This window comes from Limnoraphis robusta BA-68 BA1, from assembly GCF_034932365.1.
GTDB classification, from domain to species: domain Bacteria; phylum Cyanobacteriota; class Cyanobacteriia; order Cyanobacteriales; family Microcoleaceae; genus Capilliphycus; species Capilliphycus robustus.
On the sequence record NZ_JAYGHR010000073.1, the window covers coordinates 1 to 57,671 of the forward strand.

Sequence of the window (57,671 nt, forward strand, 5' to 3'; positions counted from 1 at the left end):
GAACAGCCGTTTCTGCTAATGGAGGGGGAGTAAGACCAAAGTTGGGACGCAAGTCCGTTCTAAGGCATTCCCCCGCGATATTAGAAGCCGACACTATAATCGCTTCGATTTAGTGTCGGTAGTTCACTCCACCCCTACAAAAAAAATAGCTCAGAGCCAAGGCAAGGCATCTAAGCTATTCTCAGGTCGTCATCATGTTTTGGATTTACTTTATAATGTACCGACTATCCGATAACAGTGACATCACCCAATAGAGTGATTCCCGTGATATTTATTTAAGCTGAGGTTTGCGTCTATGCCAAGCCGTCGCCTGTTCATAAGCATGAGCCACTTCAAACAGTCTCGCCTCACCCAACACCTTGCCAATTAACTGCATCCCAATGGGAAGTCCTTGTTCATCAAACCCACAAGGGATGCTAACAGCAGGTAAACCCGCCAAATTCACCGGAATGGTCATTAAATCTGATAAATACATACTCAGGGGATCAGCCGTTTTTTCTCCCGCTTTAAAAGCTGTTGTCGGAGCAGTCGGACAAACCAACACCTCAACCTGAGAAAACGCTCGTTCAAAGTCCTGTTTAATCAGCGTTCGGACTTTTTGGGCTTTGAGATAATAGGCATCATAATACCCCGCCGACAGCGTATAGGTTCCAACCATAATCCGCCGTTTGACTTCCGCCCCAAACCCTTCTGCACGGGTTTTACAGTACATATCAATCAAATTCTCGGCATCCGAACTGCGAAAACCGTATTTCACCCCATCGTAACGCGCCAAGTTTGCAGAGGCTTCTGACGGCGCAATAATATAATAAGTGGGTAAACCATAACGAAAACGAGGACAAGAAACCACCTGAATTTCTGCACCCAATTCCTGCAACGTTTCTACCGCCGTCGTCACCGCTTTTTCCACAACAGGGTCTAACCCTTCTCCAAAGGTTTCCTTGATCACACCAATTTTGATGCGACTTTTGGGTTTCAGCGTTGGTCTGAGGGCGGCTACATAATCTGGGATTTGAACATTGAGACTCGTAGCATCTTTTGCATCATAACCTGCGATCGCCTGTAATAAAATCGCCGCATCTTCAACAGTTCGGGCTAAAGGGCCAATTTGATCCAAAGAAGACGCATAAGCCACCAAACCATAACGAGATACCAACCCATAAGTGGGTTTCATCCCGACAATGCCACAAAACGAAGCAGGTTGACGAATAGAACCGCCTGTATCAGAACCCAACGCCACAACGCATTCATCCGCCGCCACCGCCGCCGCCGAACCGCCCGAAGAACCGCCCGGAACCCGTTGTAAATCCCAAGGATTTGCGGTAACTTGATAGGCAGAGTTTTCAGTGGAACTCCCCATCGCAAATTCATCTAAGTTCGTTTTCCCCACCATAATTGCACCCGCCTCCGCCAACTTTTGCGTCACGGTAGATTCGTAGGGGGGGACAAAATTCTCTAAAATCTTGGATGCACAGGTTGTAGTGATTCCCTGAGTGCAGAGGTTATCTTTGATGCCAATAGGAATTCCAGCCAGCAAGCCGATTTCTTCTCCTGCGGCTATTTTAGCATCGACTTGTTGAGCTTGCTGCAACGCTCGATCTGCTGTTACACATAAAAAGCTGTTTAATTTTGAATCAAGCTGATCAATACGGTCTAACGCTTCTTGAACAATCTCTACAGCCGAGCGTTCCTTGTTAACCAGTTGTTGGTGTAACTCGCAGATGGACGCCATTCCCTATCCTCTTTGTTTTAGTTTCTATCGATCAGAGTTTACCAAAATTACGAGATCATTTTCCTGTGAATCGATTTTTGAGGTTAATTGTATAGATGACTTGAGCTATTTTTTGCCTAATCCTCTCGTTTCCAAGCCTCTTGCTGGAAAACAATAACATTGTACAACATCGATTACCCAGTTTAACAGATTTCATTTAAAATTAATCCAGATTCTTACTGAGATTCCCAAGGTTATGCCCCTGACTCAACACCCTGCTGATCGCATTGTTTTATGATTTTTCTAACCAACTACAAATCAATTCACCCGCTCCATTTTTCTCAAACCGTTTCGTCTTTCCCTCCCCATCAATTTTAGTCTGTCTGCGACAATTATAAATTTCCATCGGCTTTTGCTTGCCATTAATACTCACAGACGCTCGATATTCCCAATGATATTTTGCACTGCGCTTAATACTCAAAATACAAATCCTGTTTTCATTCACAGTGCGACACATAGACGCTTGAGACGCTTGAGGAAACGTTAACAAAAACAACAGCAAGAGTAAGATAGTCGTCAGGAATTTCACGAGCAGTTTGATCAAACATTTAAGGGGATTCTATATTTTTATCATAAAATAGCCATCACCCCTGAAAAACAATCACTCATTACCCATTTTGTCGGGGCGGGTTCATCCAAAATATATGCTTCTCACAGACAACATTGATCACCCCCCCACTCCTGAACCCCTCTATTTTGACTTGTCAGAACGGAAAGAAAATGCTTTGCTAGAGTTGAACTGCATCTTTTTTTAACTCATGTCTCACCCTACCCCTACCCCTCGCCAAATTTTAGAAACATTACTTCCCTATCTGCGAGTCGCTGCGGGTTATGCGCGTCAACTTCAGCCCCTAATTCGCGCCCTTCCAGCCAAAGACGGAGATAACTTCTTCGCCGAAGCATTAACCGATGCAGACTTATCTATTCAAACTTTAGTTGAAGTCGCACTGTTAGGAACCTTTCCGAATATTCGGTTTTATGGTGAAGAACATGAACTGTCAGGAAATACCAAATATTTTCGCAGTATTGAACTCGGAGAAAAAGGAGATTATTTAGTCACACTCGATCCCATTGATGGAACCAAATTTTATCTAGACGGACATAACAACTATCAAATCATTCTCACAGTTTTAAACAGCGATGAATTTGAAGCCGTGTTAGCCATTTCTCCCACATTAAACACCTATTATTATGCACTGCGAGGCGAAGGAACATTTACAGGTTCCCTCGAAGACAACTTAGACGCTTGTGTTCCGGTAAAATTAGACTCACCCGAACCGATTATTTTGTTGGGATGGGGAATGAGTGAATTCAAACCTTTACTTCAGAAAAATTATGATGTCATTGATGTAGGAAATGATTACAGTTTAGAAACACAAATTCCCAACCACAATGGAATTTTAAGCGGTTGTATTTGCGGAACAGTGCTTCGGTCCGGTAAATTTATAGATGGGGCTGCATTGGCATTTTTAGCCCAAGAAGCAGGATGTATTGTTACTACCCATGATGGAAGTTCTCCCCCTCCTTTAAACACCTGTGAAAATTATACTCGTCCCGGTTTATTAGTGGCGGCTACGGAGTCGGTTCATCGACATTTATTAGAAGCAGCAAAAACCCTACAAAACGCTTAAACTAATACTCAATTAAACTTTTAGGGCGCAAGCGTTGCGCCCCTAAATTTGAATTAATATGCTATGATAAAATTTACACGGATAGACTGAAAAGATAGAACTGAATAATATTATGACAATAGCTCAAGACTTGGAACGTTCCCAACAAGAATTTGAAGAAATAGAATATCCCCCTAGTGACTTAGAAAGTCAGGAGCCACCTTTAGAAAGTTATCTACATCTACAACAACTGTTGTTACTGCTAAAATGTATAGATTGGCTGTGGAAAGATAGACAAGATTATTTTGCTGCGGGCAATCTTACCATTTATTATAGTCCGAATCAAAAGAAATCTGAAGACTTCCGAGGGCCTGATTTTTTTGTTGTCTTGAACACCGAACGCAAACCCCGAAAAAGTTGGGTTGTTTGGGAAGAAGACGGAAAATATCCTCATGTTATTATAGAACTATTATCCAATTCAACCGCCAAAGTTGATCGGACAGAAAAAAAACAAATCTATCAAGAAATATTCCGCACACCCGACTATTTTTGGTTTTCTCCAGATACCTTAGAATTCCAGGGTTTTCATTTAGTTGATGGCAAATATCAAGACATTCACGCCAACGAACAGGGATGGCTTTGGAGTCAACAGCTACAACTTTTGATCGGAATTTATGAACAGAAATTGAGGTTTTTTACTCCCGAAGGCTTATTAGTTCCCACACCGGAAGAAGCCGCCCAAACAGCACAGCAACAATTAGAACTTGAACGACAACAAAAAGAAAAACTAGCCGCAAAACTTCGAGAATTAAACATCGATCCCGATACCTTGTAAGAGGTGGGGAGATGGGGAGATGGGGAGAAAGAAAAGATATGTAGCATTATTTTCGGTATTTTATATAAGATGAAATATTATCATCCCAAAAACCCGGTTTCTTTGATAAACTGGGTTGATATTTCCCACCGAGTTTTTATTCTTACTCCCCTCGCCTTGTAGGAGAGGGGTTGGGGGAGAGGTAAACTAGAAATAATTCAACCAGCGCTTAAAATACTTTTTCCCCAACACTGCAACTATGTCTGTTCTCTCCCCCCAACTCCAACAATTTTTATCTACTCCCCTCAAAATTGGTACCGTTGAGGTGAATAGTCGGGTGCTTCAGTCGCCGTTATCGGGTGTTACTGACTTAGTATTTCGGCGGTTAGTGCGGCGATATGCGCCCCTGTCAATGATGTATACTGAGATGGTTCATGCGTCTCAAGTTCGTCATCTCGAAGAACTTCCCCAAATGATGGAAGTAGACCCCAACGAGCGCCCTATCAGTATACAACTGTTTGACTGTCGGCCGGATTTTTTAGCCGAAGCCGCCCAACGAGCGGTAGAAGAAGGCGCGAATACCGTCGATATTAACATGGGTTGTCCAGTGAATAAAATCACCAAAAAAGGCGGGGGTTCGTCGTTGTTGCGACAGCCAGAAGTTGCCGAAGCTATTGTACAATCTGTTGTCAAAGCGGTTAATGTTCCCGTAACCGTAAAAACCCGTATTGGTTGGGATGACAACGAAATTAATATTCTTGACTTCGCCAAACGCATGGAAGACTCAGGCGCCGCCATGATCACCATTCATGCTCGCACTCGCGCGGCAGGCTATAATGGTAAAGCAAAATGGGAATGGATTGCTAAAGTTAAGCAAATTCTCTCTATTCCCGTGATTGCCAATGGTGATATTGTTTCAGTGGAGAGTGCTGTCAATTGTTTGCAGTTAACCTGCGCTGATGGGGTGATGTGTTCTCGGGGAACCCTGGGATATCCCTTTTTAGTCGGTGAAATAGACTCGTTTTTCAAGACGGGAGAAGTCAAACCTGGGGCGAATACCGTTGAACGTCTCCAATGCGCCAAAGAACATCTCCAGGCTTTAGGAGAGTATAAAGGTGAACGGGGAATTTATCAATCTCGTAAACATATGACTTGGTATGCGAAGGGTTTTGCCGGGGCGAATGAACTCCGTAACCAATTGGCGAAAATTGAGTCTGTAGAACAGGGTTGTGATTTAATAGATGGGGCGATCGCTATTTTAGAACCAACAGGGCATAGGGAACAGGGGACATAGGGAAGACAATTATTCATTCTCCATTGCCTTCTCTTGCAAAGTTGCTCCTTGATGGAAACCACCAAGACCGCACTTTGCGCTCAAACTCGTTTTTCCCGGAAATTTCGCTATTTTTTTTCAGCAGACCCTCTTGACTTTTTCCGGCTGCTCCGGGTATTATTATTTAATAATGGGATGGTTGTGAAAAAAATATTTTTTGCAGCACTCGATTATAAAAAATACTATCCATAATTTATCAGAATGAGCCGCCCTTTGTCAACCCTCACACACCTGGGAATCTGAGATCATTTCTAGGCGAACCCAAATACCCCATTCCCTGAGAAATTCCTAGTTTTGTATAAAGTTCACGATCGCGATCAACTTTAATCTATTAAAATGACACGAGAATGAGTGAGCGAATATCAACGTTTCACTGAACACCGAAGATTGACAAGGCGACTATGGAATCACTGAAAGGACGAGATTTCCTCAGTTTGGCTGATGTGAGTGTGGATGAGTTGTACTCGCTGCTAGGGTTAGCATCGCAACTGAAGTCAGGAATGGTAAAGGTTCAACGAAATAAGGTGTTGGGCTTGATGTTTTCTAAGGCTTCAACCCGAACAAGGGTTAGTTTTACCGTAGCCATGTATCAGTTAGGCGGACAGGTGATTGATCTCAACCCCAGTGTCACTCAAGTAAGTCGAGGTGAACCTTTAGTGGATACGGCGCGAGTCTTGGATCGATATCTTGATATTATCGCGATTCGTACCTTTGAACAAAAAGATCTCGAAACCTTCGCTGATTATGCGAAAATCCCGGTTATTAATGCTTTAACCGATCGCGAACATCCCTGTCAAGTTCTCGCCGATTTAATGACGGTTCAGGAATGTTTTGGCAAGCTTTCGGGTTTAACGTTAACCTATTTTGGCGATGGTGCGAATAATATGGCGCATTCGTTGCTATTGGGTTGTGCAATGGTGGGAATGAATGTGAGAATAGCCGCTCCGGCTGATCATCAACCCAATCGTGATATTGTTGATCAAGCGATAGAAATTGCCAGCAGCAAAACCGAAGTGACTGTCACCGATGATCCCATAGAAGCGGCAAAAAATGCCCATGTTATCTATACAGATGTTTGGGCGAGTATGGGTCAAGAAGAAGAAGCCCGCACCCGCATTCCTCTATTTCAACCCTATCAAGTTAATGAACAATTAATGGCAAAAGCGGCTAATAATGCTATTGTTTTGCATTGTTTACCCGCCCACCGAGAAGAAGAAATTACTAACGGGGTTATAGAAGGAAAACAGTCACGAGTTTGGGATCAAGCTGAAAATCGAATGCACGCCCAAAAAGCTTTACTCGCGGTTTTATTGGGATAAAAAAGAACAACACTAAGACACGAAGACACAAACAGATCAAATCTTCGTGACTTTGTGTCCTGGGGTGAGGTGTGACTATTCCTGTTGGGATTTGAGATTCTCCACAAACCCAAAACTTAAGGTAGGCGGTTCGAGGTTGGGAACGAGAATATCCATCCCAGGCGGTAATGGGGGTAATTTAGGTGTTCCTGTATTCGCATCAACGGTTTCTTGGGGTAAAGCTGCAATAAAGCTTTCTGGCGGCACTTCTGCGGTTCGCATGGTGTTCAACAATTGAGCCAGAGCAAATTCTAGATCGGTTTGTGGGTTCACCGCTACCCAACCTTGATCGGTCAATTTCCGCAGTTCAAAGTGTAGGTGTGGCCCGGTAGACATTCCGGTACTTCCTACCCGTCCGATGACTTCTCCTTGTTTTACCCAATCTCCGGGTTGCACAAACAGCTCTGATAAGTGAGCATAAAGGGTTTCGTTAGATTTTGCCCGGTGATCAACAATCACCGCCAGTCCGTAACCGCCTAACCAGTCTGCGATCGTGACTTGGCCAGAATAGGAGGCTACCACAGGCGTTCCCGTATCAGCCCCAATATCAATTCCGGTGTGGAAGCGACCATACCCTAATACCGGATGGGTTCGCCAACCAAATAAAGAGGTAATTGGTGCCGGAATACTCAAGGGAAATAATAAATTAGTATCGCCATTTCCAGGAAGCGCAGGGGGTCGCATCGTGCGGTTATAGTAACTCATCCCAGAATTACTCATCGCACTCACACTCACTGGTCCAACTTGAATGGGACTCAAACCCGCTACAGGAACTTGACTGGGTGACTCTCCATACCATTCGGGAGCAGGTGCAGGTGCGGGTTCCCAAGCAGGACCGCCACTGTAGCTATTCCCCGCATAGGCGTTGTTATTGTTGAGTTCAACGGTATTGCTATTAACCGGAGGATTGCTGTTTCTCACCAGAGGATTACGACTACCGGGACTCGGCGGGAAACTCTCCACAGGATCGCCAACAGTCCCGCTATCGACAACAATCGGATAAACGGGAATACTATCAGCCGTGTAAGCCGGACTTTCGACAGGTAAACAAGCCCCATCTGGAATAGTACCCCCAACGCCTACCGCAAATTCACATCCGGTTGAACGTTCCGAGAAAATTACCGTATTCGGTGATTCATAACCATCTGTCGCCCCAATATTGTATTCTGTCGGATCAATATAGTTGTTTCCTGCTGCATCTTCGGATGTTTCGACGGGCGGTTGAGCAACAGGTTCTTTAATTGGGAGAGACAGAGAATCTTCCTGTGAGGGAATGGTTGCTTCTTCAGGCGGGAATTCGATCGGTTCGGATGGCGGAGGAATAAGATCGGGAATTTCCAGTTGAGGCGGTTCTGCGTAATAGCTATCTACAGGTGGAGGTTCAGTCGCCGCAGGTTCGAGATAATCGGGTTCAGGCGTTGACTCGCTGTATCCTCCGACTGGCGCTTGATAATCGGGCGCTGGTGTGGGTGCAGGTGCAGAGTAGTCACCCATTTGAGAATCATAACCCGAGGAATAACCATAGCCACCACTGGGAGCCGAATAGGATTCCGGGGCGCTGTTGCTGGGGGCCGAATAGGATTCCGGGGCGCTGTTGCTGGGAGCGGAATAGGATTCCGGGGCGCTGTTGCTGGGAGCGGAATAGGATTCCGGGGCGCTGTAGGCTTCCGGTGCAGTTGCCGGAGTCCCCTCGTAGGGTTGAGAGTCTACCGGGACAGAAAATTCTTGCGTGGCGATCGCACTACCGCCGAGCATCCCTAAACTGGTAACACAGCCTAAACCTAAAATGGCTGAACTGCCTGCAATCAGACAAGAACGAATTTTGCTAATGTCAGCTAGGTTAGATGATTGCTTTGGTTCGCTTACACAATCCGAGGATCGGAGGCGTTGGTTAGAGTACCGAGATTCCGTCATTTTCCTCACACAACCGATGTCAATAGGTCAAGATTTGATATGAAATGATTCGTCTGAACCATAGCCAAGTCTTATTTTACCTGGCTCGATGCAAATTTCTTGGGCTTTATTGGCATCATGGGATTCAAGCCGTATCCGTAGTTCCCCTGTTGCATTTACTCCAATGATCACACCAGAGCCTTCTGCTACTCTAACTTGATGCCCGATACAGGTTAAGAGCTGGGAGTAGGATGTCAGTAAATGTTCTATTCCTACTGTTGACAGTTGCCTCAAACCGATTCTCAATCCTTGCAAAACCAGTGCGGCTAACATTTCCAGGGAGTACAGCTTTGCTAAATCGGGATTTTGAGCAAAATAAGTTTGCAGATTAATTCCCGTTTCTGGGATAGAGTTTGCCCAATTGATGCCGACCCCGATGAGCGCTTGAACAATTTGCCCATTCTGAACTTTTGTCTCTGTTAGGATACCACCTAATTTGCGTTCTGTCAGGATTAGATCATTCGGCCATTTTAAACGAACCGGAATATGATAATCCCGCAGGATTGTCGCAATTCCCCATGCACTACTCAGCGTCAGTTGGGCTTGCTGACTGGCCTGAATTTGGGGATTGATTGCCACCGACAAGTATAACCCACCTTGGCTTGATTGCCACTTTCGCCCCCATTGTCCCCGTCCGGCTGTTTGTTCGGAAGCGATGACTACTGTTCCGGCTTCTGCACCTGAATTGATCAGTTGCCACAAGATTTGATGGGTTGAAGGAATACAATCAAATAAATGTACGTTAAAACTTGGAAGCGGATCGTGATCACAGCTATTGTTGGGTTCAGCTAACTCTTGTAAGGTTTCCAGGATGGCTTCTAGACGTTGGAAATTGAGAGTCACAGTCAAATTCCGATAATATAGCAGGCAAAAGGCAAAACTGATAACTGTTCACTGGTCACTCTCTTACAAACTAAGTCTCGCCGGAAACCGCCGGGCCGCAAGTTTGCGCTGGTCACTGATAACTGATTACTGTTCACTGGTCACTCTCTTACGAAGTTGCTCTACTTGGGGAAACCCCAAGATCGCACTTCGCGCTGGTCACTGATAACTGATAACTGTTCATTGGTCACTCTAAACTGAAATATGCACAATTGGTACTGGCAGCACTGGCAAGAATTACCCTATCTCAAATGTAGTTTACTCGATTCGGTGCCTCATGGCTTTCTCAGTCGTCATTTTAGTCCTTGGACTCCGGCTGAGTTAGTCAAGATTTTACCGAATTCGACTTCAGCTTACCGCGTTAAACAGGTGCATGGTAATTTAGTCTTGAAAACCGACCAAGTTCCGCCTTTACCGTCTCCTGACTCGACTGACTCCATTGAACTTCTCGAAGCTGATGCTTTATTGACTCAAAAACCTCAAGAAGCGGTTTGGGTTGCCAGTGCTGACTGTGTGCCTATTTTAATTGCAGATACGCAAACCGGAAACGTGGCGGCAATTCATGCGGGTTGGCGAGGAACAGCCAGTAAAATCTTACCTCAAGCGATCGCTCTGTTTCAAGCTCAAGGTAGTCAATTGGTTAATCTGAAAATTGCGATGGGGCCAGGGATTTCTGGGGAGGTTTATCAAGTGTCCTCTGATGTAGCGGTACAGTTGGGAACAACAATTTTACCGATAAAAACAACAACTGCGGTTGAGGAGGTGTTAGCGGCGTTATTTGACTTGGCGGAGTCTCCCGTTTTAGCAGACCCCGAACCGGATAAAGTACGGGTTGATGTCCGTCGGGTGAACGCTTTACAATTGGAACAACTTGGCGTTAGTCCCGAACAAGTCGCTATTTCTCCTCACTGTACCTACAAACAACCTGAGTCATTTTTTTCCTATCGCCGCGACAACCTGAAAAACGTTCAGTGGTCAGGAATTGTTAGCATTCAGTCTTAAAGTCACATCCACCCAAGGCAGCGTCTTGTATACTGGTCAGTATGGACTGTCTGTGTCTATTTTTAGAAGTAAACCCCTTAACTTGATCCTCTATCTTGATAGGGATCGCGTTAAGCTTACATTAGAGAAAAAGTTTAACAAACTGCGATGAGTGAGCAAAGTCCCTACGAACAGCTTGGGGTCACTGTCGATGCCTCCTTTGATGAAATTCAGGATGCACGCAATCGCCTGAGAGAGCAATGCAGTGGTGAGCGCCAGCTCATTGAGTCCATTGAAGCGGCTTACGATGCCATTTTGATGGATAGATTGAAATTGCGTCAGGAAGGGAAAATTAAGGTTCCCGAACGCATTCGTTTTCCAGAACGGGTGCTGCAAAAACAAAAAACCTCGACGGCTGAGGTGCAATCGTCTAACACCTCAAAACCTGCTTGGTTACAACGAATACTCGACACTCCCACTCGCTCAGATGTGTTATTGACATCGGCGATTTACGGGGGATTAAGTGTTCTGAGTCTCTATCCGGGAATGAATATCCAGTTGTTGCAGCTTCCTCTGGCTTTAGGTGTGGGAGCTGGTTTGTATTTTCTCAATCGTAAAGAAAACCAATTTGGTCGAGCCGTTTTGTTGACGGTGGCGGGTCTAATTCTTGGCTTGATTTTGGGGAGTTTACTCACTCCAATGGCGGGTCTGTTAGAACCGGAACGATTTATTACTTTGGTGACTTTGATTGTTTTATGGTTGGTCTGTTGTTTTCTGCGGTAGTCCCTTGTTTGAGGTGAACAGGAAAGTTTGAAGTTTAAAGCCTTTTTCTGTGGAGGACTTCAGACTTTCTTGTTTGTCAAAAAGTAGGGTGCGTCAAACGGGTATCTGTTGATTGTTGCGTTTGAGTTCTGGGCCTGAAACACTTTTAGCCTAGAAATATTCTATATTTTTAGAAAATGTAGAGTTAGAGATTTTTCTGGTGTAATGAAATCAATCAATCGTTTGAGATGGGTGGCTTTAGGTGCGGCTCTATTTCTCAGTATCAACCTGTTGTCTAGCGGGGTTCCGTTGAGTTGGCTGACGGGCAATAAAGCGATCGCCACGCCTCCGGCTCATCCCCTTTCCTCTATTGTTATTTTAGCAGAAGATGGCGTTCTCAAGTCGGATGTCGCCCCAGGATTTAGTCAAAATTCTTTTAATTCTCATAATTTTACCGCAAGAGCAGGTCAATCTGTCACCATTACGGCGGAAAGTTCTGATTTTGTTCCCGTTCTGATTTTACTCGATCCTCAAGGAAAAAACATCGCTGTCAGTCGTCAAGTTAACCGGAATCTATTTCAGTCAGAACTTAACATTACCCTTCCTCAAAATGGCGTTTATACCCTACAAGTTGCTGGTGCTAATTCGGCGGTTCAGTCGGGTAAATATTCTCTAAAAATTGCCAATTTAGAACGGTTATCAGTTTCCACAGAAAATCAAAAACAGACTCCAAAAGTTGAAAATGAAAACAAACTGCAAAATCTGGAGGAGGAATTTAAACGTTCTGAACGATTTACGTTATTAGCGCAAGCCGATCAGTTTTTTCAAGGTGGAAATAAAGCAAAAGCCGAGCAACTTTATCGACAAGTTAAACGACCTTTTGAGCTTGAACAAATTTCTCAAATTTTACAACCCATTACCAATCCTAAACAGTTAATTCCCGAAGGACAATCGCTGTGGATGCAATCACAAGCGGTTTGGAAAGAAACCTCTGATCCGAGTTCATTACAAAAATTTGTTCAACAATATCCTGAATTTATTCCCGGTCATTTACTACTGGCTGAAGCTTATAAACAACAACAGAAAACAGAACAATCGCTCAATGTTTTAGAACAAGCTACCAGTTTATTTCCCGATTCTTATGAACTCATTTTAGCACAAGTTCAAGCTTTAGAAGCCGATAAAAAATATTTAGAAGCTTCTATTGCAGCGCGTCAATTCACCCTCATTCAACCCGAACATCCCCAAACGCCAGCTTTAACAGAAAGTGCAGATAAAAACCTGAAAAAATTTCAAGGAAGACTGGAAGGACAAATGGTGAGACGGGGAATTTTAGGGACTGCTGTGCGTGTGGGAGGATGTGTTCTTTTAGGGGGATGTAACCCAGTGGGGGCTATTGTTGGAGAAGGGGTAAAAATGGGGACGCTTTTAATTCAAGGAGAGTCAGGAATTGGGAATGAAATTGCTGGAATGTATAAACGAGAACTACCCATTGTTCAAGAAGGTGAAATCGTTGACTATGTGAACGAATTGGGGAATAAAGTTGCAAAATACATGGGAAGAAATGATTTCAAGTATGAATTTTATGTGGTTGAAGACGAAGCTTTGAATGCGTTTGCGTTACCGGGAGGGAAAGTTTTTGTGAATACGGGCGCGATTTTAAAAACGAATTCTGAAGCGGAACTTGCGGGTTTATTAGCCCATGAAGTCAGTCATGCGGTGCTGTCTCATGGCTTTAAACAAGTGATTACCAATAATGTGTACAATAACTTGGGAGAAATTGTGAATGCGGCTTTAAACAATACCGTTCCCATCGGAAATATTATTGCAAATTTGATTAATTTAGACTACAATCGTGACCAAGAACGACAAGCAGATTTAGTCGGAACTCGCGTATTAGCAACCTCTGGATATGCGGCGGATGGCTTACATAACTTGATGATAACATTGGCAGAACAAAAGGGTTCAAAAGGCGGGACTTCGTTTTTCTCAAGTCATCCCGCAACCAATGAACGAGTGGCTTATATTGAGGAATTAATTCGACGCAATGGTTACAACCGTTATGCGTTTGAAGGAGTAGAAAAACACGCCAAAATTCAGGAAAAAATTACCGCGTTGTAAGGATTCTGTAGGGGCGGGTTAATTACAGTTTACAGTTTTCAGTTCTGTGAGGTACAGCACCGATTGGGTAGAAACCCGGTTTCTAGCAGAAACCGGGTTTCTGGTTTGTACCTCATACGAGCGCACACCGCTATATATTAACTAATTATCTTCGGAAACAGGAGGCTCAGGTTGGTTAGAAGTTAACTGTAATTGTGTCACCTGTTCAACGGATAAACCTGTAAAATTAGCCACTTGTTCGAGACTCATTCCACTCCTCAGTAAATTGAGTGCTACTTGTTGAAATCCTTGTTGAAGTCCTTGTTGAAGTCCTTGTTGAAGTCCTTCTATTCTACCTTCTTGAAGTCCTTCTATTCTACCTTCTTGAAGTCCTTGCTCACGAGCTTCCCTTCTAAGTTCTTGATAAGTTACAGACTCCTCCATAATATCCCTCCTCAGAATTGTCTGAATAATTTCCTTCTCTAATACTAACCCAGCCAGAATAAAAGCAGAAGCCCCTACATTCGACTGAACTTGTCTATCAGAAATCGCCTCAACTCGACGCGCCACTTCCCGCAACACTTCCACTTTTTCATCAGTTCGACTTAATACCGCAAAAGGTAATAATCCTGGTGAATTCAGAAATTGTTCGGTTGGCTGTTCCCACAAGCGAATAACCTCAAATTCATGGCGAGTTCGAGTTAGGGCGAACGTATTTTGATAAACTAACTCTGAAGCCGTTTGTTTGAGATAAATGACGACTTGGTGCATTTCTTTATCAGGATAACGCCGATACACTCGCAGGCGATAGTCTGTCATCCGAAAGGGAATTGTGGCTTCTGTTTTAGTCTGAAATTCGACATGAAGAACTAAATTATTAGACTGTTGTAAAATTAACGCATCGGTGCGAATGGGTTCTATCGAAAGTTCTTTGGGGCTGAGTTGAGTGAGTTGGATGGGTTCACCGAGTAACCAACTGGCTAAGTCGGTGGAAAATTCTTCAGCGATGAATTTACAAATATTGTCGTACATGAGATTAAACTCGCCCCTCAAACTTTCAATGAATGATTGTTAAACCGTTGCAGGAATAGCGACAGATTTTGACGGGGTTCTTCGCCCATTCATCATCATTTTTATCCCCCCAACAGGCGATAATGTTACTCCTCGACGGGCGGGTTTAACGGGATGATTTTCGAGTAAAGTTAGGTGATAATTTTGAAGAATATAGGCGAGTGCTAACTTCATTTCAAACTGTGCTAAAGCCATCCCAATACATTGACGCGCACCTGCCCCAAAGGGTGAAAATTCATAGGGGGAAAACTTCCGTTCTAAAAATCGTTCGGGTTTAAATTGTTTGGGTTCTGGATATAAATCTTCTCGATGATGCAGTAAATAAATACAACCGACTAAACTCATTCCGGGTTCTAATTGATATCCCATAAATTCCATCGGTTCATGTACCATTCGGGGAAATGTTAACATCCCAACGGGATAAATTCGCAGGGTTTCGTTACAAACTGCGGTTAAATAAGGTAGCCGAAAAATCGTCATTGGGTCAGGATTTTCGGGTAAGGTTTCTAACTCTTGAATCAGCTTTTGATAAACTTCCGGTTGTCGATGTATCCAATACAACGCCCAAGCCATTGCGGTGGCTGTTGTTTCGTGACCTGCAAATAATAATGTTAATAATTCATCCCGCAATTCTTCATCGCTCATCGGTTGTCCGTCTTCGTCTCGCGCCGCCATCATTAAGTTTAAAATATCCGTGCGATTTTCATCCCAATTTTGACGACGGTCTTCTATTTCTGCAAATAATAATTGATCAATTTTTTGGCGCATTCGTAAAAATCTACCCCAAGGACTCCAAGCACCCCAGTCTTTTTGTAGGAATTGAAAAAACAATAAACTTGAACTAATTGGAGAGTCTGTCACAGCAAGTAATGAGGCGATTAATTGCTTGAGTTCGTCATAACGTGACCCTTCATAAATCCCAAAAACGGCTTGTAAAATCACCGCTAATGTGATTTCTCGCATGGTATTTCGGGCGATCAACGGTTGACCCGGTTTCCATTTTTCGGTGGCTTGTTGAGTAATTTTGAGGATTAATTCACCATAATTTCGCATTCTGTCGCCATGAAAGGGAGGCATTAATAATTTTCGTTGTCGTTTATGGCGATCGCCATCTAATAGAATAACAGATTGATCACCGAGTAAAGGTCTTAAAATACCATTGACTGAACCGGGGGCGGAAAATTCTTTGGTATCGTGAGTAAGTAACTTTTGTATTCCTTCTGGGGAATTGACAAATATTAACCGACCAGCAACACTGGTTGTGAAAATATCCTGATGGTGTTGGGCGTTGGTTTCCATGTACTGAATGGGGTCGAATACCCATTGTAGACGTTGAATAAAGTTGTTTGTTTTGAGGCTGTTTAATGGTTTCATAGTTGTTTGAATGGTGTTTGTTTAATCAGCAGCAATAGTGGAAAATGTTAAAGGTTTGCTTATTCTTGTTTTAACAGATTATGACGATTATTTGTACTGCACAACGATAAAGGGTTGAAAATACAGACTAAACTCCCGCTTCACTTCTGTTCATTGTGCCATTTGGCTAACTGTCACAGTATTGTCAAAGCTTTCAAAAGATAAAAACCTTACCCTATTCTAAGGGAAACCCCTTTCTACTCCTCTATTTTCTCTCCTCATCCCTCCGCCTACGGCACCTCCCTTTTTAAGGGAGGCTTGGGAGGCTTCGGAGATACTATTTTCCTGTCTTTGTAGGAAAGGCTTAGGGAGAAGTCAACGAGAGGCTGCTACCTTCAGCATCATTTTCTACACTGAAACGACACTGGCTTTCAACTCAAAAATCTTTTCAATCACATCTTCAACGACTTTATCTGGTGTTGAAGCCCCCGAGGTAATTCCAACCACAATTTCTCCATTAGGTAGCCAATTTTCTGCGATTTCGATCTCTTTTTCTAAGGGTTTATGTTCAATGCGATCGCCAGAAATAATGCGTTCTGGGCTATCAATATGATAGGATGGAATTCCCCGAACAATTGCCATTTCTTGGAGATGGGTTGTATTAGAAGAATTAAAACCGCCAATGACAATGATTAAATCCAGTTTTTCTTCAACTAATCCTAACATGGCATCTTGACGTTCTTGCGTGGCGTCGCAAATGGTGTTAAAACTTTGGAAATGATCAGTTAATTTGTCAGGGCCGTATTTTTGCATTAAAGTATGCTCAAACAGCTTCCCAATGTGTTCTGTTTCACTTTTTAACATCGTGGTTTGGTTGGCAATTCCCACACATTCCAAGTCTTTATCGGGGTCAAACCCTTCTGAATAAGCCTGTTTGAATTTGGCTAGAAATTCTTCCCGATTTCCGCCATTTAGAATATAGTTGCAAACATATTCAGCTTGGGCGAGGTTCAACACCACTAGATATTTATCCGCAAAAGAACTGGTTGCGACGGTTTCTTCGTGTTTGTATTTGCCGTGAATAATTGAAGTGTAGCTTTTTTTCTTATGCTTTTCAACCGTATTCCAAACTTTAGAAACCCAAGGACAAGTTGTATCTACAATTTTGCAGCCTTTGTCATTGAGAATTTGCATCTCTTGAACACTGGCACCAAAAGCAGGTAAAATAACAACATCTTCTGTTTTCACCTGAGAAAAATCCTTTTGTCCATTAATAATCGGGAGAAACTCAACTTTTTTATCAAGCAAATGTTGATTGACAGAAGGGTTGTGAATCACTTCGTTAGTAATCCAGATGCGTTCTGTGGGAAAATGTTGACGGGTCTCATAAGCCATTGCTACCGCCCGTTCGACGCCCCAACAAAAGCCAAACGCCTCTGCTAGTCGGATGGTGACGTTTCCGCGTTGGAGGGTGTAGTTGTTCTGGCGAATTTGTTGAATTAAACTGCTTTGATAAGCTGACTGCATGACCTCTGTGACTTCTTCTTCATGTCCGAAGCCTTTCCGGTGATAGGATTCTGATTGTTGCAGTGATCTTCTAAACGCTTTTGTATCCATACAGCCTATACATGACGATTTCTCTTTTATGATATTGTAAAACGTTCTCTGACAGATCTCTACATTTTAAGAATGTTTTTTCTACAAATCAGAGATCAGTACATTCAGGGTATCGCCGTTTAAATGTTCTCCCCAAAAACTTGATAATTTAGATGAGATAGCTTCTTTGACTCTCTGAAGCGTTAATTCATAATCTAAGTAATCAGATTTTAGTTTTAAAGTTTGTTCAGATAACGGTTTATCAGTGGGCTGTCTTTCAAAGAGATCAATATTAATTAATGTAATTAATGAGGAGTTGATCGTTTCGCTTTCAACTTCGGGATATACATGATTAATATAATCGAGTAATCTGTCTAAACTCCCTTCGGGGTTATCGAGTTGAGATAGGGTGATGAGTATTTTCTTCAAATCTTGAGAGCTTGTGATTTTAATACAAGGACTTCCATGAGCTAATATTGATTGGTAATTTTCTAAAGAATGCAAGTAATCTTGCTCAATATTTGGCAGATCTTCAAAGCCTTTAATTTTGGCATTTCTCAGTGCAATGATGGTTTCATTTCGTTCTGATCTTAAAACTTTAATTTCTGTAGATGAACAAACAAACTGAAGAAAATTAACAAATTTTGGTAAGCCAATTAAAGACGGATTAAAATCTTCTATTCCATACTTAAATGCTTCTTTGACTACAGATAAATGAATTCCTGTTGTTCCTAAATCCCTGTAACTTTCACTATCTTTGATAAACCAATTGATAATCCCTTGAGATTGATTAATAATTTGTTTCTTATCTTTAACGGCTAATCTATTGATTTGCTCAGATAATCGAATCACTTTAGGATTAGTGATTTTTAAGACCTTTTCTAAATCCCCTCGTTCTCTTTCGTGATCTTCGGGTTCTTCAATCCCAATAAAAACATCACAAACAGACTCAAATATTTTATTTGTTGCGTTAAAGTAAGCACAACCAATGACATATTTTCCATATTCATGCAGTTTTTTCGCTAATGCAGAAAAGCCCCCATCACCTGATACTATCACAAAAATTTCAATATAGCTTCTTAAATAGGCTAAATCAATTGCATCAACGGCTAACTGAATATCTGCTGCATTTTTATGAGTATTTCTAGAAAAACCAAAAATTTGTATAGGATCAATACCAAGTTCGTTAATTTCTCCTTTCATTACAGATAATCTCGGGTCACTCCAATTCGCATAAGCTCTTTGTACTGCAATAAATTCAACCATATCCAGGCTTTTTATTTTGTTAAAAATATATTTTATAGAAACACTATTAATATAGTTTTGAGAAGATCCATATCCTTTTAAAAGATTTTCGATATCATAAAAAATGGCCACAGTTTTAGTCATAATTTACCTAAGTCAAGATTTACGTTTTCAAAAACTCTAGTCGCTCAATGCTAACTAGAGTAAAAATAACACCTGATTTTTGATTCTTATTCCTTCTAGTTTAACTGTTTCAGAGCAACTAAACTCAACTCAGCAGGAGGCGATAACGTTAGCCCTCGACGAACGGGTTTATAAGCTTTATTTTGGGGAAGTTGGAGTTGCCAATCTGATAATATTGTTGCAAGAACAAGCTTCATTTCTAATAAAGCCATTGCACTCCCAATACAGCGACGATGACCCCCACCAAAAGGGAAAAATTCATAGGGGGAAAATTGCCGTTGTAAAAATCGTTCCGGTTTAAATTGTTTGGGTTCAGGGTAAATATCTTCTCGTTGATGTACTAAATAGGTACAAGGAAAGAGTACCGTTCCCGGTTCAAAAGAATAACCGCTTAATTCTAAGGGTTGTTTTAAAACTCGCACACCAGAGGTTAAAGTAACCGGGTAAATTCGCAGCGTTTCGTTGCAAACTGCCGTTATATAGGGGAGTCTCGCTATCTCATTATAATCAGGATTTTTGCCTAAATTTTCTAATTCAAACCGTAATTTATCTTGAACTTCTGGTAAATAATGCGTCCAATATAACGCCCAAGTTAATGAGGAGGCGGTGGTTTCATGTCCAGCAATTAATAGTGTCATTAATTCATCTCGAAGTTCGGCTTCACTCATCGCTTCCCCGGCTTCATCTCTGGCTGACATTAACAGCGTTAAAATATCATCACCGGAAAAATCATTCTTTTGCTTTCTTTCTCTAATTTCAGCATAAATCATCTCATCGGCTTGTTGTTTGTAGCGTAAAAAACGCCCCCAAGGACTCCAGTTTCCCCAGTCTTGACGCAAAATCGGAAAGAAGATTAAACTCGCCGCTAAAGGAGAACCAATAGCCTCCATCATCGCACTTAAAAGATGTCGTAATTGTTCATAACGTTCTCCTTCTGTTAGCCCAAATACTGCTTTTAAAATGACTCTTAATGTGATATCCTGCATTAAGGCACGAACTCGGAAGGGTTGACCAATTTTAACTTGTGACATCACTTGTTTGGTAATCTCACAAATAAGCTGATTGTAGGTTTTTAAGCGCTCGCCATGAAAGGGAGGTATTAAGAGTTTACGTTGACGTTGGTGGCGTTCTCCATCGACAATAAAAACGGAATTATCCCCCAATAAAAATAGTAATACTCCTCCTCCATTTCCCGTTCTAAACTGTTCGGGACTAGCGGTAAAAATCTTTTCAATGGCTGCGGGATGGTTAACATAAATTAGGGGAGTTTCTGACTGCCCAATGCGAATAAAGTCACCGTAGCGTTGATAATAATCTTCTAAATAATCGAGGGGACGAGCAACGAATTTCATCATTCTGAGAACCCGAGGCGTTTTGGGGCCGTTTGGTAAGGTCATAAATGCTTTCCTTCTTCTGATTTTGCTCTTTATTTATTATGACAAATTATTGTGATTTTGCATCAATCTTGTTAAAATTTTTGTTAAAAGCTTTGTTGAATGCAGTCCGGTTCGTCGTGACTGGGTTTGTTCACAACGAGGTTAACGGGATAATGCTTTAAAGCAGGTTGAGACACCAATAAGGGTAAAATCTCTGGCGGTTCAGTTAACTGGGAGTCAAGCCACTGAGAAGATAGGTTTTCAGGAATAATAATCGGTTGACGATGATGTATTGAACGCATTTCCTCATGGGCTTCTGTGGTTAAAATTGTACAGGAAATTATTTCTTCCTTTTCGGGAGATTTCCAACGTTCCCAAAGTCCCGCAAAAGCAAAAGGTTGATGTTCTTCTAGATGAAAATAATAGGGTTGTTTTTGGTCTTTTTTTGTTTGCCATTCATAAAACCCATCAGCGATAATTAAACAGCGTCTCTGGCGAATGGCTTGGCGAAATGAGGGTTTTTCGGTGACGGTTTCTACTCTCGCGTTAATCAATTTTGCACCCATTTTTTTATCTTTCGCCCAAGACGGAATTAAACCCCAACGCATCCAGTTAAATTGTCGGTTTTCAGACTTGGAATTCTGACTAACCGTTGCAATGAACTGAGTCGGCGCGATATTATAACGAGGCGTTAGTTCAGGAATTTCGGATAGCAGAAAGATTTCTGCTATTTGTTCGGCTGAACAGCTTAAACTAAATCGTCCACACATAAACTTAAAATCTAGAAATTTTGAAAATTACACTCTTCCTATTCTGACAGATTTTTTCTAAATTGAGGTTGTGTAAACCGTTGAATATAAAAAATAAAATCATATAAAGAAGTCAATCGTAAACTAGAGATGTTGAAAAAAGTTCAAGAACAGCCAGGAGGAGATGAATGAAACTTCATTATACAATTGTGATTCAATGGTCAAACGAAGATCAATGTTATTTAGTGCATTTACCTGATTTTCCCACTCAAGAATTTCACACTCATGGTGATACCGATGAAGAAGCATTAAATAATGCTCAAGAGGTGTTAGAATTGCTGGTTCAAGACTATCAAGAGGATGGTAAACCTTTACCTCAACCTAAAACATCAGAAAACAATTTTAAGTCGGCATAAATTATACAAGACTTCAAAAATTTAATCTCATGGAATTAAAAAGGTCTGTTTTAGCCTAAAATAATATTGTCAAATCAAATTTTACTCTTCCTATGTCTTATTATATCTCTCCCAGGTTTCTTGACAAATTAGCCGTTCATATCACCAAAAACTTCTTAAAAATCTCTAACCTGCGAGTTCCCCTGATTTTAGGAATACATGGACGCAAGGGAGAAGGAAAAACCTTTCAATGTGAACTGGTGTTTGAGAAACTAGGATTTGAACCTGTTACCATTTCTGGGGGTGAATTAGAGAGTCCAGACGCCGGAGATCCTTCACGGTTAATTCGACTGCGATATCGTGAAGCCTCGGAACAAACGAGGGTAAGAGGTCAAATGTGTGCATTATTTATTAATGATATTGATGCGGGTGCAGGACGTTTTGACTCGGGAACCCAATACACGGTTAATACTCAGTTAGTTAACGCCACTTTGATGAATATTGCGGATAATCCGACGAATGTTCAACTACCCGGAAGTTATGATGCAACGCCATTACAACGAATTCCGATTATTGTCACTGGAAATGATTTTTCAACACTTTATGCACCTCTAATTCGAGATGGACGGATGGAAAAGTTCTATTGGGAACCCATCCCAGAAGAACGGGTTGAAATTGTGGAAGGAATTTTTCAACAAGAACTATTAAAACAGGATATAGTGAAGTTAGTTGAAGAGTTTCCCGAACAGTCGATAGATTTCTTTAGTGCATTGCGATCGCGAATTTACGACGAACAAATTCAACGCTTTATTCATCAAGTAGGAATTGAACAAATTTCTAAGCGCATTGTCAATAGTACAGAAAAACCTCCCGAATTTAAAAACCCTAATTTTAGCTTTTCTCATTTGTTAGAAATGGGTCATCAGATGGTAAAAGAACAGCAACGCATTAAAGAGTTAAGATTAGTCGAGGAATATAACCAATACCGCATCTTTCATCCCGAAGTAACACAACCCCAACCCCCATCAAATTCGGTTCAGCCACCAGCAAATTATACTCAAAAAACTCATCTTCCTTATAACCCAATTATGCCGCCTCATCGGTTTGATAGCAAAGTGAGTGCTGTGATGCAAGGAGATAGTAAAGGATCAACTTTTATTAGTGAAGGTCAAGCAGTGACAACGAAACTGAGTTTAGACGTTCTTGAACAAATTGAACAGATTTTAGAAGCAGGATATCGAGTCGGTTTGGAATATGCTGATCCGCGTCGGTTCAAAACAGGATCTTGGAAAAGTTGTTCAATTATTGATAGCAGTCATCACTCAGAAATTATGGCAGCAATTGAGGCTTGTCTATCAGAAAATCCCAATGATTATGTGCGTTTAATTGGGATTGATACTCAAGCTAAACGACGGGTAATTGAGACGATTATTCAACGACCTAACGGTTCAAATTGAAGCCAAAAACCCGGTTTCTTTTACAATGCACATCGTCAATTTCAGAAAGCCTTTGAAGAAACCGGGTTTTTTAGTCTCTAGTATGGGGTTTCTTTTACAATGCACATCGTCAATTTCAGAAAGCCTTTGAAGAAACCGGGTTTTTTAGTCTCTAGTATGGGGTTTCTTTTACAATGCACATCGGCAATTTCAGAAAGCCTTTGAAGAAACCGGGTTTTTTAGTCTCTAGTATGGGGTTTCTTTTACAATGCACATCGGCAATTTCAGAAAGCCTTTGAAGAAACCGGGTTTTTTAGTCTCATAGGGGCGGGTTTATAAAGGTTTTTTCTGAGAAATATATCTTTATTCAGAACCCGCCCCTACAAAACTGCCTTTTGCAAGAGCGCCTTTTGCCAACTTTTCTGTTCCCTGTTCCCTGCTAAATTGTTTGTGTTCCTACCCCTTCCCAAATGGCGACTAAACCAAACAAAATAAATAAACAACCGCCAATAGCAGTAATCATCCGTTCAGAAATTTTTCCAGCAATTAATCGTCCGCCAATAACCGCAATAGCTGCACAAATAGCATGACCCAAAGTCGCACCTAAAACGACTCCAACAGGGTGATAACTGGCTGCTAAAGCAATCGTCGCAATTTGAGTGCGATCGCCCCATTCAGCCGTAAACGTTAAGAGAAAAGCTTCTAAAACAACTCCGAATGAACTTTTGCGTTTAGGAAATTTTGATTTGCTTTTTTCAACAGCTTCTACGGCTTCTTTTTCTTCTTCTTGGCTGGATTTAGCCGACATTTTGCTAGCATCATACAAGAGTTTAATCCCAAAAGCACAAAAGAGGATTATTTCTGCATAATGTAAATAATTTTTAGGCAATACAGACACAATTTGTCCGACAAAAACAGATAAAACAGTCATTAAGGCTAAAGCGAGTGTTACCCCAAAAAACACCAATTTTCGAGAATAGCGACCCGAGAGAATCACCGCAATAAAAAAGGTTTTATCTCCCAGTTCAGAGAGGGTAATCAGTAATAGTCCGGCTGTGAATGCAGTTAACATAATATTTTTTCAACTCCTCAGTTGTCGATTAAAATTTTCAGCTCAAGATTTAATCCTAATATTTGATATAAGATCAAATATTAATCATTGGTTTGATTTCTCTAGTATACCTAAAATCTACAACTAGAGCAAAAATAAGATTTTATTGTCCTAATATTTCATAGATGAATCATCTTTAATTCATAGTTGTTTCATCTTTCTAGATTAGCGATCAATTGAAGGGATAGAATATTTTTTTGAGGATGAATTTATAGGATCAGCTTGTTTGTCGGTTGCAAGAGTAGAGTCCAAAATCTCAAGATGTTAAAGGTGAGACGCAATATCCGTCAATAAGCTGGGATAGTTCACCGACAGTCTCCAATAGCAGTAAGATGAATAAAGGATCTAAACTGACATGGATAACCGTGCCAAGCCAACAAACCAGTAAAATTCCTACCCAAGCTGGATGTTTCAAGGTAAAAGATCCTTCAAAGTATTTAGGTATTTAACACATTCGTGCTTTGCGTATATCATGCCATTTCCAAGATCTAGCGGTATTTTGCTTCACCCCACTTCACTACCTGGTCGATATGGGATCGGAGATGTTGGCCCAATTGCCTATCAATTTATTGATTTTTTGAGAGATAGTGGACAACAACTGTGGCAAATTTTGCCTTTTGGCCCCACAGGGTTTGGGAACTCTCCCTACCTCTCCTATTCTGCAATGGCGGGAAATCCACTGTTAATTAGTCCTGATAAACTCTTAGAGGAAGAATTACTCACCCCTACAGATTTAGAAAGTTTGCCTCAGTTTCCTGTAGAACAAGTTGATTTTGATGCAGTTAAAGCCTTCAAATGGGACTTGTTTAGTAAAGCCTGCCAGAATTTCAAAGAAACCCTCACCGAAGAAGAAAACGAATTTGAGGAGTTCTGCCGCAATAAGTCCTACTGGCTCGATGATTATGCTCTATTCATGGCAATTAAAGAAGCCCATGATGGGGAAAGTTGGCACAAATGGGACGAAGATATTGCTCGCCGCCAACCGGAAGCCCTGAAACAATGGCACGAAAAACTCGCCGATCAAATTTTCTTTCACAAATTCCTGCAATTTCAGTTTTTCCGCCAGTGGTCCCAACTGAAACAATACGCCAACGAACAAGGAATTAAAATTTTTGGAGACGTGGCGATTTATGTGGCTCACGATAGTGCCGATGTTTGGTCTCATCCCGAAATCTTTTGCTTAGATGGCGAAACAGGTGAAGCGTCTTTAATGGCAGGGGTTCCGCCCGACTATTTTAGTTCAACCGGGCAACTGTGGGGAAATCCCGTTTATAACTGGGAACGCCTCGAACAAAATGGCTTTAATTGGTGGGTGCAGCGAGTCCAGTCCATTCTCGACTGTATCGATATTATGCGGATTGACCATTTTCGGGGCTTGCAGGCGTTTTGGGCGGTTGCCCAAGGCGAAACAACCGCCATTAATGGTCGTTGGATAGAAGCGCCGGGAGAAGCCTTGTTTAATCTATTAAACGAAAAACTCGGTCAACTGCCGATTATCGCTGAAGACTTGGGCTTGATTACCCCAGAAGTTGAAGCGTTACGGGATAAATTTGAACTTCCCGGCATGAAGATTCTGCACTTTGCCTTTGATTCAGGGCCAGATAATCCCTATCTTCCCTACAATTACAGCACACCGAACTGGGTGGCTTACACCGGAACCCATGATAATGACACCACCGTAGGTTGGTTTAATCAACGTTCATTACAGGGACAAGCCCGAGTGATCAGCTATATTGGCGGAACAATGGGCTACGGCATTCATTGGGATTTAATCCAAGTTGCCCTAGCATCTGTGGCGAATCAGGCGATTTTTCCCTTGCAAGATGTTTTAGGCTTGGGAAGCGAAGCGAAGATGAATCAGCCGAGTACATCCGAAGGGAACTGGGCTTGGCGCTTCAAACCAGGAGCAATTACCGATGAACTTCGCGATCGCCTGAGATCCTTAACCGAAATCTACGGTCGCTTGCCCAGGTAAAGTGTGAGGAGGAGTGAGTTATGGGTTGTCAGTGCTAGGGCAACGACTTGCTCCGACTAACCCCTTTTAGGAGTTAGAATTGACAGTTTCAGAGGGGGAGTTGTTCGCCTTGAACACCGCCTCCTCCACCATGCCCGGTTCTCCCAAACGTCGGCTTTCTCCATTGTTCAGCGTCACTATCACGCCTCCGGCATTGCCTGCGACAACCACTAACTCTTCTTGGGCTTTCCAGGTGCGTTTCGTTCCCCCCTGCAAAATTCCTTGAAACTCGGTTTTCCCATCAACTTCAATCAAAACCCAAGATTCATCTTTAACTATAATTCCGACTTCTACGGTTTTGTTAACGGCAGCCGGGTTTGTTGGGGATGAGGTTTGGCTGGCTTGCAAAACAAGCTGTCCTGTTGAAGAATTTTCGCTGGTGTTAGAGACATTCATCGACTGAGGACTGTTTGCTGTAGGGGTTGTCTGTGCAATATTCTGTTCCGGCAAACCGACTATCTCTGGAGAGGATTTAATCAGGTAAACCAAGCCGTGCATGGTTCCCAGAATTAGAAGGATATAGGTGAGATAGAGATGAGTGGGTCGTAACTGTGGCAGGGGCAAAATCCAGGAGCTAGAGACAATCGAGGGAATCGGTTCAGGTAAAAAGAAATTGGCTAGTTCCTCCCCATTCAACCCCAGAGCATTACCATATCGCCGGATTAAGCCTTGAGTATAGACCGGTTCGGGCAGATTTTCAATTTGACCTTCTTCGATCGCTTGTAACAAATGAGAGCGAATCATGGTGTAGGCGGCAACCATATCCAATGACAAAGAATGGTGTTGACGAGTTTGACGCAATTGCAGGCCTATCTCGACTAATCTCTGAGTTTGTTCAATATTATTCACAGGACGACCCTTGTTACCCAAATTTTTTCTGACCATTGAGAACGGTAAACTGACTTTCATACACACAACTCCTTGATATTTATATATAGGATTGAGAGGACTTTTGGCAGATTGATGCTAGAAATTGACCAGCAGATCGCAAAAATTGCATTTCAGACGGGGTTAAAGGTCGGTAACAACCGGGCGGTAATTCAGGTTCTCCAGGAGGGTTAAGCTGAATCGAACCAATGGCACTGCGATGAAGTTTAACGACGGGATAGCCGAGTTGCTCTGCCACTTTGCGAATTTGTCGATTTCTCCCCTCAAATAAAATTACTTCTAAAAGGGTTTGAGAATCCGTTCTTGGCTGTAACCGTCGCACTTGAGCGGGTAGTGTTTTTCGACCCGACAAGATAATACCTTGACGCCATGCTTGCAACACCGATTCTGGTGGATGACCTTCTACCCAGACTTCATAGGTTTTAGGAATATGGTGTCGAGGATGAGTCAGGCGAAAGGTGAGTTCACCGTCGTTGGTCAGCAGTAATGCTCCGGTGGAGTCTGCATCCAAACGTCCAACCGGGTGAACTCCCTGCCCCATCCGCAATCGACGAGGTAACAAGTCTAAGACGCTTCGCCGTCCACTTGGCTCGGCGCAGGTTGAAACAACCCCAGTCGGTTTATTTAATAAAAGGTAGATTGGCACAGGTCGATGAGAGGGTTTGATTGGCTTCCCATCTACTTCTATACAATCGCATGAGGGATTTGCCTTCTGTCCTAAGTGAGCAATGTTACCATTGACGCGCACTCGTTTGGCAAGAATCATTTGTTCTGCTTGACGGCGAGAGGCGATGCCCCAAGTCGCCATGATTTTTTGTAGCCTTTCGTCCATATGAGTAAAAATTGCGTGGGCATCTTTGTACAGACTGAGAACCCCGCTAAATTTTGGCACAGTTTGATAAACTATGTACAAATATTACAGCAATCGGTAATTCTTCCTAAGCTCTGTCAACATGAACGCTTAGAAAACTTAGAACAGTTCAGCTAGAAAGGCAATTCAGTCTATGGGTTCAACTCAGGCTACATCTAAACAACTGGTGAGTAAGGTCTTATCTCGAGCTGTAAAGTTGTGGTTGCGATCGCAAGTTGAACAGGTAGACGCTCTAGAGATCAAAATCACCGCCAATAATCGGGATTGTCTAACAGGTCATATCTCTGAGGTGACAGTCGAGGCATCCCGTGCCATCTATCGAGGACTACACCTGAGCCAAATTGCTCTGTGCGGATCGAGTATTCATATCAACATCGGTCAAGTGATCAAAGGGAAGCCGCTGCAACTGCTCAAACGCTTTCCCATTGACTCTCAAATCTGTATGTTTTACGACGATCTTAGCACGTCCTGTCAATCTCCTTTACTGGTTCGGGCGATCAGTCAATTTCTTCTTCCTTTGATTCAATCGCAGCAAGCCAAAAACCCTAATATTTCTTTCCCCAATGAGATTCAGGGCTTACAAAATCTCCAGATCACCTTAGCAAAAGATCAAATCACCCTCACAGCAGAAATTCTCTCGACTGATGGGATGTTGACGGCTTGTGTGTTTCAAACTGAGTTGTACCTTGCTAGCCCTAAAGAGTTGCTACTCGTCTCTCCCCGTCTAGAACTTCCCTTACAACAACAAGACTTTGATTTAGATGATATGACCCTTGACTTAGGCACTGATGTTGAGATCGAACAACTTAATATTAGTCCTGAACAAGTGGAGATGATCGGACAAATCTGGGTTAACCCTTAACTCAAATCATTGAGTGCGGGAATTTCTAGAGTATAACCCTTTTGAGTGTAACTCAAAGAAGGGACTATTCATCACCTCCTTTCTAAAGTTAGGCTGTTGTTGTATTGAAGGAGGCTTGAAATCATGACATCTAAACCTTATTCTATTCTTTCTCTAGATGGTGGCGGAATTCGCGGTTTAGTCACGGCTATCATGTTAGAATCTCTAGAAAAACAAATCAAAAAACGCGCTCCGAGAAAACAGCTTAGAGATTGTTTTGATTTGATTGCGGGAACTTCTACCGGGAGTCTGATTGCTTGTGGGATTTCTCACGGTTTTCCGATTTCAGAAATTAGAAATTTTTATTCACTGAATTCTCAATATCCTCAGAAGATCTTTCCCGAATCAAAATTCAACTTAGTTTTTCAGGGAATTGTTAACCGCTTGTCTCGAGGTGCGAGTCAACCCCTTTATAATGGTAAAGGATTAGAAGATGTGCTTAAATATCTCTTTAAAAAGGACACTTTTTCTCAACTTCCCATTCAAACTTTAGTAACAAGCTATGACGTTTATAATGGTCAAGCTGTTGTCTTTAATAGTAGACAAGAAGAATGTCAAACCCTGCCCATTTGGGAAGTTTGTCGGGCATCTGCGGCGGCACCTGTAGCCTTTCCTGCCCATGTCCTTAAAAATATCAAATTTCTCAAATACTGGCAACAACAAGGCTATCAATTAACCGTTAATAATTCTAAAGATAATCAAGAGTGTATTCCCTTAGTTGATGGAGGATTAGTCGCTAATAATCCGACTTTATGTGCGATTGCGGAAGCGATAAAAAACGAACAAAATCTCTCTAATATAGTTGTTTCTTCTTTTGGTTGTGGTCAGAAAAAAGTGAAATCAATTGGGGTACAGCAAGCCCAAGAATCGGGAGCTTTTGAGTGGATTTATCCCTTGAAGAGTATTCCTCTATTAGAGACGTTTTTTGAGGGTTCTTCTGATGCGATTGATCATATCTCTCAGCATCTAATTAAACGGGATGAGCAGCACTATTTCCGTTTTCAACCGAGTTTTACAGAAAACTATCCAGCGTTTGAGGCAACAGCCAGAAATCTAGATGAACTGACAGACAACACTTTAGAGTTTATCAACTCTCGTCAAGTTCAAGAAAAGCTAAACCTTCTTGCCGATAAACTCACCGTTACTCCAGTTTCCCCTGTGCGGGAACGAGAAGAACAACTGGTGTCTGTGTCACATTACAATTAGCAAAATAATCTTCAACGCTAGCCTAAATTTCTCTGGATGTCCGACCCTTTCATCTTTGCGGTCAATGATCGGACATCTACTATTTTCTACTCGGGAGTCTCAACTTTTTTCAGCAATTTAGAACGGATACATCCGCCCATCCAAGTCCAGCCAACCCGTTCTTCTTTGGGAGCAAAATGAGCTACAATTTCATCGGGACTGCTTTGGTAGAACTTCTCAATTTCGGCAACCGCCCATTTACCCCAAGGGGATCTGACCCAAATTTGATCTCCCTGGTTAAAGATTACACCCTCTGCATTTGTTGCCTGGGCAACTTCTTCTAGAAGCCTTACCTTCGGGCGAGAGGGTCTAGACGGTCTGTCCGACGACGATTGAAAACCCGGTCGGGGACGAGGGCTTGGTTTTTCGGCGACTGAGGGTTTTGCTTCAGTCTTGGCTTCAGTCTTGGCTTCAGTCTTGGCTTCAGTCTGAGCTTCTGACGGCTTGGTGTCATCGGGCTTCGGTCTATTCGGTCTAATGACGGCGAGAATTTTGTTCGGGTTAGTCATTAATTTACTGGGCTTTTGGCTGTCAAACGACTAATACAGTTTTAACTATTTACATTATAAAACGATAGCTTGAGCCTATGCCAATATCTAAACTGGGGATACGCCGTCAAATCTTATACTGAGTTAGCTTTACAAGTGAGACTTAGCCAATTTTAGAGGCAACTGCTAGGTATATTTGATACAGATATTAGTCAGTTTTGGATGTTTTACATCTGCTTTTTTTCAGCTTTTCAGGTTAAACTGACAGGTGATCTTCTGGTATTGGAGAACTTTCTAAAACGGCAGTCACATAGGATAAAGCAACAATGGGAGCCGTTACCGCCCTGAGAATTCGTTTTCCCAAACTGACGGCTAGAAAACCTGCTGCGATCGCCATTTCGACTTCAGCCGTTGTCCATCCTCCCTCTGGCCCTGTTAGTAGAGTCACCGAGTCTAAGGGAGATGATTTCATACAATTGAGCAAATGGGGAAGCGAACCTCGTGCCACACAAATGTATTGATGAGTTGTACTCAAACTAAAAAGGTGTGAATCTTCCATTACTGTCGCCAAGGAGATCGGATCAACAATGCTTGGGATAATCTGACGTTCAGATTGTTCTGCGGCTTCTCGGGCGATGCGCCGCCAACGTTCCAGCTTTTGGGGACTGGGTTTAAGCACAGTCCGTTGACTAATGATCGGAACAATCTGGGAAACCCCCAACTCCGTAGAATAACGCACAATATCATCAAATCCTGTTTTCGGGAGACTCACCCCCAGCCTCACCTCTACAGGTAATTCTGTTTGGACGACCATCGCTTCGAGAATGATTGCTTGAGGAGAGGGCGCTGGGAGCGACACCTCTAACTCAGCTCGCCACCAATGGCCCCGACCATCAATGGCAATAAAGCGATCGCCCACTTGCAAGCGTAACACCCGACCCAGATAATGCTGTTGTTCAGCCGTTAAATTGATGTGTCGGTTAGAAATTTGCGTCGGAGCGATCGCAATTCTTTGAAGTTGAACCATTAAGCTGTAAAAAGTTTAGGTTACAGAAGTTCTACCTCAACCCTCAAAAAAAGGGTCTAAATTTATTGTTGAGCTTTCATGCGACTGAGATATTCTTCAATCGCTTGAGTCGCAATCTCAACGACGGGTTTTCCCTGACGCTTTGATTCTTCTCTCAAATCCAAATAAGTCTGATGACGAACACTCACCCGATGTCGAATTTTATTGGGATCACCCCCATCATCGATAGACGGTTGAGTTGAAATGGCTGAATCCTCATGGTCACTGGGCGCGACTGAGGGAGAGACTTCTTCAAGGGTCTCGCGATCTAAGGTAACAGCTATCTCCTGAGTCTGAATATTCATCGAGGGATTCAATGAGTAGTTGGTTATAAACTGACGAATCGAGTCAAATCCCACACGATGGCAAAAATCCCCAAAACTTTCTTCGAGTTTGCGATCTTGTTTGAAGTAAACAAAAATCGGCTCTAGGAAGGTTTCCAACTCATCAATCGCCAAGCGATTAACGAAGGGTTCAGCCAGTCGTATCTGATCTGGAGAGCCACCTAACCAAACTTGGTAGGAGTCAGGCGCACTCCCCACAAACCCTAACTCCGCCATGTAGGGTCTAGCACATCCATTAGGGCATCCAGTCATTCGCACGACAAAATGCTCTTGTTCTAGGCCTACCTTGTCCAACAATACCCGAATCCGTTCCAGGATACTAGGGATGATTCGTTCTGATTCTGTAATGGCCAAACCGCAGGTCGGAAAAGCCGGACAGGCCATCGCAAAACGGACTAACGGATCGATTTCGGTTTCTTTGAGAACTCCGTGTTGAGCGAGTATTGTGTCAATCTGGGATTTGTACTGAGGGGGTATTTCATAGAGAATGATATTGTGATTGGGAGTCAGCAGAATTGGCAGTTGAAACTGCTGGACAATTTCTTTTAAGGCGGCTTTCAGTTGGAAGTTTCCTGTATCGTGAACCCGACCATTTTCAACGGAAATCCCCAAAAAGTGTTTACCATCGCCTTGAGAGTGCCAGCCTAAGTAGTCTTGATATTTCCAATCGGGTAAGGGTTTATAGGGTTGTAGGGTTTTGCCAAAATATTCCTCGACTTTGACTTTGAATTTCTCAACGCCCCAATCATGGAGTAAATATTTCATGCGAGCATGACGACGGTTGTGGCGATCGCCATAATCGCGCTGAGTAGCGACAATTGCCTTGACTAAATCATAGATATCTGCTTTGTCTACATACCCCAAGTGATCCCCAATTCGAGCAAAGGTTTCTTCTTTGTTGTGGGTGCGTCCCAAACCGCCTCCGGCGATCACGTTAAATCCTTCGAGTTCCCCGGCTGAGTTGGTTATGACGACTAAGCTGACGTCTTGGGTATATAGATCAACGGAATTATCTCCGGGAACTGTTACCGCACATTTGAATTTGCGGGGCATATAATGCTGCCCATAGATCGGTTCTTCTAGATCGCTGAAAATGGTACCATTACCGTTGCGTTGACGAGCGGCTTTGACTTCGGGGTTTTCTTCGGCGCTGATGACTTTTTCACCATCGAGCCAAATTTCATAATAGCCCCCTGTTTGCGGGGTGAGTAAGTCGGCGATGTTGTTGGCGTAGAGACGGGCGTATTCGTACTCAGGACGATTTTTATAGGGGGCTGGGGGTGCCATAACGTTGCGGTTGAGATCGCCACAAGCCCCTAGCGTTGACCCCATATGATGAATAATCTCAGAAAGAACGGTTTTAATGTTCTTTTTCAAAATCCCGTGTAGTTGGAAGCCTTGGCGTGTGGTTGCCCGTAGGGTATGGTTGCCGTATTCATCGGCTAAACGGTCTAGGGTGAGGTAGAGTGAGGGGGGAATAAACCCACCGGGATTGCGGGTGCGGAGCATCATCTGGTAGTCTTTTTCTTGACCCTTAGCCCGATTATCCCGATTATCTTGCTGATAGGAACCGTGAAATTTTAAGATTTGAACGGCATTATCACTAAAGAAGTTTTCGTCGTTCAGCAGTTCGGTGGCTAAGGGTTCCCGCAGGTAGTTGCTGCGTTCTTTAATCCCTTCAACCTTAGAGAGTTTGTGATCTTGTGTGGGTGAACTTACAGAGGTAGTCATAGAAGTACGTTGTACCAGTTTTTAACCAAAATTTGTGAGGGGTTGAACCTTGAATGTGATTGAAGTTGAGACAATTCAACTCAGGGGAAGAAAATAAACTCCGGTAATCCGGTCGGGATTGTCAGGAATTAATTTCATTTTATCACGTTATACTTGGACATTTTCCCTTATTGTCAGGGGATCAAGCCTAAGTCACAATCAAATGTTAATAGTTGACAAAAGTACAAAGATGCCGGATTCGATCATGTATGAGGAAGACCACTATGTGGTTTTGGAATCTAACCAACCTGAGCAGTTGCTCACAGTTGCCGAACTGCAACAGAAACTCGAATCTATTTTGTCAGAGCGACAGGATGAGTTACCGCGAGATCTGCAAAAGTTTTCGACGATTTCCCAACAAGCCGAATATCTGGTTAAGACTTGTTGTGATTTCGATCTAGGCCCCGGAAAATACCTTCAGTGGTATGCGGTCAGACTGGAGAAATAAGGGAACAGGGAATAGGCGACTGGGGACAGGCAGGCAAGAGAACTGTTAACGGGTAGGAGTAATTGATCAATTGCCCCTACACTGGTGACTGTTCATTGAGGTATTGTAATCAGCGCCAAATCTATTTGTTCTTCCTGGGGTTGAGTAATTTCAGCCTTGATATTGGGGCCGAAGAATTTGGTCAGTTTTTCCTGTTTTTCTTGCCACACTTCTAAGGAAACAAAGGGCGAGTCAAACTCCAGAACCAAAGCATAGGCCTGGTCTACAGCGACTTCGCGAATTCCTTGGAGTTTGGGATGTTCGTCATCGGTTGCCCCGAGTTTTAAGCGTTCCAGAGTGTCTATCAGATGAGCGCTCTGGCCGTAGCGGTAGCGGGTGACATCCTTACGAACTTGGTTTTGGGTGTCGGTTGCAAGTTGTTCTCGCAAAGCCAAGACTTCGGGGGAGGTGGGTTGAGAATAGGGAACAGGTTCCAATTCTGCCGCTTTCAAGGCTAGTCCACCTAACAACAGGGGAATTCCATAAAAGAAGCCTGCTAAATTTAGGGTTGCATAGTCGTTAAAATAGGCAACAAACCCGACAACAGTGAGCAGTCCTCCCAATATTAAGCCCACTTGAGCTAAAGATGTTTGACGTAACATATATGTTAAGGTAGTCCGCGTAGATTCACTACTGATGATATACATATCATGTCGCTGGGTCGAGAAGATCCCTATTTGATCTGATCGGTTATCGATGGGAAATCTCACAGTAGTTTGACGAGTATAACTCTCCTTAGCGGTTCCATCCCTGTTTATGCCCTCATTACCTAACCCTCAACATGATGACTAGAGACAATGAGCTATTATCGACTGCCAACGTTGAGCGTAAGCTTCTAGAGCAGATTGACTCTCTCAGAAAGGAAGATGAACGGCTGTACAATATCCTTGCCATTGATATCTGGGCTTTAGCTAAGACAATGGATGAGTTGCAACCCGGTTTTTGGGGTGCGTTTATGAAAAATCGCGAGAAAGCTCTGAAACGGTATTTAGCAGAAACGACAAAAAATAAGCCTTCTGATAGCAAGCGCCCCCCTTTCCTGCGTTAGTTGCTCGTACAGTTGAGAGACGCGAGTGCAATCCTGAAATTAAAATCAAGGTCGTTGATTTGTCTGCTGACTCTAACGATTTAGATTGCAGCTTGCAGTGCTTACCGCTATATATTATAGAGGATAAGGTAGCAAAGGAAAGGTCAAATGGACTCTAATACAATTCGAGAGCGAATTGCTCTGATTGAGACTAAGCGAGAGTCTCTAGTCAAATTGCTAGAGAAACCCGATTTAGGAACGCTGAGAATTGATGTAAATCAAGCGATTGAAGAAATTGATGAGCTGATTGAAGAGTTTAAGCGCACTTTTCCTGATGCCAATCAGAATTAAATGGCTTGATTTTTCTCTCGACTCTAGAATTAGCTTTCTGTAAATCAGTAATGATACTCACTCTGTTTAAATCGAGTCTATTCTATTCGGGCTTGTCACCGATTTCACTGAGAAAAGAGACTTCTTTTCTACTCTAGCAAGTTATTTTCTAAGTGTTTTTATCCCGTAGAGAAATTGAGGATCATACTCTACGGGTTGCTTTACTATTGAGTAAGGCTTGCTCTATTTTTATTTCGGTTTAGTATGAACACTCAAGAACAAAAACATCCTCAATATAATAGCGATCGCGCCACTGTTAAGAGTTTAATTGCAGATAAACCGACGGACTTCAACTTGGTTGAACTCGCCCGATTAAAAATTCGTTATCGCGGATTTCCCGGCGCTAGAGATATTCAGAGTGATTTAGAAAAAATCTTGCAAAATTGGCAATTAACTGAAGAAACTCTGTTTGAAAAAACTCGTGAAATACACGCTAAAGGTAAAGTTTACCAAGTCGGAAAAGAAGATCAAGAAGATTGGCTTTAATTCAGTTTACAGTTGTAGGGGCGGGTTCAGCTAAAATCTATGTTTCTCACAGACAACATTGATCAACCCGCCCTTAATTTAATTCAGTTTACTCTCCGCACAACAACAAACGTAATAAAAAAAGATTATAAATGCACAGAATTTCTGCTACACCTGGCGGTTGGAGTCCTGAGACGGAAGGCGTTATTTTCATCGAACAAACGCCTGCACCGATTGTTTTTTTAACCGCAGCAGATACCGATATTCAAACCCTAGCTACCGCAGTTGATCAACTTCCGAGTGATTTTCCATCTCTACGAGTTGTGAACCTTTTACAACTGCAACAACAGTTAACCATCGATACCTATGCTGAGGATATTTTAACCCAAGCAAAAGTGATTATAATTCGACTTTTGGGCGGACGTTCCTATTGGAATTATGGCTTAGAAGTGGTTAAGGAAACTGTAGAAAAAACAGGTGCAAAATTAATCATCTTACCGGGAGATGATCGCCCTGACCCAGAGTTAATGAGTCATTCAACAGTATATCTTAATATTGTAAATCAACTTTGGAATTATTTCACCGAAGGCGGAATTGATAACTATACAAACGCTTTATTATTTATTGCGAAAACTTGTTTAAATAAACCCTATGATTATCAGCAACCTGTTTCCGTTCCTCGTGTTGGAATTTATCAAAATAAAATAGCATCGAAACCCAATATTCCTCAAGTGGGAATACTTTTTTATCGCGCTCATTATCTCTCGGGAAATATTCGCCCCATTGATGAACTTTGTAAAGCTTTAATTGAGCTAAAATTAAATCCCATCCCCCTGTTTGTTTCATCGTTGCGTGATCCAGATGTTCAAGCAGAAGTGTTGATGGAACTGCAAAAAAGCACAGATAATAATATTGAAATACTTCTGAATACAACTAGCTTTTCGATAGCTTCTATTGACGAAGATTCTACTGTAAATTCTCCTTTATTTAGCTTAGATATTCCGATTTTACAAGTCATTTTCAGCAGTCAAAGCATTCAACAATGGGAAGCAGACTTTCAGGGACTTTCACCGCGAGATGTGGCGATGAATGTCGCTTTACCTGAAGTGGATGGACGCATTATTACTCGTGCGGTATCTTTTAAGGCGGTAGAAACTTGGAACCAAAAGTTAGAAACTGACGTCGTTGGGTATATTCCTGTCAGCGATCGCATCAAATTTGTAGCCGATCTCGCCGCAAATTGGGTAAAATTACGCCAAAAAAAAGCTACAGAAAAACGTGTTGCGATCATCCTCGCTAACTACCCCACCGCAGATGGACGGTTAGCCAATGGAGTGGGGCTTGACACACCCGCCAGTTGTGTGCATATCCTCGAAGCATTGCAACAGGCAGGATACAAGATTCAAAATGTCCCAAAAACGGGAGAAGAATTGATTAAACGTTTAACTTCTGGGGTGACAAATGATCCAGAAGGGCGGGAACAGAGAAGCATTCAACAGTCATTAAATTGGGGTGATTTTCAACAGTATTTTTCTCGACTTCCTGAAACCATACAAGCGGCAATTTGTCAACGTTGGAATCTGGATTTTTCAGACCATTCTCATCCTGAAATATTCCCCATTTCCGGGATTAAACTCAATAATATTTTTGTGGGAATTCAACCCAGTCGCGGCTATGATCGTGATCCAAGTTTAAACTATCACGCCCCAGATTTAGAACCAACTCCTGACTATTTAGCCTTTTATTATTGGCTACGATATCAATTTGAAGCGGATGCGATTATTCATGTCGGAAAACATGGTAATTTGGAATGGTTGCCGGGAAAAAGTGTCGGATTATCTGAAACGTGTTATCCTGAAATTGCCTTCGGTGCAATGCCTCATTTATACCCATTTATTGTGAATGATCCGGGGGAAGGATCGCAGGCAAAACGTCGTTCGCAAGCGGTGATTTTAGATCATCTTACACCGCCTCTGACTCGCGCTGAACTCTACGGATCATTACAACAGTTAGAAGGGTTAGTCGATGAATATTATGAAGCACAAAGTTTAGATCCGTCTCGGCTACCGATGATTAAAAATAGGCTGCAAGATTTGATTAAAACTGAGAATTTAGATCAAGATTTAGGTTTAGTTGAAAATCAACTCAATCCACAAGCTTTAAATACCATTGATGGTTATTTGTGTGAACTGAAAGAAGCACAAATTCGCGATGGTTTACATATTTTTGGGCAATGTCCGACGGGGCGACAGTTAAGAGATTTAATTGTTTCTATCGCCCGAAATCCAAGTCCTCAGCGTTTAGGGCTGACTCGGGCTATCGCTGAAGATTGGCAATTAGAATTTGACCCGTTAACAACGGATTTTAGTAGATTTTTAAACCCAAAATTAACCTTGGAAAATAAAGTTTTTCTCACGGTTGGGGATGCGGTAGAAGTGTTAGAAAACTATGCCGCGAGTTTAGTTGAAAAAATTATCTCTGGTGAAACGGTAAACACTGGAAAATATACCCAAAAAGAGTTAAACTGGATAGAGACAAAACTCTTACCTAACTTACAAAAAACTCATCAAGAAGTCACTCACTTATTAAAAGGGTTAGAAGGGCGATATATTCCGAGTGGTTCATCGGGTGCGCCAACAAGAGGAAGACCTGATGTTTTACCGACTGGACGTAATTTTTATTCGGTTGATATTCGGGCTATTCCCACAGAAACAGCATGGAGAGTCGGTCAACTCGCAGCAGATGCTTTAATTGAACGTTATACTCAAGAAAATGGTGAATATCCACAAACATTAGGACTGTCTGTTTGGGGAACTTCTACGATGAGAACCGGAGGCGATGATATTGCTGAGGCGTTGGCGTTATTAGGGGTTCAACCTGTGTGGGATGGGCCTTCTCGTCGAGTGGTTGATTTTGAGATTTTACCTATTTCTATTTTAGGGCGTCCGCGTGTTGATGTAACGTTGAGAATTTCGGGTTTTTTCCGTGATGCGTTTCCGAATTTAATCGATTTATTTGATCAAGCAGTTGTAGCTGTTTCTCAACTAGATGAACCCCCAGAATTGAATCCTTTAGCGGCACAAGTGAAGCAAGAAACTGAAGGTTTAATGAAAGCAGGGTTAACAAAAGAACAGGCGGAAATGCGCTCTCGTTATCGTGTTTTTGGTTCAAAACCAGGTGCTTATGGTGCGGGTTTACAAGGGTTAATGGCGTCTCAAAATTGGACGGATGAACAGGATTTTGCGAGGGCTTATATTAACTGGAGTAGTTACGCTTATACGAGTCAGAATGGGGAGAGTCAAAGTAAGTTAGGGGGAATTTCGGCACCGGAAGCGTTTAAAAATCGTCTTGAAAAAATGCAGATTGTTTTGCAGAATCAAGATAACCGAGAACATGATATATTAGACTCGGATGATTATTATCAATTTCAAGGGGGTTTAACGGCTTCTGTTCGGGCTATTACGGGTAAAAATCCGCAAACTTATTTCGGTGATAATGCTCAACCCGAACGTCCGAAAGTGCGACAATTAAAAGAAGAAATAGCGAGGGTTTATCGTTCTCGAGTGATTAATCCCAAATGGATAGCTGGGGTGATGCGACATGGCTATAAAGGGGCGTTTGAAATGGCAGCAACGGTGGATTATTTGTTTGCTTATGATGCCACAGCAAACTGTGTGGAAGATTTCATGTATGAAGGCGTAGCAAAGGCTTATGTGTTGGATGAAACGGTGCAGAAGTTTATTCAAGAAAAAAATCCTTGGGCGTTGCGAGATATGGCTGAACGTTTGTTAGAAGCGAATCAACGGGGGTTGTGGCAAGCGTCAAATCAGAAAATATTAGAGGATTTAAGAACGATTGTACATGAAGCTGAAGGTGCTGTGGAAGCGGTGAACTCCTGATTAAAATAATTTGATAAAAATTTCTTCTCCCGATCCACTCAATTGAAACAATAAACTCTATAATACAAGATTGGACATCTAAAGTCTTGACTTTTATATACCCGATGGAATATCCACTAGGAGGTTTCCATGAATCTATTTCGTCGTTTAAAGTTCTCGGGGTTTTGGGGTTGGATTGTCGCGGCATTTCTGTTAGTCGTTACTGTGTTTAATTTCCAACAGAAACAAGTGAATAGTACCCCCTCAAGATCTCTGTCTAATGCTCAAAATCCAGCAATTGTCAACCCTGAAAATCCGTCAAATTCTGCTCAAAATTCCCAAATAGAAACGATTGCTAAATCTAACGCTTGCACTCAACAAAGTCCGTTTGATGAGTCTGTTAGATTTGCGTTGAGAGGGTCTAATTTAGCACAAACTGCAAAAACAAAGCAACAATGGGATGAAGTCGCCCGCAACTGGGTTCAGGCAGTGGCTTGGATGCAAGCGGTTCCTCCTAATAGTCCTAAACGGGCTTTTGCGGAGAAAAAAGTGGTTGAATATATGCGAAATTTAGCCTATTCGCAACAGCAAGCTGCTAAAACTCAAATGACGAGTCAGTTTCCGAGTTTTGATAGCGAATTTCTCGATCAACAATTGCAACTTTATTTGTCTTATCTCAGTACCGTTGGAAAACCTGATATTTTAATTGTCGGGAGTTCTCGCGCTTTGCAAGGAATTGATCCGAGAGAAATGAAACTGGCTTTAGCGGCGAAAGGTTATCAAGGCTTGAAAATTTTTAACTTCGGAGTTAATGGCGCAACCGCTCAAGTTGTTAACTATATTTTGAGGGAGGTATTAACACCGGAACAACTGCCAAAAATGATCGTTTGGGCGGATGGTGTACGAGCATTAAATAGTGGTCGAATTGATCGCACTTATCAATCCATTATGGCTTCAGAAGGACACAAACGTTTAGCCTCGGGCGTTCGTCCTCAATTGGCTCAAAATCAATCTGAACAGACCCAAATCTGTTATCAAATGCCAAAATCTTGTATGGCTCAACCGAAGTGGAATTTTCCTAAAGCCAGTCAAGAGAATCAACAGTTAGAAACAGAAATTGCTGTTGAACCTTTAGACTTAGAATCCGAATCTGAAACGTTTTATTTCGTTCAATTTGAACAGTCAGAAACGCCTCAATTGAATAATCTTTTGTATCGTTCCTCTGAGCCAATCACCGCTACACCTGTTTCCTTGGGTACGACTATTGATGCCAATGGATTTTTACCCCAATCTAATCGCTTTAATCCCAACACTTACTATCAACAACGTCCCTATGTTTCGGGTCAATATGATGGGGATTATCGAGCGTTTAATTTAGGGGGAGAACAGGCTAGAGCATTGAGTTTTCTGGTGGGATTTGTCAAGACGAGAAATATTCCGCTTGTTTTTGTGAATTTGCCCCTAACTGATGATTATTTAGATTCGTTTCGTTGGTGGGCAGAACAGGAATTTAGAAACCATATGCAGCGACTTTCCAAAGAGTATGGATTTCTCTTTATTGATCTCTCTGAACAAGCATTAACCCGTTATGAATATTTTGTTGATCCGAGTCATTTGAACCGTTATGGAGCCAGAGTTGTTGCTCAGAAATTAGTCGGACAATCTGCAATTCCTTGGCCGCGAGCGAAGTAATAACGATAGGAGAGAAAAACGTGCTAGAGGAACGGGATTATTGGGTTTGTTGGTCGCAAATTTCAGGAGTCGGGCCGATTTCCTTGCAACGCCTCCGCCTGCATTTTGGTACAGTCAAAACAGCTTGGGAAGCTTCTACTCAAGAGTTACAAAAAGTGGAGGGTTTTGGACGACAAACCGCCGAAAAAGTGGCAGAGCAGCGAGTCAAATTTGACTGCGATCAATTTATCAAAAGTCATTCCGAAAAAAACCCTGATTTTTGGACTCCTGCTGATACAGATTATCCGCGTTTACTCTTAGAAATTCCGACACCACCACCTGTTTTATATTATCGGGGAACCATTGAACCCGAAGAAAACCAAGGAATTAGACCGACTGTTGGGATTGTTGGAACTCGTGAACCTTCTGAATATGGGCGGCGTTGGACGCGCAAAATTAGCAGTGTATTAGCCAAAAGTGGCTTAACGATTATATCAGGAATGGCGGCCGGAATTGATACCGAAGCCCATTCTAGTTGTTTGGATGCAGGCGGACGAACACTGGCTATTTTTGGGACGGGAGTTGATATTATTTACCCCAAAGATAACCGTCAATTGTCTGAAAGAGTTATTCAAAATGGTTTAGTAATTAGTGAATATCCCGCAGGAACAAAGCCCAATCCTCGACATTTTCCCAGTCGAAATCGGATTATTGCGGGTTTAAGTCGAGCCGTATTTGTGATGGAAGCAGGTCAAAAATCAGGAGCATTAATTACCGCTTATGTGGCGAATGAGTTTTGTCGAGATGTGTATGTTTTACCTGGACGTTTAGATGATGAAAAGTCTCAAGGTTGTTTAAAGTTAATTAATGGGGGTGCGAGTTTAATTCCCGTAGAAATCGAAGAGTTATTAGAACAACTTGGCGCTATCCCAAAACTCGATACTCCTCAACAATTATCCTTGCTGGAACCGCCTGCAAAACCTCAACCTTCTATTCCGACTCTAGAACCGAATTTAGCCCAAGTTTTTCAGGCTATCTCTTCTGAAGCCACTGCTTTTGATATGATTGTTCAACAAACGGAATTAGAGGCGGCTATCGTTTCAAGTTCGTTGTTACAGTTGGAACTTTTGGGGTTAGTTTCTCAGTTACCCGGAATGCGTTATCAACGTTGTTAATTGTTGGTTAATGGTAGGGGCGGGTTCTGTAAGAGCTATAATATCACTCAGGGATTGAACTAAACCCGCCCCCAATATTAGAGCGACTGCCAGGGCGGGTTTATCAATGTAGTTTGTGGGATGAATAAATCTTTTTGAACCCGCCCTTACGTTAAGATGAATAAATCTATGCTAAACTCAATAAAAATTGTATTTTCCTCAAGACGTTAAACCGATGACGGATCATTCTTTTCCTCGCTTTCATCTCGCTTTTCCTGTATTAGACTTAGAACAAACTCGCTCTTTTTATAAAGATGTATTGGGGTGTATAGAAGGGCGAAGTAGTGAGAGATGGGTTGATTTTGACTTTTTTGGACATCAAATTACGGCTCATTTAGAATCATCAGAAGAGGGTGCGATTTCGACGAACTTTGTTGATGGTGAAAATGTTCCTGTGCGTCATTTCGGAGCGATTTTAGAGTGGAATGAATGGCATAAATTGTCTGAATCTTTACAAAATAAACAAATAGAATTTATCATTAAACCTCAAATTCGTTTTCAAGGACAAGTGGGTGAACAAGCGACTTTATTTATCAAAGATCCCAGTGGAAATGTCTTAGAGTTTAAATCGTTTCAAGATGAAAGTAATATTTTTGCAACGGATATGAAGGCTTAAACCCATTAATTTGACTTATTCCCATTCTTCTAATTCACTCACCCAATTTTGCAATGTTGCAATCATTTGTTCTCGTCGAGTTTCAAAGTTAGCCGCAATCCAAATTAACACTAAACCCACAATAAAACCAATAATCCATTTAAAAAATGAATAAATCGAATTGAGAATCAACAGTTGGTTAACAGCATTAATCAAGAATGTTACCGTACCCACGTATAAAAAAGCCCTAATTCGCAATCCTAAGCCGATAAAAATGGCAATCAAACTAATAAAACCGGGAATAATTCCAGTCCATTGATTCGTTAACAATGCGGCTACACAAATCATACCTATTCCACAAATTCTAATCCAATGACGCAAGAGTTTTTGTTCGGGACGTTGTAAACTGGGATCAACTTGGGCAAAATATAACAAAGACAATCCGGGAAGAAGTGTATCACCTAAAGCACCTAAATTATTTTCTGTTAACAATAACCAGCGATAATAAGCAAAATTGATTAATCCAATACTAAAATAAGTGAGTTTAATATTGCCCGTAAATCGAGCTAAAACCACATATAAAATAATGGCTAAACTAACAGAAATATACCAAGATAGTTCTAAGTTTGACCCTGCCATAATTGTTGTAAAAACCACAGTCAAGACGGGTATAATCATCGCGACTCGCCGCCAGGGTTTAAGCTGCCATCCCCAACTTTCCCAAGGAATAAAATAAATAAAATACGCAATGAGAGAGGCAATGGCACCGCTCCAGGGAATTAATAATCCTTCTAAATTCAAAATATCGCTAATAAAGTAAGTCATTGCTGCGGCTTGTAAACATCCAATATAAACCCAAAATTCCGCTTCAATAGCATTAGAATGATAACGACCTTGAAAAATGGCATATCGAGTTAAAAAGATTCCGATTCCTAAACTTAACCAGGAGTTGAGTTCAGAAGGAAGAGACAGAGAAGCTATTAAAAAACAGCTACTCATTGCCCAGTGAAGATGAGCAATATTTTTCACTTCATTCTCACTCAGATGTAGATAATGAATGAGTTGAGGTGATAATAGACGATAAACGTAAAGGATTGTTGTTCCTAAGCCTGCAAAGGCAATGAATTGTTCTCCAATGGGGGCAGAATATGTGTTATAAAATAATAGTTGATAAGCCGCGAGGGAAACGCCAAAAATCCCCATATAGGTTAGAGGTTTTAACTCAGGACTCCGCCGCCCGACTCCGATTAAAATGAATGCTAGGATAAATAAACTGGTTCCTGTCCAGTTATCAAAACTGCCGGATGACCTTAAAACTGCACCAAATATTCCGTAAAATAGGGGTAGAATTTGCCAGGGATTGGATAGATGATGAATTCTATTTCTATGTCGCCAATAATCTCCTAAAATTTGGGTGATTAATCCTAAAATTAGATTGGCAATGGATAAATTAAAAAGGGCGTTGTCTGTAAAGCTGAGAACGTGAGCCATTAAAAGTTCGAGTTGCCAACCGAAAATGTAAACGAAAAAAGGGAAAGTTGAGTCTTCTGTCTCTGATGGGGGAGGATTGAAAAGCCGAATCATCACTGCTATAATTGAGATAAAAGTTGCTACAGTGATTGGAATTGACGGGGTTAAAAGTTGCCAATAAATTCCCACAACATACCCGGTTAAACCGATTAATTCAACCCAACATAAAAGGACTGTCCAGCTTTCGATAGCAATAGCATACAGAACCGTGATAGAATTCGATAAGCGGTTTAATATAGCCTGACCTATCCAGAGTAAATTGAGCGCAATTGCCCCCACAACTAACCCGCGTGCTAAAGTTAAATCGGGGATAGTTTCCCAGGCTAAAAATCCTGAAAAAGTTAACCCAAAACCTACGGTTAGAATAGCTGAAAGTTGACTTTGAAGATGATTGGTATTCAAAATCATTACCGCAGTGCCAACACCCCAACTGATTAACCGAATTCCAGGGATTCTAAATACCAGTAATTGTAATAATATTGCTCCTATAATACTGAATTGACTGGCTAATTGTCGGCGTTGGGGAATCAGACGAGCGATACTGGTTAATGCAATTGGAGTCATTAACCACATAATTCCCCATTGACTCAACCCTTGACAAGTAAAGTTTTCACAGAAAGAAGCGGAATTCTCAGTTGAATGACCATAAAAGAATTGATAACTCAAACCTGCTAAGATTAATCCCATGTGCCAAGCACTTTTGAGAATGGAATGCGGAATTAGGATGGTTTGTGAGCGAGTAAAAATGGTGTAGAATAACCACTCTAATATCATCAATACAATTGATAATATTCCCCATTGTTCTAAACGAAGTTGAGGAAAAAATAATTCAATAAAACTGGCTAAAGTTAGTAAACCTGTAACATGGGTAAGATAAACGAGAAAAACCCTTGGGGATTGACGCCGAATCGTATAAACGACTAAAATCAGTGTAGATGCTAATAAGTTAAGCGATCGCACAACGGGATCAAGAAGCGAAATTGCTGTTAAAATCACACCCAATCCTAAGCTAATTTTCTCTCCAAATCGAGCTAAATTTTGCTTTTGCTGCTGATGAATCCAGTCCGTTAATGCTAGCATCAACCCTAAATAAATCAATCCCACTAAACCTAGTAATACCCAAGGATTATCCTGAGATTGCGTGATTTGGAGAGAAAATTCTATAATATTTTGTTGGCTTTCTATAGGAATTAAACGCCAAACTAAACTAAACGCTTGAAGTCCAATCGCAAAAATCAAAGCTAAATCTTTCTGGTGCCAAAACTGTCTTAAATTGATTCCAAAAATTACCAACGCAATGCTACTCACGCCTAAAGCTTGTTCGGGTTGATTTTCGATAGAAACAAGCCAACCTGCGGCTAATAGAAGATAAGCAAATGGTTGTAAAATAACCTCTGAATAAAGAGATAATAAGCCTCCAGTTAACCCTAAAGCAAATCCGAATTGAGAAACATCAAGATTGACGACAAAAATGGCTCGCCACCAGAGAAAAGCGACAGGAACAAGGCAAAATATTAAAGGTAAGTTTTCCAGCCTGTTTAAGCTAATCTGTTCCTGTTCCTGACGACGACAAAAAGTAACAAATCCAGTCCCAATAATTCCTAAATAAACAGCAATCAATGGAAAGCCTGGTACTCTCCAACCTAATTGTAAATAACTGAGTCCGAGTTGATTCAGAATTAGCAATGCTTGGAGTGAAATTCCGGGGGATTCTCTTGCCGTTGAAATGGGATTGAAAAGAATTGTAATTCCTGTTAAAATAATGATAGCGATCGCACCAAATAAAGCGGTGATGGAATCCAGTAATCCTAAACTATCAATCGCCCAAAAATTTAGCGGAATTAACAGCAATGTCACCCATTTTAAGGTTTGTGAAGTTAAAGGCAGACTACTGTTCATTCCCAGCCAAACCGTAGCGATAAAAAACCCTAAAGTATAAGCAAATAAGACTCCATATTGAGCAATCGTTGGTAATTCTTGCCATCGGCTCGCGACTAATACCCCTGAAGAAACCAACACCATAAATAATCCCAAAAATAGCAGCCATCGCACGCTAAATTCGGCTTGAAAAGAAGACCACAAACGGGAAGGTAAATTGACTAGATTGCGACGGGATTGACCTTGATCGACTGCGACAGGTATTGTTAGACTGGGGCTTTCCTGAACTGTTGCTGAAGAGGCTATCTCAACTGAAGTATCAGGCGGAGGCGGAAGCGGTTGACTGAGATATTGCTGACTAAGTTGAAGCAGTTGTTCATCAGACAACAAACCTAAGTGCAACCATGCTTCTAAACCCTCTAACAAAACCGGATTGTCAGCCCGAACACGAATTTGAATTTCAATAAATTTGATTAGAGGAGAAGACATGAGTTTAAAAATGAAGAAATCGATCTGATCTTCTGGAGTGAGGCTAAGATAACATAATCGCTTTTCAAATAGCAATAAAGTCGGGAAAGGATTAAAATCTTTTTACAAAACTTAGAGTTGATTTAGATTAATAATCAGATTCGGGAACAAAATCCAGGGTCAATTCAGTCTGTTCTTCAAAGAAATCTAGAGAATATTTCAACAATGGCTAATCTTTTAATTCAAGCCGATTTTTCAGGCTCGGTTGATAGCAGTCGTTTTGCTGTACTGGGAAGTCTTCAAGACGATAATATTACGTTTCCGATTGAACTTCAAGATGAGCAGGGAAATCTTCTAACCTCCAATGCAGATGTTAGCCAACTCGAAATTTTACTTCGTGACGGAAATGATCGTTTAGAGGGTTCAACTCTTCAGAGAAATAGCGAATTAATTGTAGTTGGAAACCAAGGAGATGACGAAATTATCGGAAGCTTCAACGCGGATACTCTGTTTGGGGGACAGGATGGAGATGATATTTTTGGGGGAGATGGCGACGATCAAATCTTTGGAAACTTAGGGGATGACTTTGTTTTGGATGGCGGACTTGGAAATGACGCCGTTTTTGGGGGTCAAGGTGACGATTATGTACGGGGTGGAGAAGGAGATGATCAAGTCTTTGGCGATCGCGGAAATGACGTGATTCATGGGGATGGAGGGGTTGATCTCCTAACAGGTGGTGAAGGTCGAGATCAATTTATCATTGATTTAATGTTAGAAACTCCCACTAATAATCCCAACTTTGTTGATACGATTACCGACTTTACATCCGGTGAAGATGAGATTACAATTTTTGGTATAGATTCAGCGTTTATTGAGGTGAGTAACTTAACTTCTGTTGGGGGTTCGTCTGGATTTATTCTCTACGATATTCGGGATGGTGACATCGGTTCCGGTAGTGAAACTCCTATTGCTTTTATTAACCAAAACCCCGGTCTAACAACTGCATTAACGGTGGGTACAGATATTTTTGTGATTTAATCTACTAAAAAATAGGTAAAAATCGTAAATTTTATAGCCCACAAAAATGCTGAGGCACATTCTAGGAAAATCTCTAGACGTGCGCCTCAAAGTCAAGCTGTTAAGCTTTTTTCATTGTGGAATCTCTCTTTTCTGACTCTCGGAACTTAAATCACGTAGCCATTGAATCGAGAGACTGCAATTTCCGCTTAAGATTTAGTAATCGCTCGAATAGCGATCGCGCTTGCGACCTCCTCCAAATGAATTTTTCTTTTCAGGCGGTCGCGCTTTATTGACCTTGAGATCGCGTCCCATCCATTCGGCTCCATCAAGAGCTGCTATTGCGGCGTCTTCTTCAGACTCCTGCTTCATTTCGACAAATGCAAATCCTCGGGGGCGACCTGTTTCGCGGTCAGTTGGAATACTAATCCGTTGGACGGTGCCATATTCAGAAAATACGTCCTTGAGATCATCTTCCTTGACGTCGTAAGACAGGTTACCTACATAAATCGACATACGTTACTTCCAAAATCAGACGAATGTGAAAGATAGACATTTCGGAAGACAAGCTAGAGCCTATGAAACAGAACAAACGACTTGTACTGAAAGCAATAACTGCTACCGATACCTACTCTTTCATACTTATTGTAACACGATGAGTTCCAGTTAAGAGCTGAATCAGCGATTATCAATCAAAAATACCCCAAAATCCCTTGGCTAGAAGTATTACCTCAGTTCTAACTCTTCGCTAACTATAAGCCCTTCTCCCCTGCTTCTGGAGTTGAGTCGGGTGACGCCGGAAGTTCAACTCGCCAAAGCCATCCTTTTTTATACATTTCTTCAACTTTGGCTTGGTAAATTTCCTCGATTCCTTTAATTAATACATCAGACGGACGATACAAAAAGATATCACTAAAATTTTCATCAGGAAGTAGAGGAATATTCGACTGTACAACAAGTTGTAGATAAACATCGGACTTCAGTCGATGGCTAAAGGGCAGAATTCTTCCGGGTTCGGCATCACTAATCACCAGAGGAGTGGGAGAGAGATTGACAATTTCAGCAACAGCCGGAACATAACGGCTTCGGGTATAACTTTTATGCCACCAAACCGGATGTAAAGAACTCACTAAACTGGATAAAATTCCGCTCACTGCGACCGCCCAAAAAATAGATTTCCAGCGTTTTTTTTGTTTTAAATTGAGGAAATTATCACTAATTTTATGAGTCAAAAGATAAGCCCAGGAAATCTGCAAACCCAAATAAGCCGGAATTCCATAACGAGTAATGGTTGATTGTTGTCCTCCGAATAATAAATCAGGTAACATCAAAGCCGTTCCGGTGACTCCCATTAACGCCATCACAAAAAACCAAGTTTTAACCGGAGTATTTTTAATCAAAATGTAAACAGAAGATCCGGCGAGAAAAATAATCAGATACAAGATTGGATTTAATAAACTGAAGCCTTGATTAAAATCAAAAATAATTCGGGTTAAATTCAAACCCCAAAATAACAGGATATTTTCGTCTCGACTCACCCGATGAGAGCTAGTATTATCGACTAAATCAGGAAAATTATTAAAAACAATCACTAACCAAGGCGAAAAGAGAACAACACTCAATAAAACCGCAGCCAAAGCCGGAATGATATAGTCTAACTTGCGCCATTGTTTCAGCCCAAACAAATAAATACCATGAGCCAAATAAACCAACACTGAAAACAGATGAGAATACAGTCCTAACGTTATACTAAACGCATAGATTCCCCAAGCAAAAACTTTAGATTTAACCGCTTTATCAGTTTGTGTGACTCGCAACGCCTTTAAGAATGCAGCACTTGAAAATAAAATGATAAACGTCCATAAACTATAGGCGCGAGCTTCTTGAGCATACAAAATATGAAAGGGAGAAATCGCAATAATTCCCATCGCCACCCAACCGACAGTCTCCGACTGAAACAGTTCTAAACATAACCAATATATCGCTGGAAAACAGAGCAAACTAATCAACGCTGATAAACAGCGAATCGTCGCCACAGAATGATTAAAAATTTGCATCCAGAACCGAGCTAATAAATAGTAAAATGGAGAATGTTCGGGATGTTTTCTAAAGGTCGTAAAAGCATCTTTTAAACTTTTTTCTGCGGTCGGATATTGATAAATTTCAACTAAATCTCTAGCACTAATAATTTGACCTGTATAAACTTGGGGAATCAAATCATCATGCAAATAACCCGAACTTCTCAACGAGGTATGAACTTCATCATACCAATAGACTTTATAACCCAAATTAACAAACCGAAAGGCAATTCCTACGATGAGAAGAAGCGCCGCAAACTGTTGTAACCATCGGGTGGTAGATTTTGATTGTTCCATTATTGGATTTTGATCAGACTGTTCACTGATTTTACATTGAATCTGAGTAATTATTACATCATCGATTAATTAACGCAAAAGTTATTAAAAGTATTAAGAGAAAAGATGTTCTAGGCTATTTTCCATTCCGTTTCTGGAACGTTGGCGTTCACCATGATATTGCGTAGAGTGCCAACAGGAAGATCTCGTCGGGATCGGGTTCAAGATAAAGTGCTATCGCTTCGCGAATATTTTCTAAGGCTTCTTCTTCGGTTTCTCCTGCGGACACACAACCGGGCAATTCTGGACACCAAACAGCCCAATCTCCGGTTTCCGAATCAGTTTCAAGCACAACACGCCATTTCATATTTCTATCTCCTTGGTTGGCATTTTGTTTAAAATTAGCGACAGCTATTTACAGCTTTAACCAGCCAAACATCTCCCCAACGGTTAACTTAAATTCTCCCATAAATTCAGGAATAGGTAATTCATCGGTTTCGGTTTGAAAGAGTTGAGGTTGTTGTTGGTGGGGAAAAACTAAAACCGATTCTTCTTCCGGGTAAATTAACCATCCCAAACTGCTACCGTTATTCAAACAATGTAGAATATTTCCAGTAACTAGACCCGGGCTTTGATTGGGAGAAAGAATTTCAATTGTCCAATCGGGATAAGTATTAAAAACATTAATAATATTACCGTTTTCATCTCGGGGAATTCTCTCCCACGAGAAAACTGTTACATCGGGAACAATTGAACGTCCGCCAAAAGTACACCGAAGTTCGGGAAAAGCACGAGCAATGCGCTGACGACTAACCAAGCTATTAATAGTAAGAATTAATTCGGCTTGGATGGTGCTATGTTTACCTTGGGGCATGGGCTTTTTAACAATTTTACCGTCAATATATTCGCTGGCGGGTTTCGTTTCTGGTAATGCCAAAAATTCTTCTAGCGTGAGTTGACGTTCAGAAATCTCGATGATAGGTCATCCCCTCCTTTTTCGGTTGCAAGTTTTGTTTGATTGTAGCAAAATTTTCGCGGAAAAATAGATTCATCAATTGTTTGGGCGATATCACCTCCTTGGGCTTATTTTACAATTTAATAATATGATGTCCGGCTGATTAATTTTGTTAGGGGTGGGGCGGGTTTAACTAAATCTCGGAGTAGTAGTCAAGATATTGAAGAACCCGCCCCTACGAAACGGATTATTGATTAGTCGGATATCATATAAGTATTTAATGAGTTAATATTCTAGCCGTAAACGTAATAAAATATAGCCTGTTTCTGGATGGAGATGTTCATCAACGGGAATAAAACCATATTGTTGATAAAAAGCCCGCCCCGCTTGATTTTCTTGAAAAACTTCCACAAAAAGTTGACTTCGCAATGTTTTCGCCCAATCAATTAAAGCCCGTCCAATTCCCTGGCGTTGAAATTGAGGATCAACAAAAATCGCCCCTACCTCGTTATCTAATAAGGAAATAAACCCCAACACCAGGTTATCCCGTTCAAAAACCCAGGTTTCTGCTGCGGGTAAATAAACCTTTGGTATGTTTTGACGTTCGGTTTCTAGAAAAGCTTCATCCAAAAAAGAATGGGCTATTTTAGAGGCGGAATACCAAACCTCTAACAAACGGTTGAGATCCTGTTCTTGGTAAGGGCGAATCATGGGTTTAAATCAATTCAATTAATCGCTGCTAGTTTGGGCTAAATTTTCCCTTTCTTTGAGTTTAGAGGCGACAAAATGCCAAACCAAACCCACTGCAATTAATCCTAACCCAATTAACCAAACTTGCCACTCGATCCAAAAGGCTAAAAATAAGCCGGAAAATAAGGCAAATAAACTCATCCAAACGGGATATAATCGTTGTTCATCACTCAAACGCAACGCCGCCAAACCGACAATTCCGCAGCGCCATAACGAACCAAAAGCACTTAACGACCAAGTGGTTTTTACATCCCCCGTTAAAACCAAAAGTCCCACAGTAATACTAATAAAAATCACCGCCCAATAGGGTGTAGTTCCGGCTGGATTTAACTGAGCAATTAATTTCGGCATATCGCCCCGTCTTCCCATTGCTAATAATAACCGAGATAAACCTAAAATAATACTCAATAACACGCTTAAAGTTGCGGTAATTGCCCCAATTGCTAACAGCGTTTTTGCACCGGGAATTCCTAAACTTGCGGCTACAACTTCTAACGGTGCGGCTTCTTCGGAGGCAATTCCTAATGCTTCGGGGCCAATTGTTCCCAAACTCACAAGGGCAACACCCATGTAAATTATCGTGGTAATTGCCAAAGTGACTAAAACAGCTTTCGGGATATTTTTCCGAGGTTCTGTAATTTCTTCCCCTAACATTGTAATTCGGGCGGGACCGTTATAAGCAACAAATAATAAAGCCACAGATTCGAGGAAGTTTTTAGAGCCTGTTTTCAAGTCAATTTCTGCAAATTCTACGGGTAAAAATCCCTTTTGAGATAAGACAAATCCTCCGGCAATAATTAAGAAAAATAAGGCAAATAAAGTAATCGAAAGAATCACCGTTGTAGCAGCTTTAGACCGTCGCATTCCGCCCAAGACCACAACAGTTAAAGCCAAAACAGCAAGTTCGGCAACGGGAACTAAAAACGCCTTTGAAATGCCAATCGTATTAATTAAATAACTAGAAAAACCGAGTGCAGCCGTCGCCGCCACTGCCGTTTTTCCGAGTAGATACATCCACCCTCCGGTAAAACCAAACCAAGAGTTAAGATACTTGTAACCGTATTCATAAATACCGCCACTAACGGGATGACTGGCGGCGAGTTGGGCGAGATTCAAACTATTAGCAATTTGCAAAATTCCCGCAACAACCAACGCCCCAATCACCCCATAACCGGATAAGGCTGCGGCTAAACCCAAACTGACAAAAATTCCGACACCAATAACCGATCCTAACCCCATAATTGTGGCACCAAACCAACCTAATTCGCGTTTAAGTTGTTGGGGAGAATGCTGGGATGCAGACATACTTTTTTCTTTCCTTAATTCGGCTACCTTCTAAAAATAGGGGTATGAATTCAGCACACCCCTTTCGGTTAATTTACAAAAGCAGACAAGAACGGATTTTCGGATTAAGTGATCTGTTGAAAGCATAGATTTATGCGTCCAGTGTATTCGGTTAATCCGTTTTTCCCGCTCAAATCTGTTTCCTCAATTAGTTTTGTTGGAGGGTCGATAAACTGGAGTTGGAGTCAACAGCAGCCATCTGTTTGGTTTGAACCATTGTCGCTTGTAGCATCGGAGTCCGACTAATGGAATTATTCGCTAAATTAAACAACGGACTGGATAGAATTCCGGCTAAGGAAGTGGCAATCAATGAAAGCACTAACCCCACTTGTAAAGGCCGCATTCCCGGCAAATTCCAGCGAATTGCAGGATAGTTTTTCACCGCATCTGACATTTCTTGCGGCTCTTTCACCACCATCATTTTAACCACACGAATGTAGTAGTAAATTGACACGACACTGGTGACTAATCCTAACAACACTAAGCCATATAATCCGGCTTGCCAACCTGCCCAAAACAGGTAAATCTTACCGAAAAATCCAGCTAGAGGCGGAATTCCACCCAAGGACAGTAAACAAATACTTAAACCCAAAGTTAGGAGCGGATCTTTTTGATATAAGCCGCTATATTCACTAATTTGATCCGTTCCGGTTCGCAGCGAGAACAGAATTACGCAGGTAAAACCGCCCAAGTTCATAAACAAATACACCAACAGATAAAAGATCATGCTGGAGTAACCCGCTTCTGTTCCGGCGATTAACCCGATCATCACAAATCCCGCTTGGGCGATGGAGGAATAAGCCAACATCCGCTTCATGCTGGTTTGGGCGAGGGCGACTACATTTCCCAACACTAAACTGAGAATTGCCAACGCCGTGAACACAAACCGCCACTGATCGTTAACAAGGGGAAACGCATTCACTAATAACCGTATCGCTAGGGCGAACCCTGCCGTTTTGGAACCGACAGACAAAAACGCCACAACCGGAGTTGGTGAACCTTCGTAAACGTCGGGTGTCCATTGGTGGAAGGGAACCGCCGAGATTTTAAAGGAAATCCCCGCAATCACAAAAACAAGGGCAATCACCAAGCCGAGAGATTCACCCGCCCCGGATGTAGCCAGGACTTTGGCGATCGCATCAAGCTGAGTTTCGCCGCCAGAGAGTCCATACAGCAGCGATAACCCGTAGAGGAACACAGCCGAACTTGACGCCCCAATCAGCAGGTATTTCAACGCTGCTTCGTTGGAACGAGGATCGCGTTTGGTGTAGCCTGTCAACAGGTATGATGAAATACTCAGGGTTTCTAGGGAGACGAAAATCATCACCAATTCCGTCGCTCCCGACAGGAACATTCCCCCCAAAGTGGCAGTTAGCAGAATGCAGATAAATTCGGCTAGGGCTGTACCTGTTTGTTCGACATAGCGAACCGACATCAAAATCGTCACCATTGCAGACAGGGCGATGATGCCGCGAAATATCACGCTGAGGGCGTCGCCGTTAAAACTGCCCAAAAATGAGACGGTATCGCTGCTACTCCACTGATAGCACAAGGCGACAATAGAGGCGAGAAGACCTGCGATCGCCAGATAAGGTGTCCAGCGAGAAGAAGCGGTTCGTCCGACGATCAGATCTCCGACTAAAACGGCTAAGAGGGTAATAATCACAATCCCCTCTGGCAAGATCGTTCCAGCGTTTAACTGGGCTGCAATACTCGAAAAATCCATAAGCTTCGATGATTGGATAATACCCATGACTGGTTATTGAACGCCAGTCAGAGCGAAACACATCCGACAATATAATCTTTCTCTCTGTCTTGATTCAAGAGGACAAGCAGATCACAAGTCAAAACAAACAGCTAAAACCGTAGACTGTACTCTTACAGAGAGATGAAGCGAACAGCTTAAATTGTATAGTAGTAGGATGGGTTTAAAAAGACGATAATACGGGTTAACTGATCTGATGATACAGCTATTTAACACAATCTTAAATTTCCAAAAACGCTTTGTGCATTTGATTTTACCAACTATCCTGGCTGTTGTGATTGCCCTACTCGGGGCGACACCTGCGATCGCAACGGGGGTTTATCAAATGCCGAACTTAACCCCTGGTGATCCCAGTTGGATCGTCGATGAAGGTGATGTTCTCAGTTTTAGCAGCGAACGTCAGATTAACCAAAAATTATCAGAACTTGCTGATCAAACGGGTTATGAAGTTCGTCTGGTGACGCTACGCCGCTTTGACTATGGGGAAACTGCCGATAGCTTTACCGAGGCGTTGTTTAACAAATGGTTCCCGACTCCTGAAGCGGGTGCTAACCAAATTTTGTTAGTGTTGGATGTTCTCACCAACAATAGCGCAATTCTCACCGGAGAAGGCGTTAAGTCCCTGCTGAGTGATCAGATTGCCGAAAGTGTAGCCAAAGAAACGTTACAAGTGCCTATCCGAAATGGTAATAAGTATAATGAAGCTTTCCGAGGCGTGAGCGATCGCTTGGTCACGGTATTATCGGGAAATCCTGATCCTGGCCCCCCTAGCGATGAACAACAGGTGCAAGTCGAAAGCACTTTTAAGTCAGCCGAAGAAACCGATGATCAAACGGCTACAATTATAGTTGTCATTGTGTTGATAGTGGCAACCGTTGCACCGATGGCAACTTACTTCTATCTGCAACGCTCTTAGAGATTTTGAGGATGTAGGGATAGCAGGGATTACAGAGGAGAATCTTTTCCAGCTCAAAATTCAATGTCCGATATCCCTAGTCCCGATTATCAATCCTCATCATGCAATTTATTGATCAAGTTGAAGTTTTAGTGGAAGCGGGTAAAGGTGGCGATGGGATCGTCGCCTTCCGCCGAGAAAAATATGTTCCCGCCGGGGGGCCTTCCGGTGGCAATGGTGGAAAAGGCGGTTCAGTGATTTTAGTCGCCGTCGAAAACCTGCAAACGTTGTTAGATTTTAAATATAATCACCGTTTTCAGGCTGAAGATGGCCGACGAGGTGGCCCCAAAAATATGACCGGGGCAAACGGAAGCGATCGCATCATTGAAGTTCCCTGTGGGACGGCGGTTTATGATATAGAAACTGACGAACTTTTAATTGATTTGATTCATCCCCATCAAGAATTTTGTGTGGCAAAAGGGGGTAAAGGCGGTTTAGGAAATGCTCACTTTCTCAGTAACCAAAATCGCGCTCCTGACTATGCTTTACCTGGACTTCCGGGTGAACAACGACAGCTTAGACTGGAGTTAAAACTGTTAGCTGAAGTCGGAATTATTGGTTTACCCAATGCGGGAAAATCAACGTTAATTTCGTCGTTATCTGCGGCTAAACCGAAAATTGCCGATTATCCCTTTACGACTTTAATTCCCAACTTAGGCGTTGTTCGCAAACCGACGGGAGATGGTACCGTTTTTGCAGATATTCCCGGCTTAATTGAAGGCGCTCATTTAGGCTTAGGTTTGGGGCATGAATTCCTGCGCCACATCGAACGAACTCGGGTTTTATTGCATCTAATTGATATTACCGATCCGACTCCTCTTGAAAATTATCACACGATTCTGCAAGAATTAGAAGCCTATGGTCGGGGTTTAACGGATCGTCCGCAAATTGTGGCATTAAATAAAGTGGATGCGGTGGATACTGACAGCGAAGACGTGCAGGAAATCATCACTAAAATTCAGCAAATTACTCAGTCTAAAGTCTTTTTAATTTCGGCTGTTGCTCAAATGGGGTTAAATGATTTAATGCAAGAAGTTTGGCGATCGCTTGATGAGTTGTCACTCTCTGAAAGTTCAACATCCAGGTAGTAGAGTGCATCAAATTCATCGATTTTAACTTAGGTAATCCCGAAATTGATGGTTTGATGCACCCTACTGGTTTTTTTGGAAAAAACCTATTCTTCGAGTTCAATACCCTCAGCCCTCAGTCGTTCGAGAAGGCGTTGGGCGCGAAGTTCAGCAAGTTCTGCGCGAAGATGTTCT

General features: G+C 42.0%; 49 protein-coding genes (1 of these 49 running past the window's edge). 23 read left to right on the forward strand and 26 right to left on the reverse strand.

Features of this window, described 5'->3' with window-relative positions:
• Positions 1-271 precede the first annotated feature (271 nt).
• Together gatA and VB836_RS20655 are read right to left on the reverse strand one after the other, a co-directional pair.
• Entirely contained in the window at positions 272-1,732 is a 1,461-nt protein-coding gene (gene gatA, locus VB836_RS20650; protein ID WP_046278725.1) for an Asp-tRNA(Asn)/Glu-tRNA(Gln) amidotransferase subunit GatA, read from the reverse strand.
• 271 nt (positions 1,733-2,003) lie between these two features.
• A complete protein-coding gene (locus VB836_RS20655) occupies positions 2,004-2,300 on the reverse strand; it encodes a hypothetical protein (RefSeq protein WP_323222115.1) in 297 nt (98 codons plus the stop codon).
• A 229-nt stretch (positions 2,301-2,529) separates the two neighbouring features.
• Here VB836_RS20655 and VB836_RS20660 point away from each other — a divergent pair, with 229 nt between their 5' ends.
• The 4 genes from VB836_RS20660 (at position 2,530) to argF (ending at position 6,847) form a co-directional block, all read left to right on the forward strand.
• Positions 2,530-3,402 carry an inositol monophosphatase family protein gene (locus VB836_RS20660; protein ID WP_323222117.1) on the forward strand — a complete coding sequence of 291 codons (873 nt, stop codon included), beginning with the start codon at positions 2,530-2,532 and terminating at the stop codon, positions 3,400-3,402.
• A 112-nt stretch (positions 3,403-3,514) separates the two neighbouring features.
• A complete protein-coding gene (locus VB836_RS20665; RefSeq protein ID WP_323222119.1) occupies positions 3,515-4,216 on the forward strand; it encodes a Uma2 family endonuclease in 702 nt (233 codons plus the stop codon).
• A 238-nt stretch (positions 4,217-4,454) separates the two neighbouring features.
• On the forward strand, positions 4,455-5,489 hold the full coding sequence (dusB, locus tag VB836_RS20670; RefSeq protein ID WP_323222122.1) for a tRNA dihydrouridine synthase DusB: 1,035 nt from the start codon (positions 4,455-4,457) through the stop codon (positions 5,487-5,489).
• A 440-nt stretch (positions 5,490-5,929) separates the two neighbouring features.
• On the forward strand, positions 5,930-6,847 hold the full coding sequence (gene argF, locus VB836_RS20675; protein WP_046279982.1) for an ornithine carbamoyltransferase: 918 nt from the start codon (positions 5,930-5,932) through the stop codon (positions 6,845-6,847).
• Positions 6,848-6,922: 75 nt separating this feature from the next.
• Here argF and VB836_RS20680 read toward each other — a convergent pair whose 3' ends face one another.
• The gene (locus VB836_RS20680) at positions 6,923-8,800 is read right to left on the reverse strand and encodes a M23 family metallopeptidase (protein ID WP_323222124.1); all 1,878 of its coding nucleotides are present in this window, start codon (positions 8,798-8,800) and stop codon (positions 6,923-6,925) included.
• A gap of 27 nt (positions 8,801-8,827) precedes the next feature.
• Positions 8,828-9,682 (reverse strand): biotin--[acetyl-CoA-carboxylase] ligase, encoded by an 855-nt coding sequence (locus VB836_RS20685; protein WP_323222126.1) that lies wholly within the window; start codon positions 9,680-9,682, stop codon positions 8,828-8,830.
• 243 nt (positions 9,683-9,925) lie between these two features.
• Between VB836_RS20685 and pgeF the strand changes: the two genes are divergently transcribed.
• The 3 genes from pgeF to VB836_RS20700 all read left to right on the forward strand — a co-directional run bounded on the left by pgeF (position 9,926) and on the right by VB836_RS20700 (position 13,585).
• The gene (gene pgeF, locus VB836_RS20690; protein ID WP_323222128.1) at positions 9,926-10,723 is read left to right on the forward strand and encodes a peptidoglycan editing factor PgeF; all 798 of its coding nucleotides are present in this window, start codon (positions 9,926-9,928) and stop codon (positions 10,721-10,723) included.
• A 147-nt stretch (positions 10,724-10,870) separates the two neighbouring features.
• On the forward strand, positions 10,871-11,485 hold the full coding sequence (locus VB836_RS20695; RefSeq protein ID WP_046279979.1) for a CPP1-like family protein: 615 nt from the start codon (positions 10,871-10,873) through the stop codon (positions 11,483-11,485).
• Positions 11,486-11,689: 204 nt separating this feature from the next.
• Entirely contained in the window at positions 11,690-13,585 is a 1,896-nt protein-coding gene (locus VB836_RS20700) for a M48 family metalloprotease (RefSeq protein WP_323222130.1), read from the forward strand.
• A 141-nt stretch (positions 13,586-13,726) separates the two neighbouring features.
• Here VB836_RS20700 and VB836_RS20705 read toward each other — a convergent pair whose 3' ends face one another.
• The 6 genes from VB836_RS20705 to VB836_RS20730 all read right to left on the reverse strand — a co-directional run bounded on the left by VB836_RS20705 (position 13,727) and on the right by VB836_RS20730 (position 21,158).
• Positions 13,727-14,596, reverse strand: a complete 870-nt coding sequence (locus VB836_RS20705; RefSeq protein ID WP_323222132.1) for an Rpn family recombination-promoting nuclease/putative transposase — start codon at positions 14,594-14,596, stop codon at positions 13,727-13,729.
• 39 nt (positions 14,597-14,635) lie between these two features.
• Positions 14,636-16,009, reverse strand: coding sequence for a cytochrome P450 (locus VB836_RS20710; protein WP_323222134.1), 1,374 nt, complete (start codon positions 16,007-16,009; stop codon positions 14,636-14,638).
• Positions 16,010-16,396: 387 nt separating this feature from the next.
• On the reverse strand, positions 16,397-17,605 hold the full coding sequence (locus tag VB836_RS20715; protein WP_323222136.1) for a 4-hydroxy-3-methylbut-2-enyl diphosphate reductase: 1,209 nt from the start codon (positions 17,603-17,605) through the stop codon (positions 16,397-16,399).
• An 81-nt stretch (positions 17,606-17,686) separates the two neighbouring features.
• Positions 17,687-18,973 (reverse strand): NYN domain-containing protein, encoded by a 1,287-nt coding sequence (locus tag VB836_RS20720; RefSeq protein ID WP_323222137.1) that lies wholly within the window; start codon positions 18,971-18,973, stop codon positions 17,687-17,689.
• A gap of 95 nt (positions 18,974-19,068) precedes the next feature.
• Complete coding sequence (locus VB836_RS20725) at positions 19,069-20,409, reverse strand: cytochrome P450 (protein WP_323222139.1); 1,341 nt, start codon at positions 20,407-20,409, stop codon at positions 19,069-19,071.
• Positions 20,410-20,492: 83 nt separating this feature from the next.
• On the reverse strand, positions 20,493-21,158 hold the full coding sequence (locus tag VB836_RS20730; protein WP_323222141.1) for an SOS response-associated peptidase: 666 nt from the start codon (positions 21,156-21,158) through the stop codon (positions 20,493-20,495).
• Between the two features lie 167 nt (positions 21,159-21,325).
• On the opposite strand from VB836_RS20730, the gene VB836_RS20735 reads away from it, so the two are divergent.
• Positions 21,326-21,553 (forward strand): type II toxin-antitoxin system HicB family antitoxin, encoded by a 228-nt coding sequence (locus VB836_RS20735; protein WP_323222143.1) that lies wholly within the window; start codon positions 21,326-21,328, stop codon positions 21,551-21,553.
• A 92-nt stretch (positions 21,554-21,645) separates the two neighbouring features.
• The gene (locus VB836_RS20740) at positions 21,646-22,989 is read left to right on the forward strand and encodes a ribulose bisphosphate carboxylase small subunit (protein WP_323222144.1); all 1,344 of its coding nucleotides are present in this window, start codon (positions 21,646-21,648) and stop codon (positions 22,987-22,989) included.
• 418 nt (positions 22,990-23,407) lie between these two features.
• Here VB836_RS20740 and VB836_RS20745 read toward each other — a convergent pair whose 3' ends face one another.
• Positions 23,408-24,040 carry a TMEM165/GDT1 family protein gene (locus tag VB836_RS20745; protein WP_323222146.1) on the reverse strand — a complete coding sequence of 211 codons (633 nt, stop codon included), beginning with the start codon at positions 24,038-24,040 and terminating at the stop codon, positions 23,408-23,410.
• A gap of 511 nt (positions 24,041-24,551) precedes the next feature.
• Between VB836_RS20745 and malQ the strand changes: the two genes are divergently transcribed.
• Complete coding sequence (gene malQ, locus VB836_RS20750; RefSeq protein WP_046281072.1) at positions 24,552-26,054, forward strand: 4-alpha-glucanotransferase; 1,503 nt, start codon at positions 24,552-24,554, stop codon at positions 26,052-26,054.
• 66 nt (positions 26,055-26,120) lie between these two features.
• On the opposite strand, the gene VB836_RS20755 is transcribed toward malQ, so the two are convergent.
• Together VB836_RS20755 and VB836_RS20760 are read right to left on the reverse strand one after the other, a co-directional pair.
• Complete coding sequence (locus VB836_RS20755) at positions 26,121-27,002, reverse strand: helix-turn-helix domain-containing protein (protein ID WP_323222149.1); 882 nt, start codon at positions 27,000-27,002, stop codon at positions 26,121-26,123.
• Between the two features lie 19 nt (positions 27,003-27,021).
• Positions 27,022-27,813 carry a pseudouridine synthase gene (locus tag VB836_RS20760; protein ID WP_323222256.1) on the reverse strand — a complete coding sequence of 264 codons (792 nt, stop codon included), beginning with the start codon at positions 27,811-27,813 and terminating at the stop codon, positions 27,022-27,024.
• Between the two features lie 172 nt (positions 27,814-27,985).
• Here VB836_RS20760 and VB836_RS20765 point away from each other — a divergent pair, with 172 nt between their 5' ends.
• Both VB836_RS20765 and VB836_RS20770 read left to right on the forward strand, forming a co-directional pair.
• On the forward strand, positions 27,986-28,714 hold the full coding sequence (locus VB836_RS20765; RefSeq protein ID WP_046281074.1) for an LmeA family phospholipid-binding protein: 729 nt from the start codon (positions 27,986-27,988) through the stop codon (positions 28,712-28,714).
• Between the two features lie 123 nt (positions 28,715-28,837).
• Positions 28,838-29,959, forward strand: coding sequence for a patatin-like phospholipase family protein (locus VB836_RS20770; protein WP_323222151.1), 1,122 nt, complete (start codon positions 28,838-28,840; stop codon positions 29,957-29,959).
• An 86-nt stretch (positions 29,960-30,045) separates the two neighbouring features.
• On the opposite strand, the gene VB836_RS20775 is transcribed toward VB836_RS20770, so the two are convergent.
• The 3 genes from VB836_RS20775 to sir form a co-directional block, all read right to left on the reverse strand.
• Positions 30,046-30,507, reverse strand: a complete 462-nt coding sequence (locus VB836_RS20775; RefSeq protein WP_323222154.1) for a hypothetical protein — start codon at positions 30,505-30,507, stop codon at positions 30,046-30,048.
• Between the two features lie 235 nt (positions 30,508-30,742).
• Complete coding sequence (locus tag VB836_RS20780; protein WP_323222156.1) at positions 30,743-31,513, reverse strand: 16S rRNA (uracil(1498)-N(3))-methyltransferase; 771 nt, start codon at positions 31,511-31,513, stop codon at positions 30,743-30,745.
• 62 nt (positions 31,514-31,575) lie between these two features.
• Positions 31,576-33,627 (reverse strand): sulfite reductase, ferredoxin dependent, encoded by a 2,052-nt coding sequence (sir, locus tag VB836_RS20785; protein WP_323222158.1) that lies wholly within the window; start codon positions 33,625-33,627, stop codon positions 31,576-31,578.
• Positions 33,628-33,856: 229 nt separating this feature from the next.
• On the opposite strand from sir, the gene VB836_RS20790 reads away from it, so the two are divergent.
• Positions 33,857-34,114, forward strand: a complete 258-nt coding sequence (locus tag VB836_RS20790; protein WP_323222159.1) for a chlororespiratory reduction protein 7 — start codon at positions 33,857-33,859, stop codon at positions 34,112-34,114.
• A 92-nt stretch (positions 34,115-34,206) separates the two neighbouring features.
• On the opposite strand, the gene VB836_RS20795 is transcribed toward VB836_RS20790, so the two are convergent.
• Entirely contained in the window at positions 34,207-34,755 is a 549-nt protein-coding gene (locus tag VB836_RS20795) for a DUF2854 domain-containing protein (RefSeq protein ID WP_046281080.1), read from the reverse strand.
• Between the two features lie 179 nt (positions 34,756-34,934).
• On the opposite strand from VB836_RS20795, the gene VB836_RS20800 reads away from it, so the two are divergent.
• The 7 genes from VB836_RS20800 to VB836_RS20830 all read left to right on the forward strand — a co-directional run bounded on the left by VB836_RS20800 (position 34,935) and on the right by VB836_RS20830 (position 43,414).
• Positions 34,935-35,201: a hypothetical protein gene (locus VB836_RS20800; protein WP_323222163.1), complete on the forward strand. Its 267-nt coding sequence runs from the start codon at positions 34,935-34,937 to the stop codon at positions 35,199-35,201.
• Positions 35,202-35,348: 147 nt separating this feature from the next.
• Positions 35,349-35,531, forward strand: a complete 183-nt coding sequence (locus tag VB836_RS20805; protein WP_046281081.1) for a hypothetical protein — start codon at positions 35,349-35,351, stop codon at positions 35,529-35,531.
• Positions 35,532-35,774: 243 nt separating this feature from the next.
• The gene (locus VB836_RS20810; protein ID WP_323222166.1) at positions 35,775-36,056 is read left to right on the forward strand and encodes a DUF3288 family protein; all 282 of its coding nucleotides are present in this window, start codon (positions 35,775-35,777) and stop codon (positions 36,054-36,056) included.
• A gap of 131 nt (positions 36,057-36,187) precedes the next feature.
• On the forward strand, positions 36,188-39,934 hold the full coding sequence (gene cobN / locus VB836_RS20815) for a cobaltochelatase subunit CobN (protein ID WP_323222168.1): 3,747 nt from the start codon (positions 36,188-36,190) through the stop codon (positions 39,932-39,934).
• Between the two features lie 129 nt (positions 39,935-40,063).
• Positions 40,064-41,605 (forward strand): hypothetical protein, encoded by a 1,542-nt coding sequence (locus VB836_RS20820; protein ID WP_323222170.1) that lies wholly within the window; start codon positions 40,064-40,066, stop codon positions 41,603-41,605.
• Positions 41,606-41,625: 20 nt separating this feature from the next.
• Complete coding sequence (gene dprA, locus VB836_RS20825; RefSeq protein ID WP_323222172.1) at positions 41,626-42,759, forward strand: DNA-processing protein DprA; 1,134 nt, start codon at positions 41,626-41,628, stop codon at positions 42,757-42,759.
• Positions 42,760-42,973: 214 nt separating this feature from the next.
• Entirely contained in the window at positions 42,974-43,414 is a 441-nt protein-coding gene (locus tag VB836_RS20830; protein WP_323222175.1) for a VOC family protein, read from the forward strand.
• Between the two features lie 15 nt (positions 43,415-43,429).
• On the opposite strand, the gene VB836_RS20835 is transcribed toward VB836_RS20830, so the two are convergent.
• A complete protein-coding gene (locus VB836_RS20835; RefSeq protein ID WP_323222177.1) occupies positions 43,430-47,290 on the reverse strand; it encodes a hypothetical protein in 3,861 nt (1,286 codons plus the stop codon).
• A gap of 204 nt (positions 47,291-47,494) precedes the next feature.
• On the opposite strand from VB836_RS20835, the gene VB836_RS20840 reads away from it, so the two are divergent.
• Positions 47,495-48,307, forward strand: coding sequence for a calcium-binding protein (locus VB836_RS20840; RefSeq protein WP_323222179.1), 813 nt, complete (start codon positions 47,495-47,497; stop codon positions 48,305-48,307).
• A gap of 195 nt (positions 48,308-48,502) precedes the next feature.
• Here the strand turns inward: VB836_RS20840 and VB836_RS20845 are convergent, their stop codons facing one another.
• The 7 genes from VB836_RS20845 to VB836_RS20875 form a co-directional block, all read right to left on the reverse strand.
• Complete coding sequence (locus tag VB836_RS20845) at positions 48,503-48,802, reverse strand: RNA recognition motif domain-containing protein (RefSeq protein ID WP_046279365.1); 300 nt, start codon at positions 48,800-48,802, stop codon at positions 48,503-48,505.
• Positions 48,803-49,038: 236 nt separating this feature from the next.
• Positions 49,039-50,661: a glycosyltransferase family 39 protein gene (locus VB836_RS20850; RefSeq protein ID WP_323222181.1), complete on the reverse strand. Its 1,623-nt coding sequence runs from the start codon at positions 50,659-50,661 to the stop codon at positions 49,039-49,041.
• Between the two features lie 148 nt (positions 50,662-50,809).
• Positions 50,810-51,007, reverse strand: coding sequence for a type II toxin-antitoxin system HicB family antitoxin (locus tag VB836_RS20855; RefSeq protein WP_323222183.1), 198 nt, complete (start codon positions 51,005-51,007; stop codon positions 50,810-50,812).
• A 48-nt stretch (positions 51,008-51,055) separates the two neighbouring features.
• Positions 51,056-51,619, reverse strand: coding sequence for a Uma2 family endonuclease (locus VB836_RS20860; protein ID WP_323222258.1), 564 nt, complete (start codon positions 51,617-51,619; stop codon positions 51,056-51,058).
• Positions 51,620-51,880: 261 nt separating this feature from the next.
• Positions 51,881-52,306, reverse strand: coding sequence for a GNAT family N-acetyltransferase (locus VB836_RS20865; RefSeq protein WP_323222184.1), 426 nt, complete (start codon positions 52,304-52,306; stop codon positions 51,881-51,883).
• An 18-nt stretch (positions 52,307-52,324) separates the two neighbouring features.
• The gene (locus VB836_RS20870) at positions 52,325-53,650 is read right to left on the reverse strand and encodes an APC family permease (protein WP_323222186.1); all 1,326 of its coding nucleotides are present in this window, start codon (positions 53,648-53,650) and stop codon (positions 52,325-52,327) included.
• A 187-nt stretch (positions 53,651-53,837) separates the two neighbouring features.
• Positions 53,838-55,415 (reverse strand): NAD(P)H-quinone oxidoreductase subunit N, encoded by a 1,578-nt coding sequence (locus tag VB836_RS20875; RefSeq protein ID WP_323222188.1) that lies wholly within the window; start codon positions 55,413-55,415, stop codon positions 53,838-53,840.
• Positions 55,416-55,650: 235 nt separating this feature from the next.
• Between VB836_RS20875 and psb32 the strand changes: the two genes are divergently transcribed.
• A complete protein-coding gene (psb32, locus tag VB836_RS20880) occupies positions 55,651-56,370 on the forward strand; it encodes a photosystem II repair protein Psb32 (RefSeq protein ID WP_323222190.1) in 720 nt (239 codons plus the stop codon).
• Positions 56,371-56,471: 101 nt separating this feature from the next.
• Positions 56,472-57,497, forward strand: a complete 1,026-nt coding sequence (gene obgE, locus VB836_RS20885; protein ID WP_323222192.1) for a GTPase ObgE — start codon at positions 56,472-56,474, stop codon at positions 57,495-57,497.
• Between the two features lie 86 nt (positions 57,498-57,583).
• Here the strand turns inward: obgE and VB836_RS20890 are convergent, their stop codons facing one another.
• On the reverse strand, positions 57,584-57,671 hold the final stretch of the coding sequence (locus VB836_RS20890; protein ID WP_323222195.1) for a Uma2 family endonuclease. 710 nt of this gene lie beyond the right edge of the window; 88 of the gene's 798 nt are visible here — the last part of the coding sequence; its start codon lies off the right edge, out of view; it ends in the stop codon at positions 57,584-57,586.

Coding starts and splice junctions, on each gene's coding strand:
- VB836_RS20845 (WP_046279365.1), bottom strand. CDS start 48,802: ATGTCGATTTATGTAGGTAACCTGTCTTACGACGTCAAGGAAGATGAT.
- VB836_RS20720 (WP_323222137.1), bottom strand. CDS start 18,973: ATGACTAAAACTGTGGCCATTTTTTATGATATCGAAAATCTTTTAAAA.
- VB836_RS20740 (WP_323222144.1), top strand. CDS start 21,646: ATGTCTTATTATATCTCTCCCAGGTTTCTTGACAAATTAGCCGTTCAT.
- cobN (WP_323222168.1), top strand. CDS start 36,188: ATGCACAGAATTTCTGCTACACCTGGCGGTTGGAGTCCTGAGACGGAA.
- pgeF (WP_323222128.1), top strand. CDS start 9,926: ATGCACAATTGGTACTGGCAGCACTGGCAAGAATTACCCTATCTCAAA.
- malQ (WP_046281072.1), top strand. CDS start 24,552: ATGCCATTTCCAAGATCTAGCGGTATTTTGCTTCACCCCACTTCACTA.
- VB836_RS20725 (WP_323222139.1), bottom strand. CDS start 20,409: ATGACCTTACCAAACGGCCCCAAAACGCCTCGGGTTCTCAGAATGATG.
- argF (WP_046279982.1), top strand. CDS start 5,930: ATGGAATCACTGAAAGGACGAGATTTCCTCAGTTTGGCTGATGTGAGT.
- dusB (WP_323222122.1), top strand. CDS start 4,455: ATGTCTGTTCTCTCCCCCCAACTCCAACAATTTTTATCTACTCCCCTC.
- VB836_RS20800 (WP_323222163.1), top strand. CDS start 34,935: ATGATGACTAGAGACAATGAGCTATTATCGACTGCCAACGTTGAGCGT.
- VB836_RS20810 (WP_323222166.1), top strand. CDS start 35,775: ATGAACACTCAAGAACAAAAACATCCTCAATATAATAGCGATCGCGCC.
- VB836_RS20730 (WP_323222141.1), bottom strand. CDS start 21,158: ATGTGTGGACGATTTAGTTTAAGCTGTTCAGCCGAACAAATAGCAGAA.
- VB836_RS20760 (WP_323222256.1), bottom strand. CDS start 27,813: ATGGACGAAAGGCTACAAAAAATCATGGCGACTTGGGGCATCGCCTCT.
- VB836_RS20870 (WP_323222186.1), bottom strand. CDS start 53,650: ATGTCTGCATCCCAGCATTCTCCCCAACAACTTAAACGCGAATTAGGT.
- VB836_RS20875 (WP_323222188.1), bottom strand. CDS start 55,415: ATGGATTTTTCGAGTATTGCAGCCCAGTTAAACGCTGGAACGATCTTG.
- VB836_RS20735 (WP_323222143.1), top strand. CDS start 21,326: ATGAAACTTCATTATACAATTGTGATTCAATGGTCAAACGAAGATCAA.
- VB836_RS20665 (WP_323222119.1), top strand. CDS start 3,515: ATGACAATAGCTCAAGACTTGGAACGTTCCCAACAAGAATTTGAAGAA.
- VB836_RS20745 (WP_323222146.1), bottom strand. CDS start 24,040: ATGTTAACTGCATTCACAGCCGGACTATTACTGATTACCCTCTCTGAA.
- VB836_RS20830 (WP_323222175.1), top strand. CDS start 42,974: ATGACGGATCATTCTTTTCCTCGCTTTCATCTCGCTTTTCCTGTATTA.
- VB836_RS20820 (WP_323222170.1), top strand. CDS start 40,064: ATGAATCTATTTCGTCGTTTAAAGTTCTCGGGGTTTTGGGGTTGGATT.
- gatA (WP_046278725.1), bottom strand. CDS start 1,732: ATGGCGTCCATCTGCGAGTTACACCAACAACTGGTTAACAAGGAACGC.
- VB836_RS20805 (WP_046281081.1), top strand. CDS start 35,349: ATGGACTCTAATACAATTCGAGAGCGAATTGCTCTGATTGAGACTAAG.
- VB836_RS20795 (WP_046281080.1), bottom strand. CDS start 34,755: ATGTTACGTCAAACATCTTTAGCTCAAGTGGGCTTAATATTGGGAGGA.
- psb32 (WP_323222190.1), top strand. CDS start 55,651: ATGATACAGCTATTTAACACAATCTTAAATTTCCAAAAACGCTTTGTG.
- VB836_RS20790 (WP_323222159.1), top strand. CDS start 33,857: ATGCCGGATTCGATCATGTATGAGGAAGACCACTATGTGGTTTTGGAA.
- VB836_RS20715 (WP_323222136.1), bottom strand. CDS start 17,605: ATGGATACAAAAGCGTTTAGAAGATCACTGCAACAATCAGAATCCTAT.
- VB836_RS20835 (WP_323222177.1), bottom strand. CDS start 47,290: ATGTCTTCTCCTCTAATCAAATTTATTGAAATTCAAATTCGTGTTCGG.
- VB836_RS20770 (WP_323222151.1), top strand. CDS start 28,838: ATGACATCTAAACCTTATTCTATTCTTTCTCTAGATGGTGGCGGAATT.
- sir (WP_323222158.1), bottom strand. CDS start 33,627: ATGACTACCTCTGTAAGTTCACCCACACAAGATCACAAACTCTCTAAG.
- VB836_RS20755 (WP_323222149.1), bottom strand. CDS start 27,002: ATGAAAGTCAGTTTACCGTTCTCAATGGTCAGAAAAAATTTGGGTAAC.
- VB836_RS20705 (WP_323222132.1), bottom strand. CDS start 14,596: ATGTACGACAATATTTGTAAATTCATCGCTGAAGAATTTTCCACCGAC.
- VB836_RS20700 (WP_323222130.1), top strand. CDS start 11,690: ATGAAATCAATCAATCGTTTGAGATGGGTGGCTTTAGGTGCGGCTCTA.
- VB836_RS20850 (WP_323222181.1), bottom strand. CDS start 50,661: ATGGAACAATCAAAATCTACCACCCGATGGTTACAACAGTTTGCGGCG.
- VB836_RS20775 (WP_323222154.1), bottom strand. CDS start 30,507: ATGACTAACCCGAACAAAATTCTCGCCGTCATTAGACCGAATAGACCG.
- obgE (WP_323222192.1), top strand. CDS start 56,472: ATGCAATTTATTGATCAAGTTGAAGTTTTAGTGGAAGCGGGTAAAGGT.
- VB836_RS20695 (WP_046279979.1), top strand. CDS start 10,871: ATGAGTGAGCAAAGTCCCTACGAACAGCTTGGGGTCACTGTCGATGCC.
- VB836_RS20855 (WP_323222183.1), bottom strand. CDS start 51,007: ATGAAATGGCGTGTTGTGCTTGAAACTGATTCGGAAACCGGAGATTGG.
- VB836_RS20660 (WP_323222117.1), top strand. CDS start 2,530: ATGTCTCACCCTACCCCTACCCCTCGCCAAATTTTAGAAACATTACTT.
- VB836_RS20865 (WP_323222184.1), bottom strand. CDS start 52,306: ATGATTCGCCCTTACCAAGAACAGGATCTCAACCGTTTGTTAGAGGTT.
- VB836_RS20680 (WP_323222124.1), bottom strand. CDS start 8,800: ATGACGGAATCTCGGTACTCTAACCAACGCCTCCGATCCTCGGATTGT.
- VB836_RS20840 (WP_323222179.1), top strand. CDS start 47,495: ATGGCTAATCTTTTAATTCAAGCCGATTTTTCAGGCTCGGTTGATAGC.
- VB836_RS20780 (WP_323222156.1), bottom strand. CDS start 31,513: ATGGTTCAACTTCAAAGAATTGCGATCGCTCCGACGCAAATTTCTAAC.
- VB836_RS20710 (WP_323222134.1), bottom strand. CDS start 16,009: ATGAAACCATTAAACAGCCTCAAAACAAACAACTTTATTCAACGTCTA.
- VB836_RS20765 (WP_046281074.1), top strand. CDS start 27,986: ATGGGTTCAACTCAGGCTACATCTAAACAACTGGTGAGTAAGGTCTTA.